The sequence below is a fragment of the Rhizobium sp. L9 genome (assembly GCF_002531885.1).
GTDB lineage: Bacteria > Pseudomonadota > Alphaproteobacteria > Rhizobiales > Rhizobiaceae > Rhizobium.
The window spans coordinates 1-56,586 of record NZ_NWSZ01000033.1; the positions used below are offsets into that span (position 1 = coordinate 1).

Genomic DNA, 56,586 nt, shown 5'->3' on the forward strand with positions numbered 1-56,586 from the left:
ATCTTGGTCATTGCATTTTCCTTCTCTTTGAGTTGGTTGCAAGCTGTGACATCGGGATTGACCCTTCCGCCGGCGGACTATGCATGGCCGCTTGGTAGAACGCGGATCCGATGACGAACGGTCAGGTGGCCTCCGTTCCGTTCGTTTCATGAACCGGCATCATGCAGACTGCTTTCTGCCGCTTGTAACCAGGGATCAGCAAACACCATGCCAACTGCTCCGACGCGCCAAGAAGATGATTTTCTTTTATCAATGGGCGGGTTGAGGGCAGGTTGATGTGTATTTGACGGAGAGACCGGCGAACAAAACGTTCCAATCACGACAAACCTGACAAAAGTGGCGGATGCCCGACATTTGCGAGAAATGTAAAGCTGGATGATCCACGGCGCTCCGGTGCATAACTGGCGAGCGGGAAGGACACCGCTGCTGACCATCCGGTAGGCGGTAGCTCGACTCACCTTTAGAATGTCGGCGGCCTCGTCGAGGGTTCTCTCACCGCGTTCGGCCCGTTCACCTTCTCGATAGACGGAGATGCCGTGGATGTTGCGAAGACTGCAGACGTGGCTTCGCGTCCAGCTGGCGCCATGCCCTGTCCGCTTGCCGGATCGATTCAAGATCGCTGCGATCGACAAATCGGGCAACTGCCTCGCCAAGTTGCGAACGAGATCGACAACATCAGCCTTAACTGCCCAGCGGGTCTGGCCGATCTTGTTTTTCTTCACCGTCATCCGGGTGTGATCGCCACCCTGCCAATGAATGACGAGCGCCAATGTGTCGTCAACGGTATCGACAATGATTTCTTTGATCAGCAGCCGAATGATCTTTTCGCGTTAGACGCGTCGGGACCTGTCCCATGCCTTACTATAGATCGCTACCGAGCATCATCAATCTTGTACGGTCGTCGGCCGATAAAGCAGGCGTGTTACGGTCGGTCGAGAGCATCTCGAACTGGACCTCGAGATCACGCAATAGGATCAGCTTCTCATTCCAGCGCCGCTCCAGTTCGCCGGCGACCAACCGATTGCCCGGATCGACAGCATCATACTGGCGGCGCGCCCTGGCAGCCTCGTATTGTGCTTGCTTGATTAAGTTCTCGAGTTGCTGTTGATTGTCGCTATGACGCTGCGTGTGCGCCTCCATTGCCCGCAAGGCCGCCTCGATTCCCAGAGGTTGCAATCGCTCGAGCACCTCCTGCGCCACGGCCCGATCGACCCGCATGCCGCCGAACCCGATACAGTTGCCGACCGCCGTGGCGCCGAACGTGCCGCGACAAACATATCGCTGCGTATTGCCGCCTTTCCCGGAGTATTGAATGTGCAATCGGCGACCGCAGCGACCGCAACGGAATAGTCAGGCAACAAAGCTTGGCGCGCAGTTCAACGAGTTTGGTTGCCGAAAGGCGCGGCGCAGCTACGATCTCGATCGAACTTGCCGCAGGATCAAACATCCATGCCGGAATTTGAAATGAACCACCGTGTGCCAGAATGAGCAGATAGTGAACGCCTTCGTGCTCATGGCTGCCGGTTACCAAGACGGTTTGGTCAACCAGTGGATGGAAGGGATAGGTGACCCTTGCTTCAAACGTCGGAAATCCGGCATTATGAACCCGGCTCGGAAGGCGGCGGCAGGACTTGGGCGACGATCGCGACGCTGCTTCAAACTGCATTTTGCCGCGCGCGGCAAAAGCACGTTTATGCTGACCAGCAAACTATGCCGATTAACCGACTTTGCCAACGTTTCCGGCACCATAGCGGCCGCCTAGTCGGCATAGCTTAGGGTCTCTCCGTCGCGAAGGAGAGGACACATGAACGCAACTCAGGATCGCATCGCCCTATGCAGGAAGCTAGTCTACAGTCCACATCGGGACGACGATGCACGTGGCACTCGCTAAGCCTGTTTCGGGATCTGATCGACTGGCATGTCGGCAATGGAATACTCCGCAGGATTTAAGCGAGGTTCACGTCGACCGCTTCCCTGAGCATCGTTTCAAACACTGGAGACCCGACTCGGGCGATTGATCGGCGCTCCGCCGCTCGCCTTTGGCGTTACGGGAGAATGGCTTAATACCGACCGCGCTTCCTATTCAGCGCAGTGAGCACGAGAAGATCGACGATGCTGGCCGGTCCCAAAAACGGGATGGCAGCTTCTAGAAGTCGATTGAACGAACCGGTCGGGACCGGCGTCCGCACGCGGTGCCCCACGGTCTGTCGGCCTCTGAATTCTGTTCTGCAGGTAAAGTCAGCCGACGCCGTCGCGTATCGCGACTTTGGAGCTCGTTGGGTTCGCTCGCCAGCCCCTTCCTCATGCGATGCGGCTCCGCCCCTTTGCAAGAAACGCTCCGGCGTCCCAATACTTTTGGCTTTGCTCGACGGCGCTGTATCCCGCAGCTTCGATAGCCTTGCTCCGAAACGCTTCCTGCGGGGTCGTCAACTCCTGCAGTCAGGCGCCTTCCGCCGCAGCGTTATGATCCGTCGGAGCCAGACTTTCAGCGGCTGTTTCCGCCGCTGACTTTATGGCTGCGGACCCTCACGGTTGAACTCTCCAACCCGGATTAGTGCCGGTCGAGTTCGGCTTCGACCTTCTTGCGACTGTTGCCTACGTTCTTCACGGTCTTCTTCACCGCTTCCTTGGAAATGCCTTCCTTCCGGGCTTCGTACTTCACCTCGTGATCCTGACCACCTGCGACGCGAGCACGATCCTGGCTGCGGGCTTTGGATGTCGTTGCCATGGTGAGATCCTCCTAATGTCGGTCCTTACGAACGGGCGCCGATTCAATAAGTTCCGGCCTCCGTTATGGTGAGGCGCGCTTCGGCGATGTCGCGGACGCGCTGCACATGGCCTCGGGCGAGATGGTTCACTTCGACGATGAGATCGCGCAAGGCATATCTGCGACCGCAGTTAATCAGTAGCGGACAATTCTTCCCAGGCAGTTGGTACGGCTCGTCGTGTGCCTATGAGCAAACCCATGGATTGATTGTCATAGAAAGCAGGACTAGAACAACAGCGCTAATGCAGGAGCGCTCGGCATCCGAACGCAGAACAAGATCGCGGCGGAAGCCACGCAAGAGCGTCTGCGAAGAGAAACCAAGCGGCTCGGCAGGTTGCGGCTAACCTCTGACCGAGTCGGCACCACGAAGGAGCCAACCCATCGGGGACAGATCCCCCTCAGCCGCTACATCAACGTGATTTGGAGTTTGGAATGGATCAATTTGCTACCGCCGACAACACCTCCGCAGCCGCTCGTCGCCGCGAAGCCAGGATTGCGAAGGGCTACAGCCTTGAGGACCTGGCCATCGCCACCGGACTTACGGTCGAGGAAATCGCAGCGGCCGAGGAACCCCTTCAGATCGTGCCTCAGCACCACCTCGAGCGCATTGAGCATGTGATCTCATAGCTTCCGTCACCACCGGCACGCGGTCCCGGTTTAGGGGCCGCAGTCAACCACGGAGGGCGCGGAACGAAAGATCGATGCTCTATGGGACGTCCTAGGCGCATTGATGCTCCGCTTCACGCCGACAGAATGCGCAAACTACTTCAGGGCTGCTGGATATGACCCGGATTGAACAGGATTTGCTCTAGTCGATATTGCGTCCAATTGAAGTGTCATCCGCCATTTTAAGATAACTGCAGAATCACTTAAAGAGAACATGGCACCAATGATCGCACAAACAACCGGTCCGCTTCTGCCAACCGACGCAGTTCCGATTGTCGCGATGTTCTTCTACGATATGGCGCAACTATCTGCTCGGTGGCTTAGGTAAGCCACCGCCGTTCGCGGCTTGTGGCTACTCATCCTGCCGGGCTGCGCTGTCCGTCGCGTCACGCGCCGCACCCAATCGATCGCGATGCTGATGCCAATGCGGAAGCGCTTGGACGCCGCCCGGCACCACACCCCTCCTGTATCACCGCTTCTACAACTTCTCGCGGTTATTCGAAACAGGTCTCGCCATCCAGCTCAGCCTCCTGACCGGCCAGAAGGATGAATCTGATTTGCGTCATAGGGAATCCTTCTCACGGGTCTACCTAAAATCATCCCGCTCTAAGCTTACGCGCACAACTCGCGGTTCAGCATGAACTCGCAACATCTGTTTTCCGGTACGAGGGTCATACCTCGATGCGATCGTCAAGCAGCCCGATCTGTCAAAGCCGCGACTATCTCTTCCAATGCAAATCTTAGGCTATCACTCAGCTTTCGATCTTTTTGCCAAACGACGACGTAGTGATATATTGCCCCTGGATGAAATCGGCGGAACGCGACGCCGAAGTCAGCATATTCTCTCGCGATGATCTCGTTCGTAATCGAAACGCCGATCCCTGCCATGACATAGCCGATGTCGTGGCCATTGGCGTCATATTCCACGGCGATGTCAGGAGCGGTTCCCATATACCGAAGGGCATTGACGCTCATTTGGTGAGAGGCAAATTGCGGGTCGATATCAATGATCGCCTCACCGGCAAGATCTTCGGCAGTGACAAGCTGCTGTGCCGCAAATCGATGGTTGACCGGAAAAAGACATACGTTGGTGGCCGAGCCGACCGGCACCCAATCAAGAATGCGCTCATCAATAGGCAATCGGGAGATGCCAAGATCCGAGCGGCCGTTTAACACATGATCTGCAATCTGCTCATACGTGCCTGTTTTCACCTGAACGGCGTAAGAGCGGCTTCTCTCCCGAATCCTTTTGACCACTTTCGGCAAGGTCGCGAAGGAAAAAGTGCTTGGCGCCGCGATGCCGATCATTCGCGTATCGTTGTTCCGCAGGAAGTCGATTGACGGTCCGATCCGATCAAGTCCGGCAAACGCCGCGTCGATTGTGCGCAGAAATTCCCATGCCTTGACGGTGGGGATCAACCTGTTGTTTTCCCGGCGGAAGAGCGCGAAGCCGACAGTCTCCTCTAGCTGCTTGATGTTTTGGCTGACCGCCGGCTGGGTTATTCGCAACATCTGCGCTGCGAGCCTTTCCGAGCCGGCGCGCATAACCTCCCGCAATATTTGAAGGTGGCGGATCTTCACTCCGGAGTCGGTGATTTCCATGGCCGGGAATCTCAATCGTGGTCGAGCGACGCGCCTCATAAGTTGCGCTTATCAAAACTTCCTGAATCTTATAAATTGACGGCGGCAAGTCAAAGTATATTTTTGACATACGCCAAACTTAGAGCGCTGGTTAAGCTAATAAATCCAATCTACCCTCGGTTAAATCTCGGCAAGCTCTTAGTATATGTCGGGAGAATACCTTTCCGATTTCGGTGCGCTCGCTAGAATATTGGAGACTTTCATTGTACGCATTTGTAGATCAATTTTTATCTGGATTGAAAAACACACTTTTAGTGTTTGCCTTGAGCTGCGCTTTCGGGACCCTATTAGGTTTGCTTATTGCCGTTCTCCGCAACTCGACCCGCAAGTCGGTTTCATCGTGCATGCGGGGCTACACGGGCATCATCCGGGGTGTTCCGGAACTTCTGATCATCCTCCTAACGTATTTCGGCGGAACCGCCCTTTTGAGCGCGATTGCCGGTGGCTACATCGAGATTAATGCATTTGCGGCCGGTGTCGCGGCACTGACCGTCGTGTTCAGTGGGTACGCCGCGGAAATATTCCGTGGTGCGATCAACGCGGTTGCACCAGGCCAACGAGAGGCTGCAGCGGCGCTCGGGCTTTCGAACGCGCAGATTTGGTTTCTGATCATCATTCCCCAGATGATCCCGATTGCTCTGCCGGCATTCTGTAACCTTTGCATCTCCTTGATAAAGGATACATCGCTGATTTCTGTCGTCGGGCTGACGGACGTCATGCGCGTCGCCTATATTGGCGCGGGCTCACTGCGCGCTCCGCTCCCCTTCTATCTCGCAGCGTCTGCAATCTACCTCGCCCTCACAAGCCTGTCGCTTCTTTCGTTCCGGTTATTGGAGCGCCGCTATTCGCTCCCGGCGATGAAAGGTTGAGGCAATGAGCATGACCATCGCGCTTGAAGCGTTTCTCACCCTTCCCCGCGGCCTTCTTCTCACTCTGGTTCTGACATTCGCATCGCTTGCCGCAGGCTTCGCCGTCTCGGTCCCGCTCGCCTTCCTACGGGCATCATCAAATCCGTGGGCTTCCGCGCCCGTGCTGGCATATACCTATGCGTTCCGCGGCACGCCACTTCTGGTTCAGCTTTTCCTGATTTACTACGGGATTGGCCAGCTTCCCCTCGTCCGCCAAAGCTTTCTATGGGCCGTGATGCGAGAGCCATTCTGGTGCGCCTTCATTGCTTTCACCCTGAACAGCGCCGCCCATACGACAGAAGTTCTGCGCGGCGGGATCCAGGCGGTCCCGCGTGGGCAGATTGAAGCGGCCAAAGCCTTGGGCCTTTCCCGTTTCCACACTGCCCGTCTTATCGTGTTCCCTTTGACCCTCAGGATCGCTCTTCCCGCCTATGCAAATGAGGTGGTTGGAATGCTGAAGGCAAGCTCCCTCGCAAGCACCATCACGCTGCTTGAGGTGACCGGGCTCGCCCGACAGCTGGTGTCGGAGACATTCGCCCCATACGAGGTCTTCATTGCCGCGGGGGCTTTCTATCTGCTGCTTACCCTCTTGATCACGCAAGGTTTCCAGATGCTGGAGACGCGTTGGACGCCGACGGCAAACCGTCCACCGCCGGCGCAACCTGTACCTCGAAGAGCGAACGGAAAGCCGCCTCTCGCCTCGGCTGAAACTTGACGCCAGCCCACATCCCGGACGCCAACAATCAAACTCAGCAATGAAAGGAACATCGTCGTGAAACGAACACTTCTGCTTGCCCTGTCTCTTGTCGTCTGCGCCAACAACGCGGGAGCAATGGACAGGAAGACACTGACAATCGCCTCTGAAGGTGCTTCGCCGCCCTGGAATGCCATCACCCCCCAAGGGGAGCTCGCCGGCTTTGACATCGACGTCGGCCGCGATCTTTGCCGGAGGATGAAGTTCGAGTGCACTTTCGTGCCTCAGGACTGGGACGGAATCATACCGGCGCTCACCGTTGGAAAGTTCGATGCCATCATGTCGGGGATGGCGATAACTGAGAAGCGGAAGAAATCTATCGCTTTTTCCAAGCCCTACGCCGGAGGTTTCAACCAAGTTGTCATACGCAAAGATCTCAATCTTCCGCCCACGGATACGTTGGCCGAGCTCGACCTCACAACTATCGACCCTGAAAAGCAGGCAAAGATCGAGGAGCTTCGAGCCGCTCTCAACGGCAGAACTTTGGGCGTATTGCGATCATCGAATTCGGAAGCAGTGCTCAATGAACTGTTCGGAAAGGTCGCGACGATCAGGAGCTACGATTCCCAGGACAACATGCATCTCGATCTCGTGGCTGAGCGCATCGATGGCGGCCTTGCCGACTATTTCACCTGGAAAGCCTTCCTCGACAGCACGGATGGCGGGATTGCAACGCTCTACGGCCCGCGGCTCTCCGGTGGCCTGTGGGGCCCGGGTGTCGGCGTCGGGCTTCGGCAAGACGACGGCGAACTGGTTGCGGCATTCGATAGCGCCATCGAGGCCGCCACGAGCGACGGAACCCTGAAGCGGCTGAGCGAGCAATGGTTCAAGATCGATGTTTCGCCGCAGACATCGAACTAGACACTGGCTCTACGACACGCATTTCCCCCGAAGCCATAGCGCGTGAGCAGTCGGCAGTCCCAAAGATCGAAGGTAGACCATATGTCCGCACCCTTTTCCATTGCTGTCACCGGCCAGTCGCTCATCCGTCATGATCTTCGAGCGATCGGCGATCCACGGCTCGCTGAGATCGCCGAGATCCTCAAAGCAAGCGATGTTGCCTTCACCAATCTCGAGACGACTATCTATGGTCGTCATGGTGGATGGCCGCTCAAAGGCAGCTATTTCGGCGCTGCAGCGCCGGATGTCTTGGCGGCGTTGAAGGAGCTCGGTTTCAATAGCCTGGCTCTGGCAAACAACCATGCTTTCGATCTTGGACCGCCGGGGATCCTCTCGACGCTGGAGGAGGTTGCGGCACACAATTTCCTGCATGCCGGCATCGGCCACAACAAGCATCACGCTTCCACGGCACAGAAAATGACGTTCGGATCCCGAAATGTTGCGCTGATTGCCATGGACGCTGGGCCAGGCCCGTCTTTCATGTACGCTGAGGACGCAACTGAGGGCAGGATAGCAAGGCCCGGCATCAATAGTCTGAAAGTCTCCAGGGTATTTGACTTGGAAGCGGGAACATTCGACTTGCTTCGCTCCATCCAGGAGCGTCTTCTAAGTTCGCCCTTGGAGCGCGCGAATTATGCCCAGCCGGAGGATCCGCCTGATCTTCATGGCCAAGACGAAATTGATTTCTATGGAACCGTGTTTTGCAGATCAGATGAGACGGCTCGCCGCATCGTGGTGGACCGGCACAGCGCCTCGGCTCACCTTTCGGCGATTGCGGAAGAAGCGGGCCGCGATACATTCGTCATCGTGTATTTGCATCATCACCATTGGGAGCCGAACTGGCAGCAAGTCCCCGCCTGGGTCCGGGAATTTGCGCACGATTGCGTGAACGCGGGCGCAGGCCTCTTTGTCAGCCATGGCGCTCCGGTCCTTCAAGCGGTCGAGATATATCGGAATACGCCAATTTTCTACGGCCTTGGCAACTTCCTCTTCCATACGGAAAAGGACGAACAGGAATGGAGCCCGCCGGAGGTGTGGAGAAGCGTCATCGCGACCTGCAATTTTGAATCTAGCGGACGGCTGGAGAATATCCGCTTGCGCCCGATTGTGATCGGGGGAACCGAGGCTTTATCCAATCCTGCACACGATCGCCTCCCCTTCCCTGTGCTTGCCGGTGGCAGAATGGCGGCAGATATCCTTGACGATCTTGCCGACCGCAGTGCCGGTTTTGGCACAGTGCTATCTCGGGAGAATGACATCGGGCGGATCGCCTTGTAGATGCGAAAGCAGAACGCGCGGCAGACGGTTACCCAAAGTCAACGACTGGCTGGCTCTCCTGCCGCCTTTTCCTGTTGTTCTCCTAGCGATCAAAATCAGTCTTTTCAGGCGTCTCTTCGTCGACAATCGAGCTGACGAGGGCGACGACGCGACTGCGCACACGTGGGGAAAGGAGCAAAACGTCTTCTACCAGCCGTCGTCCTTCCGCGGTGGAAATGTAAGCAATCCTCTCATCAATCTCCGTCGTGAGTTGTTGGTCCTGAAAGCTTTCGGGATCTGGGAGGCCTTCGAAAAACATCGAAACAGAAATTTTGAGGCAATTGGCAAGCTCATAGAGCATGGAAGCGCTAACGCGGTTCTTGCCGCTTTCATATTTCTGAACCTGCTGCAAGCTGACGCCGATGCCGGCGCCAAGATCGCCCAGCGATACATTCGATTGCAACCGGCGAATACGGATCTGCTGCCCGACATGCAGGTCTACCGGATGCACCGACGCACGCGCAATATTCTGCGCGGCCCGCGCTCGCCTCGACGATCGGACTTGAAGGGCTGCTGTAAAATGATTCATGGACTACACCCCGTGTGGAGAGTTTCACGCGGTACGCCCCCGCGGAATAACTCGCTCAACCCACTGATCGGGGAGTTAGAACACCGTACGAGACGGCCCTATGGCCTTTAGTTCCGAGGAACCTGGACATACGCCACAGGCTCCTCGACCGAAGGTCAAGGAGTTTGGTGCCGTATCGGCCGGCACCAACCGCTCGTAGGGGGTTCTAATCCCCAAGGCAGCGCGTACTGCCTCATCAAAAAGAATAGTTGAAATCCGCGCGGCGTTCAACCGAATTCTTCACAAGATTCAATAGCTTCGCCCTACACGTAGGCGTACGTCCCGAGACCCCGTTAGTTGTCCTTCGGCAGCGAATGATCGAAAGGGCTATCGCAATGCGATCAGCAAAATACCCATTGCGGGCAATTCCTGCCTATCCTCCCAAAGGAGTAGGCCGCCGTTAGCTCTGCCCACAAGGGATCCTGCGTGAAACTCGAAAAGGGTCCGCAGGCTTCGACAATGCTTTTCTCGCCAAAGCGATCGAGAAGCGTCGAGATGCCGCCCTGGCCGAGCTGATTCAGCATCGAAAACGGCTCGCATGGCGAGGAGATGACCCGATGGCCCCAAACCCCTGGGCGTTCGTCTTTTGACAGTGTGTTGAGAAGCTGCGGGTCGCGATTGTTGTTCTTCAAAGCCTCGCAGAGCGCCCAGCGCATCAAAGGATAATAGACTGCATGTCGACTTCCCCCCAAGACGCGCACACCAGGCAGGAGCGATGTCACGATGAACATCAGCAGAAGGTTCGGCACGATCCGGCCCGCCTTCAGGGCTTCAACAAGACTTGCCGGCGAAAATTTGACGCGGATATCTTCCGCCCCTTTAGATCGGAGAACGGCGCCATCCAGCCAAAGTGGAAAGAGCCGCCCTTCTATGCAGCCCCAAAAGAAGTGGGTCGAATTTTTCAGCCAGCCTCGCCAAGCCGTATCCGCGAGTTGATCGATGCAGACGAGGAGCCGCATGGCGAATGCTGTGTCCTCGACCAGTGAAGTTCGCAGCCAGGATCTGTCGTCGGAAAGATGATCCGCGACCAGATCGGCAACGTCGCTATCGTCAAGCTGAAGAAAGTCGACTTGGCTGTCAAAATACCGCTTCCAGAGGCAAAGATTTGCTGCCTTGATTGCTTCTGCCGCGGACTGGAATTCGTCGGCAGGCAAAAGTTCTCGCAAGCACGAAACTGCTTCCAAGTCAGGACCGGGCCTATCGACATTCTGGAGGTGGAAGCGATAGCTGCTATTTCTACCGAGTATACTGTAGGGGATCATCTTGCTGCGCGACAAGCCGAAGACATTGACCGCATCGCCATTGATCTGCAGCCAGGCTGGACCCTTGCGGCCCCGCTCTACGAACTTCACCGTCGAACAGGCATAGGAGATATAACATTTCCTGCCACGGGCGCGGAGCCCCATCAGGGAGAACAAATGGGTGTAGAATGCGTCTGGCTCGATCAACAGGTGGAGGTGGGGACCGCTCTGAAGCACCGGAGCGGCTTCGATTTCCCTTTGAAATCTCGATACCGCGCCTGCCGAAAAACCTCGACATTGCGCGACGGTTCCGACCCACGACCGCAACAGCGACATGGCGTGCCTTCTCGCGGCGCATTCTGATTGATTGGACTCAACGGAAAATACCGCCTTTGCGTAGTCGTTCAACGATCCCACGCCAAACTGACGCATCCACGGAAATAGTTCAAAAATGAGGGCCAAAACCTCTTCTTTTGAGACCAGCTCCTTGTCGATCAATGTCTCCATCCTCAGACGAGCCGGCGTTCAAGCGGCTCTCCTCTATCCATTCTGAAACGAAAGAAGAGCGCGACGGCAACCATCAACGACCCGAAGAGTCCGAAAATCTCCGAAGGTAGAATTGCATCCCCGATGGCGCTGATGATGCCATACGCGAAAAGCCCGATCGCAACACAGATCGTGTGGACTTGGCTTCGCACCCGCCCCAGCATGCCGGCCGGAACAGTCGATTGAATCCGTACATCGATCAGAACCCGCGCGATATTGTAGCTCAAGCCCAGAACCATCATTTGGACAAGTGCGGATGGAAGGCTTTGGAAAGCAAAAAAACCGGAAAGAACAACGCCCTCGAGCGCCGAATGGAAAAGGACTCTCTGCCGTCGCGAAACTACGCTTCCAAAAAGCAAGGCCGCACAGCCTGCAATCGAACCTAGAGCCCAGGCCGCCTCGAGATAACCGAACTGCAGCGCTGACCCCTCGAGTTCACGAATGACGTATGCGGAGCCGAGTACGGAAACAAGCATGCCCATGGCATAGATCAGCGCGTACATGACAGCGAGGGTCTTCAGGGGGTGAAAGGAGAAGGTCGTCGGCATGAGATCAAGGCAACGGATGCTTTCGCTCTTCGAGCCGCGTCGAGGGAAGGAGTTCCGCTGTTGGCCCAGCATAGCCAACCACCCCAACAGCGACAGACTGAAAAAAGCGCTCGGCAGGATCGGCGTCAGATCCACCCGGATGGCGGCGAGGGTGAACCCAGTCACGATGGCGGCGATCAAATTACCTGCCTGCATGGCGATATAAGACACCGAGTTGAACGAACCAAGGTTCTCTGGGGGTACGAGAGACGGGATGATGGCTTGCAGCGCGGTTGAACAAGTTCTGTCGATAATCGCGAAGATCGTCCACGATGCGTAAAGAACAATGAGCGGGTCGCAGAACAAGAAAGCAAGTCCGGTCATCACCATTAGCAGCAACCTGGACAAATCGCAGCCGATACAAACGAGACGGCGGTCGAATCGATCAACAAGGGCGCCGCCGACATTGCTTGTCAACAATTCGGCGGCACTGCCGAGCGCCAAAAGGATAGCAAGAGCGCTCGCGCTACCGCTGACATCGACCGCGATCCAAGCCACCATCACGAAATATGCATTGCGCCCAGCTGCGGAAGCCACAACGCCGAAGAGATAGATGTGGCGGGCGGAATACCGCCCAATCAGGCCGCCGACCGATATACCCACTTCATCCACGCTCCCTGCTGGATTGGTTCGTGAGGACATGCTAGTCGTCTCGGCAGCCGAGGGCTTTCATGAATTTGATATTTTCTCTTGGTCAGAACCGGGTTATCCCTTCCAGAGCGCCCGATACTCAGCCGGTGAAAAGCCGGTTTCGCGGCGAAATCTGGTCGAGAGGTGGCTCCCGCTGGAGTAGCCACAGGCGATGGCGATCTCGGTCACGCTGATCGCAGTCGTGCGGAGAAGGTCGGTCACGCGTTCAAGACGGCGTTGGTTATAGAAGCCATAGGGCGTCGAGCCTTGCGACTGCTTGAAAGCGCGGGAAAAATGCTCGTAGGTCAATCCCGCCTCTTCAGCCAGAGCGCGCACGCTTGGAGGTCGATCGATGTGAGCTTCAATCCGCCCTATCACGCGCTTGAGAACGGTAGGCGACAATCCTCCTCGAGACAATCTGCCAGATGTGCCGGAGCGGCGCTGCAGAAGTCCGAAGATAGCCGCGAGATGCCCTTCCACGATCACACTCCCCATGGAATCGTCGTGTGAAAGTTCTCCGGCAATCTGCCGCGCCAAGCATTGGATCGGCAGATCTCTAAATCCAAGCTCCGGACGCAAGGTGCCGACGCGCGGCAGCTTAGTCGTGAGGTTTGAAAAAAAATCCTGCGTCACGGTTATCATAAGATAACAACCCTCAGCATCCCCTTCATCCCAACCGCTCCAATGGCAACCGGGCGGAATGTAAACAAGCGAGCCGTCTGGACGCGGACTGAACTCGACTCTTCGTCCGTCCAGAAAGTTTTCGCCGGATGCCGCCGTACCCCTTATGTTGAGGAAGATCAGGTGGTCATCCGCGACAACGTCGATAACCTGTCGCCCGAGACTGCGCCGGCGAACGACATCTGCGCGGGCATGGCTCCAATGGCCTTGCTGGTGAAGGATGATCTCCCCTTGTGACTTCTTCATCCTCTCGGGGTGAATTGATGGAATGATCCCCACTCGACAGCTGCTCCCTTGAAAAACCGGCGTGGTAGCGACCCTACCTCACCCCAAGTTGTCAACAAGCCAGGCTTTAACCTCAGGTCGAATTTCATGTCAATTTCATGAAAACCAATCAAAATCGTGGATGCGAAAACATGATGTTCGCGATCATCTTCTGCCGACATCATCGCTGACGGCACAATCTTTTCGGGATGCGCGATTTCCTCCTGAATCCCAAAAACGCGATGGTGCGAGAGAAAGGCAGGCTTTCGCATGCGTGAATTTGCCGACTTCATTGAGGAGTGCGACCGCGCCCCTCGTCTTAACGAGCTTACTGAGTTTTTTTCGACGACCGCATCCGGTGAGGCCGGAATGCCTATCCGTCCGCCTGAGCTCGATCGCCGCTTGTTCCCAGTGGACATGACGTTCAGGCGCTTTTCAGCCCTTCATCCGCTGCGCCAAGGTCCGTTTGATAAGCACTACTTGAGCAGCATACCCTACCGGCTCGAAGAAGAGTGCCGTTTAGGCAGCGCGATCCTCAAATACGCGCGGGCCAGAAAGGGTCAACTGCAACTCTACACGCTAGGTACAGCCGAGGGGACGATGGCCCGTGTGATCGGCGAACTTGGCAAGGGCAGGATAGAAACGCTGTCATGCAGTCCCAACGTCGAAAACCTTAGAAGCTTCTATGCCTATGGCGTTCCTCCTCATGCCATGTTTTTTCACGGACCATTTCATCATTTGACATCGCAAAGGGTCCAAGAAGACGTGGAGCTCCGAAAGTTTGGCAGCGGTTTCGATATCATCCTCGAGGACACGACTTTCCAGATGTATTCGCCAAATCGCTTCGATCAGATCCGTTTCGTCTCGCAGCATCTCAAGACCAACGGGCTCTTCATGTTCGTCGAGAAGTTCAGGCATGAAGACGACGAGGAATATCGGCGGCGGGAACGCCAGAAGGACCATAGCTTCAAAGCTCGCTTCTTCAGCGCGTCAGATATTAGCGCGAAGGAAGAGACGGTGCTAACGCGAATGGATCGAAACGAAGTCACCCTTTCGGAGATGAGCGAAACACTACGCCGGTTCTTTGGACACTCATTCGTCACCTGGAACAGCGGCAATTTCTACACGCTTGTCTCCAGCAACAGTCAGCAGAATCTCGACCTGTTCCTATCGAAGCTGTCCCCACCCGCGATTCCGGCAGAATATGTCTATGCGGACCTTCCTTACCGCCTTTACCCGGAATCCGACGCAAGGCGGCTATCGGGGCGATCCTGGACCCTTTAGCGACTCCTCATCGTCACCGTCGCGTGAGTGCAACTGCGTCACGTCTTCACGAGCCTCAACTGGAACAACGTTCGCGTCAGCAGAAAGCGCTCCATCACGTTGAGCAGCCCTCAGCGCTTTGCCATCTCGAAAAGCCTTTTTTCTTCAAACGGGCAGGAACAGCATGAAGAAATCGATTGGCGAAGTCCGTCACTTCGTTAAGCTGAGCCCGCCGGGCAACGCGCATCTGGTCCTGCCACGAGGGCCATCAATCGCGGGTGAGGAAGATGTTCCAACGGGCGTTCATGTCGCCGAAGCGTGTGTCGCTATTCCGCGCACGCAGCACGTTGCCGACAAGATCTGCACGCAAATCGAGGACTTCTACCAATCCCTCGTCGCCGTGGGACCTGACAGGCTTCTAGCTTTCGAAGGTGGAGGCGCGATCATAAGGCCGACCAGTGAAAGCCTGTTCTTCACGGTCTCAGCGCGAGACCTCGTCACATTCTGTGGCATCCGCGCGCTGTTGGAAGCAGGCTTGTTTCTGGCCACGTCCGTGTCCGAGGGGGCTATAGAGTGGCTTCACGCAGACAGCACGCGATCTGGTGAGACCTGCAATCGCCTCCACAACGACCGCTGCGGAAGGGACGAACAGTAGCTTCGACCGCTCCGCCACCCAAAGGAAAATCGATCTCGGGACAATCAGGTCGTAGTGCTTTTCCCATCGACCAACCATTTCGTCACCCCGCTTTTCTTCGAGTCTCAGAGGTTGATGCCGCGAGCGCGGCTAGCAGCCCTTTGGCGCCGCTCCACTATGATCTGCTCGCTGCTCTGCAGGCGGACAGTCTGCTGCAGGACCTTCAGCCGCTCCTGCATCGCCGCGAAAGCTCCGCGCTGCGTCGGTGGCACTACGTTGGCGATAGCCTTATCGCCTCGGACGAGGGCATTGCGACCAAAGCGCTCGTCGAGCGCTCGGCTGACAGCGGCAAACTCCCGGCCAATGCCCGGATCGAGGGAAGCGGCGGAAACACTCAGCTTCCTGCTGTCCTTGCTCACCTCGACCGTCAGGTGCGCCAACGCCTCTTCCGCAGCTTTCGAAAGAGCTGGAATGGCAACCGCCATGCGCCGCCGTTCGTCCGTGATAGCCTGGCGTTCGGCATCGAGGGCATTGAGGTGGGCCGCACCGAGCGCGCGCAGGCGCGCTGCAGCTTCCGGCACGGCCGCCACAGCCTCTTTCCGCTCTCGGCCGGAGGCCAGCATCCGGTCCATCAGGCGATCCGAACCACGCAAGGCGCCATAGGCGGCGGGATTGTTGGTCACCGCGGCTCCAATGCGCTCGGCGGCAAAACCTTTCTGGAGAAGTTCCTCGATCTTGCCGACGACTTCAGCCGGATCGCGCCAGATTGTCGTTGCCGCGTTCGCCAGTGCCGCACGCTGCTGACGGTAGAGAGGCGACGCAAGAGCCCGAGATCGCGCCTCGTCGTCAACGGGGACCTTGAACTCGGTGACGGCGGCGAGCATAGGGGGAATGGGAACGTTCTCCTTCCCCACCCCCTTCTCCGTCTCTGTCCTCAGATCGACACTGGCGCCGGCAACGATCTTTGAGCGATCCCGACGTTCGGCAAGATGCTGCTCGTCGGCAAAGCGTCGCACGGCTTCGAACAAGCGGGTCAGCTTTCCGCGCCATTCATCCGTGAGGTCCTCCGGCATGCGCTCGACAATATTGCGTTCAGCGATCACATCCGCCTTCGCGCTAAATGCGCTCCAGCCAAAGCGGGCCGTCAAAGCTTCGCTCACCGCCTTGATCTCCTGCACCACCGATCGATCTTTGGCGGCGAGCGCAAAGGCCGTCTTATAAGCATCGTCCCCGCCCTGGCTGCGCACCGCCTCGATCTCGAGAAGACGTGCCATCGCGCGTTCGGAGAGCGCCGGGATCGACAATGACATATGCGCGCGGCGCGTCTGCTCGCGCAGTTCGAACCGTTCGGCGTTCCTGCGGAACTCGGTCGCATGGGCACGGGCCATCGGAAGCAGTTCCTTCACGGCCGCAACAGCGACATTGCGCTCTTCACGCGCCGCGCGTCCGTCGACGATCAGCTCGGAGCCACGCAGCCGGCCAAGCCGACCAGGGGCTGCGGCAAGGTCGTCGGCGAGCCTGCGGGGTGCGACTCCGATATCCGACGCCAGTGCATTCAGGGAGATGAGCGCTGCATCCGGATCCCGGTAGATCTTCTGCAGCAGTGGCCGCAGGATCACCTCCCGCTCTGTCCAGGCCGGCGACGCAAGCTGCGCCAACCGCGCATCCTCCTCGACGCTGCTGACAAAGGACGTGGCCGGCGGGATCAGATAGGGTGTTTCATCAGCGCTCGCGCCCGAGACGTAGTGGGATGCAGTTCGCGCGTCACTGGATGTCGCTTCGACCATCGTCTGGCTCCGCTCTTCATTGTAGGCGACCCGCCGTTCCCGCTCGATGGCAAAGCCGAGCGCCACGCTTGCCCTCTCCCAGAGCTTTTCCACCTGCTCCCTCTTCTCGGCAATCCACGCCCAGCGCCGGGTAAGGCTTTCCTCCATCTCGGCTGCGGCAAGCGAGAGATGATCGAGCCCGCGGCGCCGGGCGAAGTCGTTCGCGTGTGCGCGGTAACTGGCCTCGCTCTCAAAATCGAGCGTCGTCGTCTTGGCACCGGAGCGCGACAAGCGTTCGACGAGCGGATTGAAGAGTTCCGGCCGATGACTTTCCCGCTCGATGCGCTCCTGTCGTGCGCTAGCGGTCTCGACCTGACTGGCCGTCCAGACGTTGCGATCGACCTCCCTCTCCTCGTAACGCTTGTGACCTGTCTCCTCGTCGACAACGGTAATCTGGACCTTGACCCGCTCGACACCATCCTTTCTGAGCGTCACGGTGTCGCCTTCCTGGATGCCGGCCTCCTCGAGTGCCTTCGGCAGGCTCACGCCCCAAAGCCGATAGACGGTTCCGCCGTCGGCCCTGACGTCGGCATAAGGGCTGTCGTCGGCATCCTCGTCATCGGGCCGGAATTTGGCTTCGCCGGTTTCGACAAGCTCGCCGGTCACACCCGCGGCATGATCGACACGCGGCTTGCGTCCCCATTCAGGTTTTGCCGCAAAATCTTCTTTGGCCGCATAAAGATCGACGCGGTCGCGATGCCTCGTCATCGACACATAGGTCAGATGCTGGTCCATCATCCCGGTTGCCAGCACGAAGGTGCGATCGACGGTAGCACCCTGCGATTTGTGGATCGTTGCGGCATAGCCGTGATCGACATGGCGATAGCTGTCTTCGCTGAAGACGAGCTTGCGGCCGTTGTCGAGCAGAACCGAAAGCAGCGGATCTCCACGCTTGTCGCCGGTGGAAACAACGGTGCCGAGCATGCCGTTCTTCACATACTGTGGCCCGGAGTGCTTGGCGCGCGGCTCAAGGAAGCGGGCGTTCTCCAGGAAGATGATCCGATCGCCGGCGGCAAATTCCCGTACGCCCCGCTCGCTCCGGAAGCTGCGGCTTTCACTGAGCGCTCCCTCCTGCGTCATCACCGATCGCAGCGCCTCGTTCAACTTGCGAACATCGTCGTTGGTGTGGGCCAGCACCAGCAGTTCATCACCGCGAAGGCGGCCATCCCCGCCCTCAGACGTTGATCGCTCTATTGCCTCTCTGCGCGCAGCAGCCCAGTCGGAGACGATGCGATCGATCGTTTCCTCGCGTGACCCTGCCTCGACCAGATGGCCATGCCGGGCATAGGCGTCGAGGCCTTTCTCGACCTCGCCGCGGGCAAACAGCCGCGAGGCATTACGTGCCCAGGCCTCACGCTGGCGGCGCACGCCGGCAAGCTCTGCAAAGCCGATGCGTTCGGTAATTGCCCGGAAGGCAGCACCGGCCTGGATCGGCTGCAACTGCATCGCGTCGCCGACCAGCACGACCTTTACCTCAGCCTCCTCGGCAATCTTCAGCACACGGGCCATCTGCTGCGAGGCCACCATGCCGGCCTCGTCGATCACCAGCACATCACCGCGATGGAGCGTGTCGCGCCCATTGGCCCAGGCCAGTTCCCAGGAGGCAAGCGTCCGCGACTTGATGCCGGAACTGTCTTGCAGCCCTTCCGCGGCCTTGCCGGCAAGGGCTGCACCGATCACCCGGTGTCCCTCGCTCTCCCAGGCAAGACGTGCGGCAGCAAGCAGCGTCGATTTGCCGGCGCCGGCAAGGCCTACAATAGCGGCAATGTCACCGTCACCGGTGACATGACGGACAGCATCGACCTGCTCTGCATCGAGCCGAAACGGATTCTTAGGATCGCCGCTCTCGATGCTCTCCACGCGTTCAATCGCCACCGTCACAATCCGCTCGGAAACACCGAAGCCGCGGCGCTCCGACAAAACCCGCGCCGACTGCGCCATGTCGTATTCGATGCGCAGCATCTCCCGCGTCGTAAACATCGCGGGCTCCGACACCTTTCCTGTCTCTGCCTCGATCTCCTGCGGCTTCAGTATGACCAGCTGGTCCGACGCCATCAGCCTGGCGCGGATGTTGGCAAAATCGGTGGGATCGTCGACATAACGATGCAGCGCCCTGGCGATGTCGCGCTCGTCGAAGGTAGAGCGTTCATTGCCGAGCTGCTTCAGCAAAAGCTCCGGCTCTGAAAGCAGCCGATCGGCCATCTCCTGGCGCCGGGCGAGATCAGCCGGCGCGAAGTGGAGCTCCCTGCCCTTCCTCGCCAGCGCCGCCTTCTCCGGCCCGAGATGTTTTTGCGCGATGCCGTCGAGGCCCTGTTCGGCATAGGAGCGACCGTCGAGGCGGATGTCATGCCCAGCAAGGGCCAAGTGCCGGTTGGCCGTTTCCGCCCAGGCGATCTTCCACGCCTTCATCGTTTCCTTGTCGCCCGCCCAGACTTTGTAGACGATCTTGCCGTTCGGGCGGTCCGGCGTGACGACACGCAGCGGCTTGCCGTCCTCACCAAGCACTGGAACCTTCTTTGCCCCGAACCCCTCCTCCGTCAGCGGCCGGAGCGTCGTCATCAGGTGGATGTGCGGGTTGCCCTCCTTGTCGTGATAGACCCAGTCGGCGATCATTCCTTTCGAGATGAGATTGTCGCGGATGAATTCGCGCACCAGCGTGATATTCTCGGCCCGCGTCAGCTCCTCCGGCAGCGCGATGATCAGTTCGCGGGCGAGCTGTGCATCCGCCCGCGTCTCGAAAGCGTCGACCGCATTCCACAGCGCCTCGCTCGCCTTGGCGACGAGTTGCCCGGCAATCGCCTCCCTGAGCCAGGTGGGTATCTGCCCCGGCAGCGCCAGTTCCTCATGCATGAGCTCCGACGCCCCGCCCCTGTAGCTGAACGACGTGCCGGCCTGCTCGTCCATCATCCGGGCGCGATGGCGATAGGCGGCAGCCGAGACGATGCTGCGTCCCGATCCCCTGCTGATCACCTGCGCTCTGACGAACATGATCGCCACCGGTGTCTCCAGACTGGCCCAAGCACGTCGCGACAGCGACGTATATTGCGCCCTCGAACAGATCGGACCGAAGGGCCGATGCCGCTTTTCCGGAACACGGCCATCGGCCGGAATTCCGGCTGCGACGTTTTCGACTTGATGGAAAATAGCCCATTTAACTATTTTATTCTAGTTAGTATAATCTGTCCGCTGAGGTTATTTTCAGGAAGGATGAATCACCGATGGCCACAAAATCATCGATCACCGACATAGACACCCAGATCGAAAAGCTGCGCGAGCGCAGGCGCGCGATGATCGCCAAGTCCGCCGAGCGCTTTGCGCGGGCCGCGACGAAGTCGGGCCTGGCGGAAATGGAGATCACCGACGAGGAGGTCGATCGCCTCGTCGAGGAGATCGCGGCGCGATTTCGCAAAGGAGAGAAGAAGGGGACTGATGGCGCATCTGTTTCGCCGCGTCGACCAGCAGCTGGCGTCGCTGGAACGCCGGCGGAGGTTTCTCATGACGGCTGATCGTAGGCACAAGGCGCGCGAAAAGTTTTTGCTCGGCGGCCTCGTCGTCAAGGCGGGAATTTCAAAGGCCGACCGGGCGTTCCTACTAGGCGGCTTTCTCGAATTGGCAAGGATCGCCCCGGGTTCATCGGAGCATCGGCGCTTGCGCGATATCGGCGAGGAGGCGTTCAAGATCTCCAAGCTCGACGGCGGTTCGCTACGCATCGCGGAGGCGGCCGAATGACCCCGCTAAGGAAACCGCGCCCGAGCCTGTTACTCGTTCTGGCGCCGATCGCCGGCACTGCTTTTGGTGCCTATGTCGTCGGCTGGCGGTGGCAGGAACTCGCCGCTGTCATGTCAGGCAAGACGGAATATTGGTTCCTGCGCTTCGCACCCCTGCCGGCGCTTCTGTTCGGGCCGCTCGCGGGGCTGTTGACGGTATTGGCTCTGCCACTGCACCGGCGAAGGCCGGTGGCCATAGTGAGCCTCGTCAGCTTTCTGGCTGTGGCCGGTTTCTACGCACTGCGCGAATATGGCCGGCTCGCCCCATCCGTGGAGAGCGGCGCGGTCTCATGGAGCCGGGCACTTTCCTATCTGGATCTCGTGGCCGTCATCGGCGCGCTGATGGGCTTCATGGCCGTGGCGGTCGCCGCGCGCATCTCGACCGTCGTGTCCGAACCGGTGACGCGCGCCAGGCGCGGTATCTTCGGGGACGCGGGTTGGCTTTCGATGTCCGCGGCTGCAAAGCTCTTTCCACCCGATGGCGAGATCGTCGTCGGCGAGCGCTACCGGGTCGACCAGGAAATCGTCCATGAGCTGCCCTTCGATCCGAACGATCCGGCGACTTGGGGGCAAGGCGGCAAGGCCTCGTTGCTGACCTACAAACAGGACTTCGATTCCACCCACATGCTGTTTTTCGCAGGATCGGGCGGATACAAGACCACCAGCAACGTCGTCCCGACGGCGCTGCGCTATAGCGGGCCGTTGATCTGCCTCGATCCCTCCACCGAGGTCGCACCAATGGTGGCCGAACACCGAGCCGGCGCCCTCAAGCGCGAGGTCATGGTGCTCGATCCGACGAACCCGATCATGGGCTTCAACGTGCTCGACGGGATCGAAGCATCCAAGCAAAAGGAAGAGGACATCGTCGGCATTGCGCATATGCTGCTGTCGGAAAGCCTTCGCTTCGAAAGCTCGACGGGATCCTACTTCCAGAACCAGGCGCACAACCTCCTGACCGGTCTGCTCGCCCATGTGATGCTCTCGCCCGAATATGAGGGCCGGCGAAGCTTGCGCAGTCTCCGCCAGATCGTTTCCGAACCGGAGCCCTCGGTGCTCGCTATGCTGCGCGACATTCAGGAGCATTCCGGTTCGGCCTTCATCCGCGAAACGCTCGGCGTCTTCACCAACATGACCGAGCAGACGTTTTCGGGCGTCTATTCCACAGCATCGAAGGATACCCAGTGGCTGTCGCTCGACAGCTATGCCGCGCTCGTCTGCGGCAATGCCTTCAAATCGAGTGATATCGTTTCGGGCAAGAAGGACGTCTTCCTCAACATCTCCGCATCGATCCTGCGCTCCTATCCGGGCATCGCTCGTGTGATCATCGGCTCGCTCATCAACGCCATGGTGCAGGCCGACGGCGCCTTCCAGCGCCGGGCGCTGTTCATGCTCGATGAGGTCGATCTTCTTGGCTACATGCGCGTGCTCGAGGAGGCGCGCGACCGCGGCCGCAAGTACGGCATCTCGATGATGTTGATGTACCAATCGGTCGGGCAGTTGGAGCGGCATTTCGGGAAGGATGGCGCGACGTCATGGATCGATGGCTGCGCTTTCGCCTCTTACGCAGCGATCAAAGCGCTTGACACGGCGCGCAACGTCTCTGCGCAATGTGGCGAGATGACGGTGGAGGTGAAGGGCAGTTCCCGCAACATCGGCTGGGACACGAAGAACAATGCATCCAGGAGATCCGAGAACGTCAACTTCCAGCGCCGGCCGCTGATCATGCCGCACGAGATCACCCAGTCGATGAGGAAGGACGAGCAGATCATCATCGTCCAGGGGCATAGTCCGATCCGCTGCGGTCGGGCGATCTACTTCCGGCGAAAGGAGATGGATGAGGCAGCTAAGGTCAATCGTTTCGTCAAACCCGTGCTATGATCGTGGTTTTATGAGCGGCCCACCTCGTCCTCGCCGGCATAGGCGTCGACGGCGTTTTCGAGTTCGGCAAAAAGCTCGTCGGGCATCGTTTCGATAGTGCCGACGGTGCGTCGGCCTGCCTGCCTGATCAGTTGCTGATAATCTTCGATATTGAGGAGAACCAGCCGGGGTTTGTTCCGCTGGGTGATCGTCACCGGATGACGCAGCGCCTCGGCGATGATGTCGCTGGATTTACGTGGGAGGTCACTGGTTGAATACGTCCCGCTTGGCTTCGGCATATGGGCTTCCTTGTTGCTATCGCTGGGATTTACAGCATTTACAACATTACTGCGATTGTTGTGAAACTTCGCAGCCGTCCTTCCTCGGCCCACTTGAGGGCCATCGGCAACTGAGAGGCAACCTCGTCTGTCGCCTCTCAGTATGTGAGATGGTGCTGCTACCACCATGACCAAACGGCGCGCCCCGCATAGACCGGGATGCGAGTTGCCAACGTGATATCCTTGATGATCGGCGCCAGCGAGCCGAGTTCGTCCGCAATCAGCGCAACGAGCTCAGGATAGTTGATATCGACGCCAGTGTCGTCGGCAGCCCAAGCGCTCATCCAATCGCCGCCGTTGACGCGGAATTCACGCGTGTCGTAATCAATTCGAGTTCGTCCAGCAGATTGATAGTGAAGCGCCCGAAAATCTCGATCTCGCCCTCCAGCTGATATTCGGCGAATTCATCCTCCCCGATGAGAACACTTCGTTCCAATTCCATGATGACGCGGATCCGATCGATTGCCGCGTCGAGCCCCTCAACCAGGCGATCGTGAAGCTCTCGCGAAAAATCGCTGTCGCAGCCGAAGCGGTTTGCCAGGACCCCGAGCCGGAAGCCGGCAAGCTTGGTGTAGAGCATGAGGTTCTGATCGGTTGTCACAATGTGATCTCCTTCATCTTGATGACGGAGATCGGCCACTCTGTTGCAAAGAGGGGTCAAGGACCGCGGAACGCGGCTCGCAAGCGGGGGAACCGATTTTTCCAGAGCGCAGTGAAACGCAGCAGCGGAAAAATTGGGGGAGACGCGCCGTCCTTGACGCCGGATTTGCTGGAGTAAAATTGGACGTCAGAGAGAGAAGAGACCCGCGGACCCGAAGGGGACGCGACCGTTTCCGGCGTGAGCCGGCAGCAGGTGTCGAGGATAGAACCCCGCCCCGCGGCTGGGCAATTCGCTCACGTCATTCCGCGAGAGGGGGCGTGACCGGAGGCGCAGACGGTGTTCGGGCTCCGTGAGCGGAGCGAATAGCACCCGGCCGGCGATTGGCCGGCTCGCCCAAATCCATGATCTTCGGCTTCGACGATCATCACAAAAATGAATCGGTGTGGGCCGATCGATTCATAAGTGTCGTTAGACGCAAAAGCTGGAAGAGGCGACTCTCCGTCATGCTCACTCAACCCTATCAGCTCTACATCGAACGCACGGACGCGACGAAAAACATGGCGCGCTTCTACGCGCTCGCAATCGAACCGACGTTGTTCGGCACACCTTGCCTGACGCGGCGATGGGGACGCATCGGAACGATCGGACAAGCCATGGTGCATCACTTCGACAGAGAGGAGGATGCAGTCCGTATGTTCCTCGAACTTCTCCGATCAAAACGGGCGCGCGGCTATAGGCCGAACACAAATGCCGGACGGGAACCCATGGTCCGCGCTGTCCGCGGAAGTCTTCCTGGTCCTTGCCGGTGATTATCGGCGTGAAGCGCAGCTTCGGGTCGACGCGCCGGTCGATCCGGCGCGCCGGCCCAGGCGAGGAGGCAAACGCCGCCCTCAGAAGGGTGGCGCGGCGTCGATGGCGCCCTCCTGCTCGGCGATCGCTACCCTCAGTTCGGCCCGAGCGATCTCCAGCTCCGCTTCGATCTGGCGGCGCTCAGCCGGATCGGCGTTTCTGAGCTCGGCCCGCAGTTCCTCAACCTGAATTTCGAGTGCAATCGTCATCGTCGTCATCTCCTGAAATGTGAAAGATGACGCCCGGGGTCGTGAGGATCGGGCCGGGTCAAGGATCGCGTCAGCGACCGGCGGAGCCGGCGAGCGGAGGAACCGATTTTCTGACGGTGCCCTTCAGGGCGCCGGCTGAAAATTGGAGGGGCCGCGAAGTCCTTGAGGCGGCACGAGCCTCACGGCAGACTTCAAGTATCTGGGCAGACAGGGTCCTTGGTCTCGTGTGGCACGACAGGAGGATTGAAAGCGGGCTCGATGCCCGCTTTCAATCCCGCTATTGCGCGCAAAACTTGAGATACGACGAAGCCGGCCCCGATTGCTCGGGGCCGCTCGCTTTGTTCTTCAGTTCGGGCTGTTCCAGAGGATCACCTTCTTGCTCGGATCGCCGCCGGGTGCCGGTGCGAGATTGCCGAAGATCACACCGATCTCGGGGGCCTCAAGCTTCACTGAGAGGTATTCCTCGCCGGTCTGCCGCGCGATGCGGTTCCAGGCGGCGCCGATCTCGAAGCCCGTCTTGCGGTGAATGACGCGGTAGTCGGGCGCTTCTTCGCTTGCCTTGCTGGCATTTGGGACGATGGCGATCGGGGCGTTGACCCGGATCGTGGCGAAGACGCCTTCGAGGATGCCGTCGGTCTTCTGCGTGAGCGTTGCGATCGTGGTGGCCATGGTTGTTGTCTCCGGTTGCTCGGGACCATTCCCGATGGCGCACGAAGAGACGGCCGACCTGCTGCGGTCAGCTCGCCTGAAAATTTTGCAAAATTCTATTTTCCACCAGGACAAGCGAACCGAAATCGAATTTTGCAAAAATTTCGGGCGAGTCTTACCCCTTCAGGGGTTGGCCGCAAAAGCAGGCGGTCGTCTATACGAGCGACATAAAACGGGAATGGTTCGGGGCAATCGAAGGCTGCGACAAACCATCATGGCCCCCCGGTCCAAGCACTGGGGGATATTGGCCGCGCACTCCACGGACGCTTCGCCCGCATGTCGATCAACATAATCCCTCGCCCGCTCCCGGCTGCGGCAGGCTGTGAGCACCTCGATAGCATTTCTGCTGATCGGCGAGGTCGCCGCGGCACCGCATTGCCGTCTGCAGACCGTGCTCCAATCCCGGGTGAAGCTGTTCACGCGGGTGTCGAATGAGTGATCTTCCCCAAACGTGCCCGCTCCCAAGCACCTGAGCCGCCGATGGGTCGCCAGGTACATCGCCATTGGCAAACACGCAACCGGAACGATCTGAGCCGGCTTCATCCGCGGAGCCAAGCTCGGTGAGATCACAAGGCAACAGGATCGGAGCAAGTCACAAACGGAATGCCATAAAGCGCGACATTTTGATCGTCCGAAACCAAATACGCTCCCTCCGCCACGGCTTGCGCCATGAGCAGATGATCGAAAGGATCGCGGTGATGAAGTGGAAGAGCAGCGAGAGCGATAAGATGCGCGTCCGAGATATCCAGCCGGTCGAAACCTTGATCCGGCAAAATCGCAACAATCTCTTCGATATCGGCATCAAGTTTGCCGATGCGCAGCTTCACAGTGATTTCCCAAAGCGAGACAGCACTGACGAGGACATCATTCTCGGGATCGCCGATGGCGACGCGCATGGTTCCCTAGCTTCTCGTCGTCGTTCAGCCACCACAGCAAGGCATGTGTATCGAGCAGCAGCCTCACGTCCCGTCTTCCATGGACTTCAAAACATCCGCCGGCAGACCATCGAAGTCATCGGCAACTTTGATCTTTCCGCGCAGCGCGCCTGGTTTCCGCATGACGACGCCGGCTGACGGCGGGCCGATTTCGGCGACAACCTTGTGATGCGACGTCAGGACGAACCGCTGGCCGTCTTCGACCTGCTTGAGGAAAGACGTCAGGTTGCCGCGAAATTCCCGCACGCCGACACGGCGGGGAGATGGTATCTGCTGCCGAGATTGGGTCATGGCGAAGCTCCGTTTCAACGGCAAATGTGTACACAATTTTTACGAAATACAAGCATCTCCTTCAGCCGTATGGACAGATGGCGCTTACGCGCCATCTCCCGCCGCTTGCCAAACGGAGATGCCAAGTCGGCGGGCCTTGTCGGCCAGATTGCCGGCAATGCCGGAGCCGGGGAAGATGACGACGCCAGCCGGCATGACCGAGAGCATGTCGTCATTGCGGCGGGAAGCCAGGGGAAGAAACCTGAGCGACCCGCTGAAGGCCCGCCCGCCGCATGGTAAGGGTCGCCTCTCGGCAGGCCCGCGGGCGGGCGCCTACCCGTGCGGCGACCGGCAGAGACCGGCCATCCTGTAGGCCCTCACGCCCTCACCTTCCCCGTCCGGCTCGATCATGCGGGCAGAAAGGCCAGAGCGTTTCCCAGAACGAGCTGCGCCCTGAGATTAGCGATGAGCCGTTCCGGGCTGAGCCGGCGCAGATCCTCGTTGAAGTCGCCGAGCTCCGGGGCAAGCACTAGCGGCAGGATCCCCAGCGCCTGGGCGCGGCAGCTCAATCCCTCGATACGTGCCGGCCGGCCGCATCGGCGTCAGCTGCGATGTAGAGACGCCGGCAGCCAGCGGGCAGTCGGAAGGCGGCAAGGTGATTGGCGGTTCAGCGCCGGCCGGCTCGAAGGGCTGGGTAGCACGCGATTAGAACTCACTTTATGCTGGCGCAGTCTCTACATTTTGACGGGCTGACGTCTAATCAACGCACCGTTGACTTCTAATTATCATGATCGTTAATTTTAATTTTTGGAGGCTGGAATGCACGTATCTTCTTTCCTGCCTATGGCGTTGAAATCGGCCCCAGCGGCCGTAACATTTACATACTAACTATTTTGCGCTAGTAAAGTCCGCGAAGCTCGTGCTACGCCTTCCTTTTACGGTTCGATCAGCCTTTGGTCAGGCAAGGGAGGAACGACGTGCGACAGTTTTTGATCGGCAACCAGGCGTTCGACGACAGTTCTCCAGAGTTTCTGCCGCAGCTCGAACGCGCTTACCAACAGAAGCTCAGGCCACTTTGCCAGTGCCGGCAACCGCCGGTGCCGATGTACATTGCCCGGATGGATGGCCAATTCCTGATCAAACGCATGCCGCTCTCAGGCCGGCAGCATGATCCCGGCTGCTCGTCTTACGACCCGCCGTATGAGCTATCCGGCCTCGGGCCGTTGATCGGCAACGCCATCCAAATCGACGCGGCGACCGGTGCGGCAACGCTGAAACTCGATTTTTCGCTGTCGAAACGAGGGGGCCGATCGACGTCGACATCGCCTTCGGAGCCGTCGGAGATTGTGCGAAGCGAGCCCAAGAAGCTCTCGCTCAGGGCGATGCTCCACTATCTCTGGGACATGGGGGAGCTGACGGAATGGACCTCGCTATGGGCCGGGAAACGCGGCTGGGGGCGCGTGCGCAGCAGTCTGGTGAACGCGGCAAAGCAGATGATCGTCCGCGGCGGCCCTCTCAGCGATATCTTGTTTGTCCCGGAAGTCTTTCATCAGGACGACAAAGAGGGGATTTCAGCGCGGCGTGCGGCTATGTTGGCCGGCGCCCAGTTAACCGGTCCCGGTCCGCGGAAACTGATGATGACCGTCGGAGAGGTAAAGGAATTTTCCTCAGCGCGCGATGGCCAGAAGATGCTGGTGCGCCACCTGCCTTTCCCCTTCATGCTCGATGAGGGGGCGTGGAAACGGTTGAATGCCCGATATGAAACCGAACTGGAACTGTGGCGATCCAACGAGGGGTTTCATCTCATCGTCATCGCCACGTTCGGCATTTCGGGAGCGGGGATAGCTTCGGTCGAGGAAGTGGCGCTGATGGTGGTCAACGAGAACTGGATCCCGTTCGAAACCATCCATGAACAGCGTCTCCTGGAGCGGCTCTCAAGCCTGAAGCGAAGGAGCGTGAAAGGACTCCGGTTCGATCTTTCGCGCGACCAGCCGATTGCCTCCGTGACCTTACCGGAGGCAAAGCCAGCGCCGATCGCCATGTTCATCGTTCCGACGAAGGCCGACGAAGACTATGACGTTGCACTGAATGAGATGATCGCCGCGAGAGCCGAGATGACGCCGTGGATCTGGCGTGTGGCCGACGGCGAAATGCCGCGACTGCCATGATCCACACCAGCCTCCTTGGTCAGCGACGTAGACGCCCTAAAAGGAAACCAACGCCCGGGCGATCTCGACTGCGTGAAGCTATATCCCGGTCAAATCGGCCCAGAGGCGGCCCTTTTGCATTGCACGATCACATCGAAAGCGGAGCGCTTGCCGTTGGCGGTAACCCACGCTTGAAGTTGGCGGGTCGAGCTCGTTCGCCGCGCGCTCCTATGGCACCCAGAAATCGGAGATGGAAGGGGAAGATATTTCAGTTATTGCAGTTATGAGCGACTTGCCCTATATACATGGTCAGAGGTGTTCGCCATGACCAGCCATGTTCTTCAATTTACCAAATTGTCGGATCGCGACCGCAAGGCCGTCGCGCCTATGCCAAATCTGGCGGAGGGCGACCAACTGGAACTACGGATTCGCCGTCAAAGTGGACAACTTCAAACCCTTTCTCTCCCAGCCTCGGCTCTCGCGCCTGTCGAAGCACTCCTCGATCATCTGTTGCGCGGCAAGCGTGTTGCCGTGCTCACGGAAGATCAGGAATTGAGCCCGACCGACGCCTCCACCATCCTCGGCATCTCACGTCCTCTCGTGGTGCTGCGCATGGATCGCGGCGATCTGCCCTTCCGCTATGTCGGCAAGCACCGCCGAGCCAAATTGAAGGATGTTCTCGCGCTCAAGGCCAAGCTCGATGCTCGCCAGAAAAGCCTCGACGCGCTGGCCGAGGACACAGAGGATCTCATCGTCAATCATGGCCTCTAAGCCGCCTGTCGCGGTCTATGATGCCTGCGTCCTCTACCCTTTCCATTTGCGCAATGTCTTGGTCCAATGTGGCTTCGACGGTCTCGTCGACGCACGCTGGACCGACGACATCCACGCCGAGTGGATTCGCAATCTGGCCATCGGCTCCCCCGAGATACCCATCTCACGTCTGGAAGCGACCCGTGATCGGATGAAAGAGGTTTTGCCCGATGCAGATGTCGGTAACCACCAATTTCTCATCCCCGACCTCTCGCTACCGGATCCGGATGATCGTCATGTTTTAGCTGCAGCCATCGCCGGAAAGGCTTCTGTGATTGTCACGTGGAATCTCAAAGATTTCCAGCCGCGGACCTTCGGCCTCATGGGGTGGCCTGCGTATCGCCAGACAATTTCCTCGTGGGCCTCCATTCCATCTTTTCGAGCGCATTGATCGACAGCATCAGGCGCGCCCGGTTGAATTTACGCAAGACGGTGCCGGCGGTTGACGAATTCATTGATGCACTGGACCATCAGGGGCTCCGCGCGTTTTCAGTGGTCCTGCGTGAGAAGGCCGCACAATTGGACTGACGGTCGAGACAGACAGAATCGTTAGAGGCCCGGACGCAACCCGTTAAGCTCGATCCGACGAAGAGCGGCCGAGGTCAGTCGCGGCGTCTCGATAGTAGATCTCGCTCACCCGAAACCGGCCGTCGATCCGCTTGCATTGGATGATGATGTCGACCGCGATCGTCAACATCTCGCGGATGTCGTGCCGTTCGAGGTCCGCACCTCCCTCCGACTCCTTGACCAGCAAAGTCAGCTGCTCAAAGGCGAGGCGGGCCGAGTCGGCATGGACCGTGGTGATGGAGCCAGGATGGCCGGAGTTGACATTGCGGATGTAGTAGAAGGCCGTGCCGTCCCGCAGCTCCTGAAGTAGGATGCGGTCGGGCCGCATGCGCAAGCAGGATTCCAGCAGATCCTTCGCATCGACTTTAGACAATCCCTGGCCGCCTTTGGAATAGAACAGTCGAACGTGGTTGGGCTGCGGGACCACCAGTTCCGGAGTGTCTTCGATCGAAATAATCCGCTCGCTTTGCGGAATGTGGCGGATCAGCGCTTTCGATAGAGTTGTTTTTCCCGACCCGGTGGCGCCGGAGATGATGATGTTCTTTCTTGCAAACACCGCCTCCCGGAGAAACGCCTTGTAGGCACCGATGCGATAGTATTCCAACAGCCTATGGTCTGATCGTCGCCCGTCGTCTTGGGCCGGCACAACATCGGCGAACAATCCCCCATGATCGAGATCCTCCAGGGTCAACGACACGGAGGATGGCTTACGGATGGTGATGCTGACGGTTCCCTTCGTCGTTGCCGGCGGGATGACGATCTGAATTCGCTCATCGTCCGGCAAGGTCGCCGACAGGATCGGTCGCGTCTCGTCGATCGACTGATTGGAGAAGCTCGCGACGGAGCGGGCGAGACGCATCAGCCGGTCGAAAGAAAGTTCGGGCATCTCATAGGTCTGCCATCCGTCCCTACCCTCTGTGACGACCTGTCCCGGCCGGTTGACGATGACCTCATAGAGCGTCTTGTCGCGTAGGAAGCGTGATAGTGGCGAAAGCAGTTCGCGCACGACGCCGGCGTCGGCAGCTTCAGTCATGCAGAACCTATTTTGTCACGAGCTTCGAGGAGGGGCTGAAATCCCCAAGCACGGCGCGGTCATAGACGCGATTGCGGGGCTCCGTCACGCGAAGCCGATAGACGCTGGAGAAATCGAGATCGCGCGCCACGAAGATCGAAACGAGCTCGCCCTGATGTTTCATCAGGGTCGGGGGAATGTTGATCGACTGCTCGACGGCGATCGCCGCGGCCTGCTGACCGGCACTGGTGGTGTTTTGCGCTTCGACGTCGCTGTCCTGCAGCCGGCTGCTGGCATAGGAACTGGCATCACCGACGATCGACAGGAGCATTGCGCTGCCAAAACGCTCCCACCAATGGGTGTCCACATAGCCGTCGATGCCCGCCCGGCCAAGCGCATCGGTTGCCGGCGATGCCAGCGTGATGATCACGCCTTTCGGCGTCTTCGCCCGGTTCCAGAGAACGAACACGCGCTTTTGCCCGCGGCGAATGCCGCCGCGATATTCGCCGACGACCTGCGTACCTTTTTCCATCAGCACAACGCGGCCGTTATCTGAAAGAACGTCCCGGTTGATGACGCAGCTCGTGAACCCCGGCTGATCGGAGGAGAGCGCGGTCTCGAGAACGCAAGGAATGGATGTCCCCATTGCGACGATGAAATCGCGATTGCCCAACGTCCCTGCACGCGATCCCTGCAATTGCGTCGGCGTCAGCAAGCGGTTGAAGCGCTGATCTTCGTTTTCGCCCTGCGAGGCGAAGCCACCGGGATTGGCGCCGAGCGGCACGTAGTTCGAAGCCTGATCCGTCGCCGCATCCTGATCCTGCCGCCGCGTCGCCGGCGATTTCTCGCCGCCATAGGCGATGACCGGCGCACGCCGGGCAGCGTCGAGCAGCTTATCGTCGTCCGTGGGCGCTTGTTCTGTGACAGCGGGCGTCGGCAGTTGGACCTGCGGAAGAGGCGCTACAGGCTGGACCGGTTCCTTGGCCGGTTCGAAATCCGATGTCTGCCGGATGACCACCCGCTCCGGCTGGGCACCGTCTGACGGTTTGTCCTGGCCTCGCATCGACCAGAGAGCGAAGGCGACAAAGACGACGATCGCCAAGGCGATAGCGCCGCGTTTGAGGATCGGGTTATTGTCGAGCCGGCCACCGGCCGACGTCTCGGCGCGCTCGCCCGGAATCTGGGTAATCTCTTCCTCGGCCATGTCACCTCCTATTGCGCCGCGCCGGGCGGCACTTTGACGACGCGCTCGACCGATGGTGACGTCGTGTTGGTCTCGGGATTGGTGCCGACGCGATCGTAGGCTTCGTTGAAGACGCAAAGCCCGTCGCCGCCACGGCGCAGTATGAACTTGCGGCTGATCGCGTGAACGAGGACGAGATTGCCGTCGACTGACTTCGGAACCAGGCTTTCGCTGCCGTCGGAATTTTCCATATAGATCGCCGGCATTTCCTGGTTGCCGGCAAAGGTGAAGGTGGTGACCTTGCCGTTGTCATAGACCGTTTGCGGTTCGAGCGCCTGGGTCCCTTGCGCCGAATAACGCCAGTTGCGCGGTCCATAAGCTTCGTGAAGGGCAAGCACGCGATCGGCCTCGCCGGCCTGTGCCGCCTGCGCGCGCGCAGCTGCTTCCTGGCGGCGCCGCTCCGCCTCATCAGCGGGATAGCGGTATTTCACATAGAAATAGGTGTTCTGCCCGGCTTCGACGCTGCCGTCGCGAACGGTGAGTTCCATCTGATAGCTGCGGGTCGAGCCGTCCCGTCGTGTCGTCACGACCGAGATATTCGTCACCGGCTGATTTTCCCTGGGCTTCAGGAACAGGATGTTGCCGGCCGGCGCCACTTCCCAAGCAACGCTGTTGCCAAGCGCCACATGAGCGACTTCCTCGTCGGCGGCGAATTCGATTTGCACCGAAGACCGCAGTGTGCCGACGACTTTGGTGATGTTATAGGGCTGGTAGACGACGAAACGGATGCGGCTGTCCTGCGCGGCGCCGCGCGGCGTCTCGAGGGCGAGCGCTGCAGACGAAAACCCGGTGGCCAGGATGAGCGGAAGGAGAAAGTGCGGTCTCAATTGATGGCCTCCGGATCGGCGCGATATTCGCTGACGACGAAGCCGAGCGGATTGGTCAACCGGTCGGTCGAGGACATCGGAGCGTTGGCATAGGAGAAGGTCAGGGTCGTAACCCAGTGCGTGGTGCGCACCTCGTCACCGCGGCTCACGGTCCTCATATAGCGGACGGATGCCACATTGGCGTTGATCAGCGAGATGGAAACAATGTTGATCCGCGACGTGGCGCTGCGGCCATAAATGTTCTGCGGGGAATCGGGATTGCTGCCGCGGTAGACTGCGGCAAATCGAGTCTGTTCCGGCTGCGTCGACAGCAAGGCGACGGTGCGGAAATTCTCCTCGCCCTCGCTCCAGACGTAGCCCTCGCGGGCGCGGACATATTTGGCCGCGAAATATTTGGTGACGGCCTCGTCGTAGGTGCCGGCGGTGGATGTCAGCGCCGAGACCACATCGACGATACCGGTGGAATTATCGACCCGCACGACGAAGGGCTCGACGGTTTTCAAAGGAGTGAGGCCGGCAACGGCAAAGACGGAAACGGCAGCAACCGTGCCGGCGCAAGCAGCGACGAACCAGGCGATGCGGGCGGAACGCTCGACCTGGATCATCCGGTCCTGATCGAACCGGCGGGCTTTGTCGAAGTAACTTTTGAGGTTATTCGTGGTCACCATGTCATTCGCCCTCGCATGGACGGTAGGAGCCCGCGACATCGAAATGCGCGAAAGCGGCCGGTGTGGCTGAAGATGGTTCCGGCACATAGGCGGCCGCGTGACTGGTCGGCTCCGCGGGAACAGCCCCGGTCGTCGGCTGCTGCCTACCTCCGCCATCCTCCCACTGCCACATGGCGCGGTTCAGCGGCCGGCGGGAATAACCGTCACATTTGGGCAGCGGGTGGGAAATCGAACCGCAGCCTACGAGACCAGCGGTCAGCAAAAGCGATAAAACGATACGGAGCATCCAAAAAAACCTGTTCGATTATCTGAAGCGTTGGGGGCGTCATTCGGTCCGGCCTGGCGTCAGGCGGCGGCCGACGGAACGCGCGCCGCGGCCGACCGCTCTGACTGTGTGGGATGTCGCCCAGGAGAGCGTGCTTTCGTGCGCATCGCGGGCAGCGCCGTAGCCATAGGTGAGCGACGCCCCGCCCGCCGCAAGAGCTGAAGCAATGCCGGGCAGTTGGTAGAAGACATAAAGAGCGGCAAGGCAGATGGCGCAGAGCGCGATCGGCCGCATCAGGACGTCGCTATAGCCTTCGATCGCCGCAAACGTCGTGTCGATGCAAGTGATCAGCAGCGAACCGATGGCAACGACCAGAACCTGAAGGATGACGAAATTGACGAGCTGGCCGATCCAGGATTCGGTGAACCGGCGGGTCGACTGGAACATCGCAAGCGCGACGAAGATCGGTCCGATGGCCAGAACGATGGCGAGCGCCAGCCGGGCATAGAGCGAAACGATATAGCCGATCGCGGCCACGATGAAGCTCGCACCGATGACCATCATGCCGCCGATGCCGGTGACGATATCGACCGGCCAGGAGGCGCGCGACCAGATCTCATAGGCGCATTTCTGGCCCTTATCGAGCAGGCTGTCGAAGGTCGATGCGCTCGGCGCCGTGCCGGAGTTCAGCGCCTGCGAGATTTCGCGCGGCAGCGCATCGAAAAAGATATTGGTGACGTAGGTCTGATAGTCGCCGGCATTCCTCACCAGCATGACGATGATGGCGAGCTTCATTGCGCGGAAGGCGAATTCGAGTATCGGTTCCTGCACGGAGCCGCGCAGAACGAGATAGCCGTAGAGCACGACATAGAGCGTGAGTGCCGCCGTCAGCGGGCCGCTGACCCAGCTGGCAATATTTGACGTGCCGGAGGAAATGAAGTTCTCGAGCGGTGCCTTGAACTGCCCATCGACGAAGCTGAAGACCTGATACATCGTCAGCCTCCCAACGATTTGCCCATCCGCTCCAGCCGCAGCTTGCCGTCGGCGGCCTCGGCGTTGCGGCAATTGGGCGTATCGCGGAGTTCTCCGGGATTGTTACGGCATTCGCCGATAATCCTAGCGAGCAGAGCATCGTCGGCCATAAGCTCATCGACGGTGTAAATCTTATCCGCCTGTGGGGAGCAGGCCGCCAGAAAAAGCATGGCCGTGCCGGAAAGAAACCACCTCATTTGAGCGCCGCTCCCATCGTGTCCATGCGCTTGCGCCAGTCCTCGGCCTTGCGTTGGTCGTCGACCTGCACCTGGGCCTGCTGGACCATCTGCAGGCCCTGCATGCGCAGGACATCGGTTTGCAGGAAGGCGGTCTCGGCCTGGAGGCGGGCCTGCAGATCGGCGATGTCCTTGGCGTCGGCAGCACTGGAGATTTTCTGGCGAAGCTCATCGATGCCGTCGATGCGCTTGGTCGCCGCATCGTAGATCTGCTGGCCGAGGCTCATCTGCCCGGCGTTCTGGTTCTGGATGCGCGACAGTTCCTGCGCATAGAAATCATCGGCATCGGTGCGATAGCTGGAGTTGTCCTGGCGGAATTTCGAAGCGGAACTGCCGAAGACGCCGCTGCCGGAACCTTGGAACAGGCCCTCGATCGCGTTGAAGTCCTGGGGAAGCGCCTCGCGGATCGACGGATCGTTCAGCAGGTTGGCGACGTCGGCCATGTTGGTGATCTTGTTCAGCGAGCCGTAGAGCTGCTGGGCTTGCTGGAGCTGCTGGTTCAAGGCGTCGAGCTGGGACTTCAGCTGCGTGATGCTCTCGATCTGCTTGGCGATCGATGTCTGATCGATGACCGGGATGCCCTGGGCCGACGCCAGCATCGCCGACGCTAAAAGAGCGGCCGATACGAACAATGGCCGCATCGTTCCTGTTCGGATCATCCTGTCTTCCTCCTCTGATGAAACACGGCAAGCCAATCCTCCCGTCCCTCGCCGATCTCCAAACGGATAGTATCGGCAAGCTCGACATTGGCCGTCCGGCCGGAGAGGATGGCAAGTTCGTCGTCGAAGCCGTTGAGGTTCAGCTCGGCGACAACGCTGTTGTGCCCCTGCTTGACGATGAACCGGCGGGTTTCGACGGAGAGTTCGCGTGAGACGAGCTCGAATTCGCGCTCAGTCAGCTTGAAGCCGTCGACATAGTCGGCGCGGTCGCCGCGCGGGTTCGGAAGAAAGATCTGGGTCGGGCACTGCTCGATGATCGTGTGGGCGATCGGCGATACGATGGCGTCGCGCGGGCTCTGGGTCGCAAACAGCATGAGACCGTTCTGCTTGCGGATCGTCTTGAGCTTGTTCTGGGCGAGATCACGAAAGCCTTCGTCCTGCAGCGCCTTCCAGAACTCGTCGATGACGATGATGATGCGACGCCCGTCTATCAGTTGCTCGATGCGATAGAACAGGTAAGCCATCAACGGCGTGCGGATTTCCTCGTTGTCGAGGAAATCGGTCATGTTGTAGCCGATGAACCTGGCGCCAATGCCGATATCGTCGGCTTCGTTGTCGAAGACCCAACCAAGCGGCCCGCCCCTCTCCCAGCGTCGCAGACGTGCGGCAATGCCCTCGGGATCGGTGTTGTTGAGGAAGGTGCGCAGGGCGCCGATGGAGCGACGCTCCACCGGCAGGTCCGCCACCCCGTCGACCGCCGAGGCGATGTCGCGCAACTCGGTGATCGATAGTTCGCCAGATCCGGATCGGACCAGCTTGGCGATCCAACCGGTGAGGAATATTTTGTTTTCCGCAGTGAATTCCAGTGCTTTCAACGGCGCGCAGCCGGTGGCGACACCATTCCTCAGCGGCAGATAGGTGCCGCCGGCCGCGCGTACGAAGAGATCCGCGCCGCGGTCCTTGTCGAAAAAGACCATATGCGGATCGTGCTTTTCGAGCTGCGACAGCATGAAGTTCAACAGCACCGTCTTGCCCGCACCCGACGGGCCGCAGACGAAAGTGTTGCCGAGGTCGCCGTGATGGAAATTGAAATAAAAGGGCGAACCCGAGGCGGTCTTGAGCATGGCGACCGCCGGTCCCCACTCGTTGCCGTCCTTCTTACCCGCCGGATAGGAATGATAGGGAGCAAGGGCTGCAAAGTTGCGCGACGTGAGCGCGCCCGAGCGCGCCCGATAGCGGAAATTGCCCGGCAATTGCGCCCACCAAGCGGCCTCGAGGCCGAGATCCTCGCGGGCGACGACCGCGCCGCCGCTGGTGAGGTAGGCGCGCGCCTTCGCCATGTGATCGGTCAGTTCCTTGACCGAGGGCGCGAAGACGGCAAGCGCAAGGTGATGCTCTCCGAGGACGAAGCGATTGGATTCGAGATCGTCCATCGCCTCGCCGAGTTCCTCGATCTGCGAAGCCGCCTTGTCGCCGGCGCTGACCATCTGGTTCTGCTTGCGGCCCATGATTGTTCGAGCATCGGGCTTTGAGGTGAAGGCGAAGGACTGCGTCAGGATGAGCTCGAAAGGTGCGGTCAGGATAGCATCGAGCATGCCGCTGCGCGTGGTCGCCGGATATTCCTTAAAGCCGAACATGCCGGCATAGCGGCTGTCGGCCTCGTGACGGATCTCGACGGTCTCGCGCCCGAAAATGACCCGGTCGGAATAAATCGCCGAAGAAATTCGTCCCTCCGTCAACGGAATCGGTTCCCGCCGGCCGCCGATGATCTGGTGGAGCACTTCGCTCGACTCGGAGAAAAGGATCCCGTCATGTTCGTGGAGGGTGAGCAGCCGCGGCTCGAAGCGCTGCAGGCCGGCGACGACATCCGCCACACGGTCACGCAGATGCTTCAGAGCCTGCCCGTCGAGCTCTGTATCGGATCGGCGGGCCTTGCGCAGTCGGGAGAGAAGCTTGGCCGCCTTTTCGGCAGGATCCCGGCCGGGATGCCAGACAAGGGTGAGGTAGAGATCGTTGCGAAACAGGTCTTCCCTCACCATCCGCTCCCGATATCTCGCGTTCAAACCGTCGGAGAAGGGATTGGCGAAGCGTCCCTCGGGATAGGCATTGTCGCGGCGGCGCACGACATGCGTCCAGAGCGCCAGCCGCTCGTCGGCGATATTGCGATAGAGCGTGTTCAGGCTTCGGTGCAGGCCGTTGAGGTCCCTGACGTCTGATGTCTCGAAAGAAACGCCGTCGAGAGCGATCATCGTCATCAACGCTCGGGATTCGAGCGCAATGGTCGTCTCGTCGACATGCCTGACATAAGGAATGAAGGTCTCCGGCCCGAGCTCGCGCGACCGGAGCGTCGCAATGTTAGACAAAGCTGAGATCCCTTTCGTCATAACGCCGGGTGAGCGTCAGAGGCGAGAGCGTGGCGCCGCCCCAATAGGAGGCATTGCGGGAGCGGCCACGGGTTTCGATCCACGCAATCAGGATCCGAAACATATTGTGGTCGTGCTTGACGAGCGCGCGAAACAAGACATGGAAGACGATGCCGACCAGCGCGTAGGCGATTGATCCCGCGGTGATGTAAAGGATGGTCGTCAGCATGATGTTGACGCCCATCGCCTCCATCGTCACACCCGCGATCATTGCCGGGCGCGTGCAGGCGAGAAACAACGTGTCGTCTTCGAGACTCGGAATGCTCACCATAGCGCTCAATTCCCGACGATGGTGTTGACCAGCTCGGTGGCGCCGAAAATGCCGCCGATCCCGATAATCCAAAAGCCGGCTCGCCTCAAATCCATGTAGCCAAACATCCAGGCAATGCAGATGATGATGACGGCGATGACCGCCAGCAGACGGGCGATATTGCCGGTCAGCATGTCGACGATGTTCTGCAGCACGGTTTCGATGCCGGCGGCCTGGGCGAAGGCTGGCTCGACCAGGCAGATGACAATGGCGGCCGCCATCAGCGTGGATGAGGCAAGGGGGCGAAGACTGGCTTTGGAGATCATTCACTTTGCTCCGATCGATCATTCTGGAAAACGAGAATCGAGGATTGCCGCCCTGAGCTGAACACATCCCAGGATGCGGCCTCGACGGTTTGGGAGGGTTGTAAAGGCGGTTCGGGAAGTGCTGGTACCACCTCATCCTGTGGCTGCCCGCCAGCCCCGGCCTGGTCACCGCGTTCGCCAATGGTGAGCGAGGCAAGCGTCGGCGATAACTGCTTTGCTTCCTGGCGTACCTGCTCGTCATATTTGACCATGGCGCCGAGGGATGGATCATCGCGGCCATAATAGGACTGGAGCATCACCCTTTCGGCCTGAGCCGGATCCCCCGCGCGTAATGCGGCGCGGTAGTATCCGTCGAGAAGCGTGGCCGTGGCCTTGAGGTTCCGGCAGGGATCGAAGGCGTCGGCGACGGATAGATTCAGTTTCTGAAGGTGCTCGATGCCAATGCCGCCAAGGCCGATCTGGATATCCTGGCGATCGCCAATCAGGGACGTGGCAACCTCGATCGCTTCGGCCTTCGATGCGGGTTGGGTGGCCAGCGGCGGGCCCGTGTTGATGCGGATGGCGAAGGGCTGAAACCGGCTCTCGAGGCTGACAACGCCGGCCAGCGTCTGCACCTGAACCATCGGCGCACAGGTTTGCGCGATTTCGACGAATGCAGCACCCATCGGTCAATACCAAACGCGCTGTTTACCGGCGCCGTCGATGGTGACATCGACATAGCGCGGCTGCGATCGCACATTCGGGCGCGTTATCGGATAGCCCATGCACTGGCGGTGCCCGTCCACGCGCTGCCAATGTGGCGACAGGACCGAATTGTCGCGGGAAGTATAGTCGTTCCCATCCCAGCAGAGGCTGTTGCTGACCGGCTGCGGCGATGTCGATACGCAGGTTGCTTGCCGACCGCCGCGACCGCTATCAGTCGTGAGCTTGTACCCCGCATCGCAATAATAGGGCTCATAGCCAGGCCGCGAACTCTGAAAACCGACGCCGCTACAGGTCGGGAATGAGTGCCCCTCGGCAAGCTCCCGCCACAGCTTCTGGATCGGCGGCCGGCATTCTGCATATTGCGTCGGCCCGCCGGGATTGGAAAGGCATAGGATAACCTGGCATCCCCAATCCTCGGCCCGCGCGTTACTGCCGAAAATAAGATAGGGTGGCGCAACGAAGCAGACCGTAAGCAGTGAATTCAGGAGAAGGCTTTTCATGAACAGGATCCTTCGAGACGATGGCGCCCTATTGCGTTTCGGGAGACTCAATCTGCCTGCCCGCGTTTATACTGTCGTATATAACATAGTTAAATGACATGACAAGCGCGATTAAAACGCAATGGCACAACCTTGCCTTCTCGGGACTCATTCTCCATGAGATCCTCGACCATCCGCTGGAGGACGAGACCCCGCAGGCGAGGCTGAAGCAGATCGGCATGATGACGATCCTCTATACGATGACTCAGGCCCATCAGAAGCTAACCCTCTCTAATATAATTGAGATTACCGAGCTAACACGCAGCGGTGTGAAGGAGACGGTCGACCTTTTGGTAAAGCGGGGAATGCTGGTGGAGACGATGGGGAAGAACGCCATGGGCCGGGGGACGGCGCGGCAATTCGAGATCTCTCAGGACCTCCTGAGCAAGCTGAGCTCTTTCCGCGCCAGCCAGGAGGCGGGGTTAAACTGACTGATCTTCGGCTTTAATGGAGTGAGATGCGAATCATCCGCCAGCCCGATCGCATGGCTGCCGGTAGTCATCAGGGACGATCAGGCAACCCGTCCGCAGGCGGGTTGCAATCAAACAATGAAGAGTATCGGAGAAATCAGCATAGCGGCGCCGTGAGGCGGATTTCGGGAATTCTCGCCACGCTAAGGGCGGAACAAGGGCAGCCGCAGGAGCCTCAGCATAGCGGCCGTCAAGGGAGGCGGGACCGACTGCCCCCGCCCGTGCGTTCCCTATCTCCGTCGCCGCTCAGCATATGGAGCGCGTTGCGCACCGGCGAACTCGGCTGGAACATGACCTACCGGTGAGGGCGCCGATGGTTGGCTCTCCAGTGTCTATCCGGCATTACGCGCCAAGCGAAAACAGATTTCATGAACGGGTCCAACGCGTTTGGACGGAGAGATCGCTAATCCCAGGCAGGATCTGACGAAACAGGAAAGACGTTGTTTGCAGCTTTTATCCGACGGCGATAGTGACGGTGCTATCCATAGGAGACTGAAACTTATCCATTCAAACCGTCCGCCTCCATCTTTCCAATGCGCGCCAGCGGCTGCAGGCACCCGCTCGTGTTGAGGCCGCGGCCAAAGCTGTCAGCGCAAATTTATCAAAGCAATATTTTTTGCTAGTTCCAAATAGATCATCCGACGACCCGCTGTCATCAACGCTTCTCTCGATGCTACGCACGACGACTCGTTCGCGCGGGACATCGTTCTCGTTCGCCCTCGGCGGACGATGGCTTCCGCCATCGCGATGCTAAGGGAGGATCTGCCGGAGGAGGTTGCAAGCCTGCACAGTCGCGTGATTTTCAGCATCGACGGTCGAGGGGATGCGCTGGTTCTCACCACGGGCCGCATGACGACGCCGTCGGAATACTTCGCGCGTCACTTCAATATGCCGGTGAACACGCCCCACTAGCTGCGCGAGGTCAATGCCTGACGATTTTAGACGCCGGTTCGCGGGATAGGAGCTTGCGGCCGTCGGGTCGCGGCAGTGGGCGGCGTCCGGGTGGCTAAGAAGGAGACGGCTCACGCCGCCTCCTCCTCGTTGAGGTCCGGCTGCAAGTCATGCAGATAGTCGACCGCGCGCTGGGCATGAGCTGCCGCTGAAAAGATGGCACGCTTGTCGCTGCCGAGAACCTTGAGCCAGTCATCGAGATAGCTTGCATGGTCGGGGCGTGGTTCGAGCTCGGGGACGATACCAAGATCGGCGCAGAGAAAGCAGCTGCCGAGTTCGGCGATATATCCTGACAGTCAACCGAAAAATACGATGTTCAGGACGTGGCGCAGTACCGGCGAAAAGGGGTGTCAATGAAATCTGGAGCCTTGGCGACATATTCGAGCGTCGCGCGGCGCCCATCTTCTGAAATCGATCGAATGTGCTCCGCAGCAGCGGATATTGAAAACGGCTTGCCGGTCTTCTGCGTGAAATTGCTCTGCAAATTGGTCCAGACGACGGCATCGAACGCTCTCGTGACCGCCCAAGCGTTAATTATGGAGCCCGACCCATCATCTCGCGATCGTGTGCGGCCATCCCGATGGATATAACCAATATTGGCAAGGCTTGTGCCTTCTCGGATGCGGAGATCCTCCACAGCCTCCGACAGGTCACTTCTCAAGCTTTGACAATAGGCAACCTGGTTATCGGAGCCATTCATCGGATCCAGCACAAGCGTCAATGCTCCGAGGCGAGACGACGAAATACGTGAGAACTCGATCTTCAAGACCGGCCCGTCGAATTGCCACGGCCCATGCCAATTATCGAAATCTGGGCGCCCGTCCCATAGCAAAGAGCCCCATCCGAGGATTGCAATTCGTTCACTCATGGCGGCCTCTTGGCGATGTGTTCGGTGGCCAGCATGCAGCAACTAGGAAGAAGCCCGCTAGGAGCAGCACGACAAGACCGCTGACCCCTGCTATCGGTTTGGCACATCCGCCGGGCTGAACGATTGATAGCAGACCCAGCCAAATGCTAAGTAATCCCGCCCAGATTCCTATAGCACCGAGACGAACCCCTAACCTCACGACGATATCTGGATGATGTGACGCAGCACGCATCTGGTACCAGGGTTTCCAGCACCCGAGCGGGCATAAATTGAGTGTTACCTTGCCAGTTTCGTTATCCTTGTCGGTAGTGCCAAAGCCTCCCAAGGCATCTCGATACCACCCAGACATCACGATGGTGTTTTGCTTCAGCTCGTTGATCTCTATACGGCCAGCACCCTCGGCATTGTAGCGATCCAAGAAGTTCTTATCGAACTTTCTGGTCTGACAAACGACGCTCCGATCATTTGTCTGATGGATTATTTTTATCAAACTTCGGGACGGGAAATCTTCGACCCAGACCCACCCCTCATTCGCCTCGTCGTGTAATGACGCACGGATAATATAATCTGTCATTGCCCCCCTCCCTCCAGAACTGCCTGTATGCGACCAAGCTCACTTCTTAGTACTTCCCGTTGCAATTTTGACAGCCTTTTCTCTTTCAACAAGCTTCGAGTATCGTCAGCCATACGTTTCCATGCTGGCAGGTGCCGAGCGGTGATGCAGGCGTTTGGACAGCGCGTTGGCTGGCAAAGTGCTGTTAGCGGCGATTTGTTGTCGTTGTTGGTGGCCTGCTTCAGGCACATGGCCATGCCGGGATCGAAGAAGCAATCGGCCAGCACGCCGACATGAAGGGTCCGCGCGAGGCTCGCGAGCATGGTGCGCAGTCGGGCGCGATCAGCGATCATGGCCGGAAGCGGCCCGAGATCATCCGATACGCTGTCGAGCGTCTTCGCGATCCGCACCGCCGCAGGCCCCGACAGCCTGGCTCCGGCCTGCCGCTCGTCGAAATAGATCAACAGGTCGTCGAGCTGGCCGAGGCTACGCTGGTTCTCGACTTCCGCCCTGAAACCGGAACGGCTGGAGCCGGCATATCCTTCGAAAGCGGCGACGGAGGCATGCTTGTACTGGATCATTTCGGCGATGGTGCCGAAGGGACGATTGGCGATGTGCCATGCGATCGTTCGTCTGAACTGCCGCGTCGTAATACGCCAGGGTTGTCCACCTGGTCCGCTCGGGACCGCTGGCTCGTCGGGTGTTCCGAACAGGTCGTTGAGGTGATCTCGGAATCGGTTGAGCTGGCGGACGATCTCAGCCGAGAGGTGGTCCTTGCAAACAGGCCTTGCGATCAGAACGGGCCAGAGCGTCATCAGGCCGCGGGCGGAAGCGACCCGAAAAGACAAGCGTTCCAGAACCTCGACAGCTCTGGCAACGGGCTCGATGGTGACCCACTCGGCAGGTTCACCCTGGGCAGACTTGCCCTTATAGGCGACGGATTGCACGCGATGGCGCATGATCACGCCGTCGTCGCTGCGCGTCAGAGAAACGCATCCACGCTGCATCGCCTGGACTTCGCAATCTCGCATGCCGGTCAGATAAGCACAGAGAATATAGGCCGCTGATTGCAGCATGCGCTCTTCCGCCGCCAGGGTCTTGGCATCGAAGCGAGACCGCCAGGGCTTGCCGGTCTCTGGAAGAATGGAGATGGGTGTATCCATGCCGCCAGTCTCGACACCGAGCTCGAGCACCGCAGCTCTGATCTGGCGTGGAGCGCCGTTCGTGAGTTGAATGTGCATCTTCGGCTCGGCCAGCGTGTCGATACCGATGTGCAGGTGAAGCAGGTGGGCGTTGACGGGTGGCGACAGCTCTCCTGTCTCGGGATGCCGGAGAAACATGCCGTTATGGGCAGTGCCCCAGACCGGCACCCCGCGACCTTCACTGCGCAGCCGCCCGAAATAATCCTCAAGCCGCTTACGCTGCTGGCGCCGCCGGTCATTACGTTCGAGAACGCTGTCCTGCTCGATGAGTGAGGTGCAGTGAGCTTCGAGGTGGTCCATCTCCTCGCGGGCTGCGAAGATATCGGCGGCGAACTCGGTGACATACCGGATCGACCAAGCCAGCAACGGTGAGATGATTGTCTCGGGAATGCGCGGCGTTCGGTTCTCGCAGATGTGACGATAGCCCGCGACACGCGCAGGTGATCTTCCGGACCAAGGTTGAAACCGCAGTCCTCCGGAGGGCAGATGGTCGCGATAAAGGAAGAGATCGGCAGGTACTTCCAGTAATTGCGCGACAATGACGGGCCGACGGGCCCGATCGGCACTGAGATGGCGGGCATATCGGTCCAGGAGTGGCTGATCGACCAGGTGAAGATCGACAGCACCGAGTTCATCACGCACGAAATCGAAGAAGCGCCGCGCTCGGTTGAACGCCTGCCGGACACTGCCGGGAGGAAGTATCTTGCGGTGACCCGGCAGATCGACGTTCAGCCGGGCATAGAGGAGTTCGCGCAACGCCTCGCGGACGCTCGTATCCCCGACAGACCCGAGATGCACGGTGACATGACAGCGACGGGCGCTCTCCCGAAACACGGCCGGGCCGAGATCCCAGCTCGGATCACTGTAGCGCGACAGAGCGTCCCGATCGAAACCAGGCTTCAACGGAGCGGTCGCGAGAACCGGGCGCAGATCGTGTTGCCGGGCTGCTGACGATAGTCCCCTCATTGGCGGGCCTCCGGAGGGAGATAGAGGGGATGCACTTCTGCCTCGCGACGGGCTGCGGCAACCACACTGTCGGGGAATGCCGGCAGAACCTGCCCGGCAATGCGAGCATGGGCACGCCCAAACTTCATGGCCCAATCCGCCGCGGAGAGACCCGCCCGCTGCTCTTCGATAAACCGCAGGAACGCGACGATAGCCGGCAGCTTGCGCGCGGTGATGACAGCGTTACGGCATTCGAGACAGCCCCAGAACGGTTGCGGGCAAGGCTCGCCTGAGTCTCCGAACGGGCTGCGGTCAAACCCGGAGCATGCCGCCAGCCAAACGTCCTGCTCGCCACTGAGGATACCGTCTCGGTTCTCGCGCGCTTCCGGCGTCGCATCGCATTGCCGCCAGGAATCTTCCCGGGCGGGCGCCACAACGATCGGACCTGCAGCGGCCGCGACTTCTGAGAATGCCTCGGCAATGGTGGCTTCGTGCAGCGGTCGCAGCGAGGGGATATCCGCGTAGTGGCGAGCGGCGATCTCCGGCGTATGTCCGACTGCGAAACGGGTCATATGACCCTCGGTCTTCAGATACCAGAGCGCCTTGTGGGTCTTGCGCAGCCTGGAAAGAACGAGACGAAGAGGTTCACCATTGTCATCGACGATCCCATGGCCTGCGGTCCATCGGTCGACGAGCTCATGTGGATGCTCGATACCCGCCCGGAGCTGCGTAGGCCCGGTATAATAATAGAGCCAAAGATTCTCGCTCGGCACGAACTGCCGTGTGAATGCCGTTGCCTCGATCAGCTTGCGGATCAGACCGCCCGGTGTTCCGATCCCACCGTCACGGACGCGGATGTGCTTGTGCTCAGCGCCGCGGGCCCGCCGCTTCACATAGGCGATCTCGATCGTGCCGGGTCCGGGATTCTGAAGGCAGTCGACCGTCAATGCCTTGCAGCACTCGATCTCAAGGCCGGTCTCCAGTGACAGGAAGGTCAGCAGAGGAGGAATATCCATTGCACGCAGATGGAAACCTGCATGTAGATCCTCGGCCAGGGTCGAGACCGGAAGACCACGCCGCAGCCTCATGAAATAGAGGCTTTTGAAGGCGGGGTCTGCGCTGCTGAGCCTGCCGGACGCGACGATCCGGGCATTGGCCTCGTCGGTCACTCTGCGAAGGTTGGGATAGTTGTCGTCTTCATCCAGCGGCTTCCCGATCCGCCGGAATATCCTGGCGATATCGCCACGGGCAGCGTCGCGAAGCTGCCTTGCAACGAACGGGCTATAGGCATCACGCGGTCGGGATCGGCCGGCGGATTGTGAGCTAGTGTAGCTGAGGCGACGACGAACACCTTCATCCAGAAGCCTTGGCTGGTCGGCGTCTATCGAGCGCAGGGCGAGGATGGCTTTGGCGAGAACAGTGTGTCGGTGGATCGGGGTCATCCCGACGAATGCGAGGAAATCCTCATACCCATCGATATCATCTGCGCGCAGATCGGCGGGCGTCTTTACCGTGGAATGCTCGCGCAGATATGCGAAAAAGCGGAGATAGGCCTGGAGGTGTTGCTTGATCGTGCTCCGCGCGCCGAGCGGACCACCAAGCTCGGACTGCCGGCGCAGAGCCCCTGCAAACGCGAGGGCGAAGGGTCTAGGATGCTCGCCGACAAGATCAACTTCGACGGACCCGCCATACCGCGCCTCGATGTTGAAGCGCAGACCCAGCACCGGATCGCTGGCGTGTGGAAGAACAACGCCATCGGCTGGCGCAAAACGAACCGCAGTTCCCTTGCGTGGGCGCCCCCTCATAGCGTGGCCTCCGAGGGGAGCAGTCCCAGGAGTTCTTCGACAGCCGCATCGACGGTATCGGAGCGCGTCGCGATGTGGTCCAGGTAAATATATGTTGTCGTCAGGCTGGCATGGCCCAGAAGCCGTTGCACCTGCTGGAGAGGATCGCCAAGAACTTGCCGATATCCCTCCATCGGCCCGGCAGGCAAGGCAGCATCGCGGAGGCGATGCTGAATGAGCATCGCCAGCATGTGAACGGCGAAGGTGTGACGGAGTTGGTGCGGGCTGATGCTGATATCGAAACCGAAGGATCTGCACCGGCTGGAGGCACGGGCGAAAGCGACTTCCCAGGAGTTCGGCTGCACCGGTAAGCCGATCTCCGAAAGCCATAATATCGCCGGTTCGCTCGGCGTGCCGTCGCTGTCGCAGACAATGATCCGACCGCGTTCCTCCGGATCGAGCAGGTCGAGTGCGATATCGCCGCCATCAAGCAACCGCAGCCGGGCAGCATGCCGATCCCGATGAACGAAGATCGGTCGGTCGATCGACCGCCACGCAGAGCGTTGCTGGAACTTCGTGACGGCATGAGCACGTTCGACACCGACATAGGCGCGCACCTGCTGGAGCAGTCGAGCGGGAACGAGGATCTGTCGACCGCGATCACCCTTGGTCTGGGCATCCGCCAAATCCAGCCAGACCTGACGGCCCGGACGCTGATCGCCGAAACCGAGATCGGAGGTGAAGAGGGATGATGCTTCTTCCAGCCGAAGACCTGTCGTCACCAGGAGATCGGCGAACAGCGCATTGCGGATACCGTTGCGATCTCGGGCGCCAGGGCGTACGTGGCCGTCAGGCAAAAGCGTTTTGAGGCCGACGTCCCGAAACCGTCGGTAGTCATCGAGCGTGACGAAACTGACGTCGGTTCGACGCGCGGCGGGCTCATAGGCATCGTTCCGCGCTGCCACCTGCGACCGCCGCCCAGCGTACCCCTGCCTCCAGACCGAGCGATGCGTGAAGGGTGCTTCCGCGATCAGTCCTTCCTGCACACCCCAGCGATATAGCCGGTCGAGGCAGGCGACGGCGCGGTTCCACGAGGCAGCGGAGATGCGTTGTCCAGCGTCGGCGCGGCGCTGGACGCGGTGATAGGCAAGAACATCATGCCGGTCGGCTTGCCATATCGTCTTCGCGCAGGCTTCCGAAAGAAAACGAACCCAGACGAGAACGTCGTAGCCATAGGCACGAAGAGAATGGCGGGAGCGAACGCCGTTGAGAGGGAGGTCGCGGAAAAAGCGATCCAGATCAGGATCGTATAGCGCCCCATCGCAGAGGATCATCGGGACATAGGCATCAAGCCCCGCCGATGATCTGCGCTCCTGAATGGTGATACTCAAAGCTGCGATTACATTGTCCACAAGTTGCTCAACCTTCCCCCGGACCCCCATCCGGGGAGCCCAGAATCAACGAAGGAGTTCAACTTGCCCGGCACTCTCCAGGCCGGCCTCCGCCAGCTATTTGGGAGCGCTGCGTCCGGCCTGGAAAGCGCCTCCGTCAGCGAGTGCATCAACCTGAGCATGAAGCCAAGAGTTAGTGCAGACTGTCAAGATAAGGCAATGAGCTCTTCGCGGGCGCGTTCGCTCCTGTCTTTCGCATAGCGGCTGAGATCCCGATCGAGCCTTCGCGGTGCAGCGGTCCAGTGCGTCATCTCGTGACTGAGAACGGCGACATAGGATGCATCGTCCCGGAAGGCGTCGAAGCACGGCATCTGGATGTAGTCACGGGCAGCAGCATAATAGGCCGCCGATCCTCCATGGCGGATCAGGGCGCCGGTATTGGCAAAGAAGCGGCCGGCAGCACCGATGCGGCTCATCCAATCCTGGTCAGGCGCGATGGAATGGGCAAGGCCATCAAGGCCGGTGATCTGGTCGGTGTTGAACACGGTGTAGGTTTTGAGGAAGGGGATGTCGCGTTCGATTTCGGCGCCTGTCTCCGTCGTCTCGGCGCGGATGAAAGAGCTGGCGAAGACGACGGTCGTGCCGGTTTCGCCCCTGCGGACGGCGCCGCCGAGCTCGATTGCCTGGCGAAACGTCATCCACCTTGGTGATGCAAAGCCGCGGGCGATGGCTTCAGACCAGAGGAGCAGAGCATTGATGCCGGTGTAGGGTTGGCCATTGTGGCGCAGTGGCCGGCTGACCTCGGCTGTCCAGCCTCCCGTCGTCCATGGCTTGGTCCATGGACGGACGCCCTGTTTGAGATCGGCGATGATCTTGGTGGTGATGCGGCTGTAGATATCGGATCGTTGATTGGATTGCTGCCTGTTCATCTCTGAACCTCCGTTCGAGGTCGCGGCCATCGCGACCTGCTACGGCGGTCCAAAAGCCAGGCTGCAAGTGCGGCCAGCACCCGCAGGGCCGCAACGAAGTGAAGGACGGCAAAGCCGTTGCGGGCAGCGCGAGCCTGGCAGGACCAAAAGCCGGGGCAGGACGGGATGCAGCAACACCACGGCGAGACAGGTTTGAAACCCAGGCAGAAATGAAAAATCCAGTCTATTACGCAAGGCGGGAGCGTCCGGGATGAATCGATGGACCCGAAGCGTGGCATCGACCTTGCGCGGCCGTTCCTCGTCGACGCAATGGAGAAGGTTAGCAACGAGAGTGCCATTTCGTCGAGGAAGCCAAGACCGCCGAGACCAAACTCGTAGTCTTCGCGCGCATGCAATTCGACCCGTACCTCAGCCCCTACTTCGTCGCCAACCAGGACAAGATGCGGGTAGAGTTCGAGGATCCGTATATCCTCATCCACGAAAAGAAGCTATCGAACCTGCAGTCCTTGCTGCCGGTAAGTTGAGGTCTGATGGAGCATTCCAATCGGCCGACCGCCTTCAGCAAATAGGCAGAACCATTACGAAATCACGGCGCAATCGCTGGCGTTTTTTTCCGCCACCCGTTCAAATGGCCGAAAGTTTCGAGTTGATCGAATTGAAGCTCCCGTGTTCGGGAAGTGGTGGGATCCGGGAACGTTTGGCAAGATTCAACGAACCACTGGCCGCCACGCCCAGAGAGGGTCATAGGGAATACGATGACAAGCGCGGACGCTCAGTCGTTCAGTCAGGTTGCGAGCACGTATCAGCTTGGGATCGGTATGACTCACATAGCGCCTCCAACTGATTTACGGCACTAGCCAAATCGTGAAGTTCCGATTTCAGCGATTGGATGATGTCGAAATGTCCGGAGCCATTCGAATTCGCAGTTGAACTTTTCAAATCCGCAGAATTTCTATTCGGATGGGGAAATGGGATGAGCTTTTGCACGGTTATGCTTTTGACGATATTGACGCAGAATAGTAGATTGTACTGGGCAAGTCTTTGCAATGGCAATCGAAAGCGAAAACACGTCAACGTATGTTTCGTCGCGCAATTCGGTACAGGGCCTGCATATTTCGGAACATCAAAGCACCTGAAGTTTTAAGTAGTTCCTATTGGTCCGCGTTTTATCCAATCGCCCAGAGTAGTTTGGGCTTCCGTTGGATGAGTGCGGTATAAACAGCGCCGCAGGTGGCGTGGATCCTGCGCGCTGTTAGCCGTAGGCTTCACGCGGTTCGGGTCCCAACAGATGCGGGAGGCAAGCGCATGAGTGCCACCCCTTCCTCTGCGGGCATCGGCGTAAGATGGGAATCACCGCGAGAGAACTCGGGCACTGCGTTTGCAGCGAGAAGTTCGGACTTCGGGATGGGCTTGCTATAGTAGAACCCCTGTGCCACAGCGCAGCCGCTTTCAGCCAAGAATTTTTCTTGATCGACCGTCTCCACGCCCTCAGCGACTACATTTTGCCCTAGGCAGCGCGCAATTGAGAGAATTGCCTTGACCAGTTCTCTACTTCGCTTGTCGGATCGATTGATGAATGACCGGTCAATTTTGAGGGTATCAATGGGAAAGTTAGCCAAATAGCTCAGAGATGAGTAGCCGGTGCCGAAATCATCGATCGCTATGGAAATTCCGCTCGCATGCAATTGAGAGAGTGTCGTCGAAACGCCCTCGCAGTTATGGAGCAGGAGACTCTCAGTTATTTCAACCTCGATCCACTCCGCACGACAACCGGTTTCCTGCAATACGTCCGCCACCGTTTGCGACAAACGCGGGCATTGAAACTGCTTAGGAGACAAATTTATCGCAATCTTGTGCGGGGGCAGTCCATCTGCATTCATGACGGCAGCCGTGCAACACGCCTCATGCAGCACCCATCGTCCAAGATCGATGATCAATCCCGTTTCCTCGGCGACACCTATGAATTCTCCCGGAGGGATCATTCCCATCTTCGGATGATGCCATCGTAGCAGTGCTTCTGAACCGATCACCTTTCCGTTGTCCAATAGGACCTTTGGCTGATAATGGAGTTCAAGTTGCTCATGTTTCAAAGCTAGGCGTAGGTCTGATTCTAGCGCTAGGCGCTTTTCAGCCCCAATCGTGAGATCCTTTGAGTAGAAGCGGAAGTTGCTACGCCCCGAGCGCTTCGCCAAATACATCGCAGAATCCGCATATTTCACCAAATCGTCGGGAGCGTCGCCGTCATTTGGAAATACCGATATCCCGATGCTGCAGGATACAAAGATCTCCCTGTCGGAAAGCATGAAGCGTTCGCCGAATGCGGCAAGCATTCTGCTGGCAATTTGAGCCAAATCGTCATTGTCCTGAACATTGGGCAGCAAGACTGCAAATTCATCTCCACCGAGTCTCGCCACGGTGTCGCTGGCACGGACGCCTTTTTTCATGCGTGTCGCCACCTGCCGCAGCAACTCGTCACCAACGGGATGTCCCATAGTGTCATTGATCGCTTTGAAATGGTCCATGTCGATCAGCATCACCCCGGCTCGCTGGCCCGCCGAAGCCGCGTCCCCGATCATCTCGCGTAGCCGTTCATTGAAAAGTGTCCGGTTAGGCAGGCCGGTCAGAGAATCGTAGAATGCCATCTGATGGATTTTCTTACGGGACGTGTCCAGTTCGGTGATATCGCGGGCGACGCCGAGGATCCCCATCAGCTTTCCCCCCGTGAATACCGGAACCTTACGAGTCTCCAAAAGCGTTGATCGACCGTCCTCGTGAGCGGTAAACCGTTCCTCATTGATGAGAATACGGCCGGCTTGCATGGCCTCCTCATCCTTGTCACGAAAAAATTGGGCGAGTTCGGGAGTAAACAGGTCATAATCCGTTTTCCCGACGATTTCCGCTTCTGCCTTGCCGACCAATTCTTCGAAGGCATGATTGCACAACAGATATTTGCCTGTTACGTCTTTCAGCCATACCATATCCGGAATGGTCTGCAGGACACTTAGGAGGCGAGCCCGAGCTTCAATAGTCGTGCCCTCGGCGTGCTTTCGTTCGGTAATATCGCGAGATAACACCAGAAAAGTGACGGTTGAGTGATTGCTGCTTGGTCGCCTTGCGACCGACAGTTCAAACCAACGGGATTCGCCGTTTGGTAGGGCTATACGGACACAACGACCGTAGGAGGCGCCGGTTTCATCGGCTTCTTCAAGAGCCAGCATAGCGATGTCGGCCTGATCTGGAGGGAGCACATCGCGGACAAGCTTGCCGAGCAGCACTTCTTTTCGCTGCGCCAGGATCTCCTGATTCCTTGCCCAGACCTGCAGGTAGCGACCGTCGGCATTTACCTCGAACAGAACGTCAGGAATGGCGGCAATAATTCCCTCTGCGAATTCAAGAGCCTCTTTGAGATCATGCTCCGCACGTTTTCGCTCTGTGATGTCCAACATCGCGCCAACCAAGCCGATCCTGTTACCAGCGATATCAGTGATTGCGGTCTTGCTGAGTAAAAGATCAACGACACCACCATTCTCGGTGGTGGCCTTTGCTTCATATTGCTGAACACCGCCATTTGCAAAAAGCGCCTCGTCCAACGCGGCATACGTCTCGGCTATGGGTGCGGGCACCAAATCGAAAACGGTTTTTCCGATAATATCTCCCTTTGAGCGGCCGGAGAAGCTTTCGAAGGCCCTGTTGCAACCAAGGTGTATCCCATCTCTGTTTTTGAAGAAGACGGGTAACGGGATCGCGTCGAGTACGACGGCACTGGACATCTCTTCGGCGTTGAATGGCAAGTCGACGTTTGTCGCAGGATGCCGGGGATTCGCCCGGAAAGCCTTCTCAAACGGTTGCTTCAGACTTGCGACATCTGCGTCGTGACCGTCCGATGGCCGGACAACGGAGGCTTCCGAAAATGGCGGGGCCGTGCCCGTGGCAAGCGGAGGGCTGGCATTGACCGCGTTGCGGAAGGCTCCACGCCCCTGGTCGATTTGAGCATCAGTCGCCATCTGCACTTCCACAGGCTGTTCGGGGCGGGATGTGCGTTCCGATTGACGTACGTGTTTCATGTGCCTGTCCTGCTTTGTCACGTGGCTGAGCAATCATGCGTCAAGCCAGCATTTTGTTAGGACCGCACAAGTCATTTGGCGGAGTACCATGCCGCTACCCCACCGGGATATCGCTCTCATTCAGAATCATCAAAGACGTGTATTTGCATGTGGTCGGCGACGCCGCCCATATCATTTAGAACGCTTGCCAATCATCATTCGAAGGCGCGAGCACCAGGTTACCACGGCGCATCGGATAGTCTCCGCGGTCAACCATTGTCTGACCGGGCGGGAAGCTCTTCCCAAGTTCGCCCGTGACCTTCTGTGGCTTCCCGCTCTCGTCTTTGAAGTGGAAATGTTTCAACAGTGCGGCTAGGCTTTGGCTCTCTTGAGCGAGGTGCGATCCTGCAGTATTCATCTCCGCGACCATGCTCGCATTTTCTTGAGTGGCATGGTCCATATGGTTAACCGCGCCGTTGATCTCGCGCAGGCCCGACGATTGTTCCTGGGAGGCCGTTGCGATTGCGTCCATATGAAGATTTACATCCTGCACAAGCTCTTCAATCGTTCTCAGGCCCGATCCGGTTTCACTCACGAGCCTTACGCCTTCGTCGACGGCAAGAGCTGAATTGCCGATGAGATCCTTGATTTCTTTTGCCGCTGTCGCTGAGCGCTGTGCAAGCTCCCTGACCTCCTGGGCAACAACCGCAAAGCCTTTTCCCGCGTCGCCAGCACGCGCTGCTTCGACGCCGGCGTTCAGCGCCAGGAGGTTCGTTTGGAAGGCGATCGCGTCGATGACGCTGATGATCTGGGAAATCTGCTTGGAGGAGTTTTCAATGCGATTCATGGCGCCGATAGCATCGCGTACAACCCGACCGGACATTTCCGCATGATCTCGCATCTGTTGGACGGCTCCGCGCGCCTCAGCCGTCCTCTTCGTGGTCGACGCAACGTTGACGGTTATCTCCTCCAACGCCGCTGCAGTTTCCTCGAGCGAAGCCGCCTGCTGCTCCGTGAGTCTTGAAAGATTTTCAGATGCGGCCGAGACGCCCGAGCTGCCATTCGTGACCGTTTCAACTGAATGGCCGACGGTAACAAGCACGTCCCGGAGCTGACGAATGGAAGCGTTGAAATCCCTGCGCAAACTTTCAAACTGTGGCGCTAACGGCTCCTCAATCTCATAAATCAAGTCTCCATCCGCCATCCGCTTCAACCCGGTTGCCAATGCCGTCGTCGCTCGGATGAGGCGCTCTTCTGCTTCTTTTTCCGCCCTTACCTGAATATCCAGCTTCTCTTGGTCAGAACGAATGCGCTCAGCTTCCGCGGATGTCTCCAGGTTACTTTTCTGTATGGCCGCGCCGCGGAAAAACTCAAGGCAACGCGCCATGTCCCCGATCTCGTCGCGTCGGATCGTCAAGGGCACCGGCGCCGACGTATCGCCTTCTGCGAGTGCCTTCATTCGGCTTGTCAGAGTCCGAATGGAGCTTGAAATTCTCCGAACGACCGAAATGCACAAAATGAGTACCGTAGACATGATCAGAAGCGTGGCGCCGGAGTAGCCGATAAAGGCATTGCGAAGATCGGCGTAACGCTGAAATGCCATCTCGTCCAACTCGTCGCCGGTGCGCATAATGAGTGCGGTCAACAAAGCAGCCCGCTGTTGGGTGATTTCATTCCATCGATCCAACGTCTCGGGGGGGAAGGAAACGCCCGGCTGGTTTGCATACATCTGATCGCGAACGCCCGCGATGAACTTGCCTGCGGCGCTGGCCTCGAAGTCGTCATAAGATTTGACGAGATCGGCGGGGAGAAATTCCTGCATCGCAGGCACATAAAGCTGCTTTAGATTTTTTGACTGTAAGAGGGACGAAAATAGATCGACGGACATGGCTGAATTTTTGACGTAGGCTCGGCCGGGCCTGATCTCCAGCAAACTAGCTTCCGTGATCTGCATGAGCGCGTGAAAACCGGTAATTTGGCGTGCTAAATCCAAATCATTGACAGTCGCCCCAGTGCGACGGACGAGCTCCAAGCCCGCAAGGGCAGCTGGGCGCAAAGCAACAGCTCCCTCCGCCTCGCTAGCCGTTCCGTCATCGACGCGCCGGCGGAAGCTATCGATATTGTCCCGCCTTTCACGAATGATCTGTACCGCCCGTTCTATGGCCGGATCGTCGAATGCCTTTTTCCAAGAGTCGTAAGCGGAAAAGACCGCTGTAAAAGCCCTGTCCGATGCAGCTTGCTTTGCCCGACGCACGTCGGCGCCTGCAAACGCTTCCGCCGCTATAGCTTGGGCGAGGAATCCGCCTTCCCGCCCAAGTCGCTGCGTTGTTTGTGCGCTGCGGAAGGTAGAGTATTCTCGGTAATATCCCAGTGATGTTGATACTCCGATGATTACGAACGCCGTCAACGGGATAATTGCCAAAATCATTAAAAGTAGAGATAGCGGCAGTCTCGACATATGTTCCTCATAGACGACTATAAATTACACCGGCTTCCATTAGCGACGCGGTCCAGAACATTGCGACATTGACCGCTATGTGTGAGATGACCTCGGCATAATTACTATAAGATTAACCCCTGTAGTGGTCTTGAACTGCGTTGCGCAGATCGGAACATCGTCGCGTTCAGGGGATCATCTGCAAGACAGATCTTGGGCCGAGGCAGTCGGCTTTTCTGGAGAGTGCTGTTGCTACAAGCCTTGAGGACGGTCGAGCGTGCCGGCTGATCGTAGCTCGGTCGGCGCAATCTGCTTATGATATACGCAATGTTTCCGAGGGAAGTACCCCATAGCGCTTGCGATAGTCCGCAGAAAATCTGCCTCTATGCACGAAGCCCCATTTCAGAGCGACCTGCGTGACCGAGAGGCCAGGTTCGCCTGTCATCAGTTCCTGATGCACTAATTCCAACCGTAGGTGCTGCAGGAATGCCAGAGGGGTCGTATTCCGAAAGTTGCGAAAACCGCTTTGAAGAGTGCGTCGGCTTACGCCACAAGCCGTTGCGATTTCCTCAAGAGA

The 56,586-nt window shown here is 58.9% G+C and carries 53 protein-coding genes and 9 pseudogenes (1 of these 62 only partly in view); 19 read left to right on the plus strand and 43 right to left on the minus strand.

All coding sequences use genetic code 11. The features are described 5' to 3' along the window. Positions 1-146: 146 nt before the first annotated feature. The 3 genes and pseudogenes from CO660_RS34070 to CO660_RS34560 all read right to left on the minus strand — a co-directional run. Positions 147-770 carry a helix-turn-helix domain-containing protein gene (locus CO660_RS34070; protein WP_245421392.1) on the minus strand — a complete coding sequence of 208 codons (624 nt, stop codon included), beginning with the start codon at positions 768-770 and terminating at the stop codon, positions 147-149. A 91-nt stretch (positions 771-861) separates the two neighbouring features. Then, positions 862-1,320 carry an ATP-binding protein gene (locus CO660_RS27530; protein WP_077991390.1) on the minus strand — a complete coding sequence of 153 codons (459 nt, stop codon included), beginning with the start codon at positions 1,318-1,320 and terminating at the stop codon, positions 862-864. A 112-nt stretch (positions 1,321-1,432) separates the two neighbouring features. Then, positions 1,433-1,531, minus strand: a pseudogene (locus CO660_RS34560) (hypothetical protein); the annotation flags it as partial. Here CO660_RS34560 and CO660_RS27540 point away from each other — a divergent pair. After that, positions 1,496-1,762 (plus strand): hypothetical protein, encoded by a 267-nt coding sequence (locus CO660_RS27540; RefSeq protein WP_237358605.1) that lies wholly within the window; start codon positions 1,496-1,498, stop codon positions 1,760-1,762. The pseudogene CO660_RS34560 and the gene CO660_RS27540 sit on opposite strands and share 36 nt — an antisense overlap. A gap of 789 nt (positions 1,763-2,551) precedes the next feature. Here the strand turns inward: CO660_RS27540 and CO660_RS27555 are convergent. Continuing rightward, the gene (locus tag CO660_RS27555; protein ID WP_004668584.1) at positions 2,552-2,728 is read right to left on the minus strand and encodes a DUF3606 domain-containing protein; all 177 of its coding nucleotides are present in this window, start codon (positions 2,726-2,728) and stop codon (positions 2,552-2,554) included. A gap of 471 nt (positions 2,729-3,199) precedes the next feature. On the opposite strand from CO660_RS27555, the gene CO660_RS27560 reads away from it, so the two are divergent. Further along, a complete protein-coding gene (locus CO660_RS27560) occupies positions 3,200-3,394 on the plus strand; it encodes a hypothetical protein (RefSeq protein ID WP_010068053.1) in 195 nt (64 codons plus the stop codon). A gap of 58 nt (positions 3,395-3,452) precedes the next feature. Next, positions 3,453-3,563: pseudogene (locus CO660_RS27565) on the plus strand (IS630 family transposase); the annotation flags it as partial. 209 nt (positions 3,564-3,772) lie between these two features. Here the strand turns inward: CO660_RS27565 and CO660_RS34080 are convergent. Then, positions 3,773-3,950: pseudogene (locus tag CO660_RS34080) on the minus strand (IS630 family transposase); the annotation flags it as partial. 173 nt (positions 3,951-4,123) lie between these two features. Further along, positions 4,124-5,035: a LysR family transcriptional regulator gene (locus CO660_RS27570; protein ID WP_029875814.1), complete on the minus strand. Its 912-nt coding sequence runs from the start codon at positions 5,033-5,035 to the stop codon at positions 4,124-4,126. Between the two features lie 242 nt (positions 5,036-5,277). Here CO660_RS27570 and CO660_RS27575 point away from each other — a divergent pair, with 242 nt between their 5' ends. The 4 genes from CO660_RS27575 to CO660_RS27590 all read left to right on the plus strand — a co-directional run bounded on the left by CO660_RS27575 (position 5,278) and on the right by CO660_RS27590 (position 8,914). Then, complete coding sequence (locus tag CO660_RS27575) at positions 5,278-5,943, plus strand: ABC transporter permease subunit (RefSeq protein WP_077991388.1); 666 nt, start codon at positions 5,278-5,280, stop codon at positions 5,941-5,943. A 4-nt stretch (positions 5,944-5,947) separates the two neighbouring features. Next, on the plus strand, positions 5,948-6,697 hold the full coding sequence (locus tag CO660_RS27580; protein ID WP_016737468.1) for an ABC transporter permease: 750 nt from the start codon (positions 5,948-5,950) through the stop codon (positions 6,695-6,697). Between the two features lie 57 nt (positions 6,698-6,754). After that, a complete protein-coding gene (locus CO660_RS27585; RefSeq protein WP_011053397.1) occupies positions 6,755-7,597 on the plus strand; it encodes a transporter substrate-binding domain-containing protein in 843 nt (280 codons plus the stop codon). An 81-nt stretch (positions 7,598-7,678) separates the two neighbouring features. Then, positions 7,679-8,914, plus strand: a complete 1,236-nt coding sequence (locus CO660_RS27590; protein WP_077991385.1) for a CapA family protein — start codon at positions 7,679-7,681, stop codon at positions 8,912-8,914. Between the two features lie 82 nt (positions 8,915-8,996). Here CO660_RS27590 and CO660_RS27595 read toward each other — a convergent pair whose 3' ends face one another. The 5 genes from CO660_RS27595 to CO660_RS27615 form a co-directional block, all read right to left on the minus strand. Next, positions 8,997-9,482: a helix-turn-helix transcriptional regulator gene (locus tag CO660_RS27595; RefSeq protein WP_077991382.1), complete on the minus strand. Its 486-nt coding sequence runs from the start codon at positions 9,480-9,482 to the stop codon at positions 8,997-8,999. 380 nt (positions 9,483-9,862) lie between these two features. Continuing rightward, positions 9,863-11,269, minus strand: coding sequence for a hypothetical protein (locus CO660_RS27600; protein ID WP_077991379.1), 1,407 nt, complete (start codon positions 11,267-11,269; stop codon positions 9,863-9,865). A 2-nt stretch (positions 11,270-11,271) separates the two neighbouring features. Then, positions 11,272-12,537, minus strand: coding sequence for an MFS transporter (locus CO660_RS27605; protein WP_077991377.1), 1,266 nt, complete (start codon positions 12,535-12,537; stop codon positions 11,272-11,274). A 63-nt stretch (positions 12,538-12,600) separates the two neighbouring features. Further along, entirely contained in the window at positions 12,601-13,452 is an 852-nt protein-coding gene (locus CO660_RS27610) for an AraC family transcriptional regulator (RefSeq protein WP_245304433.1), read from the minus strand. Further along, a complete protein-coding gene (locus CO660_RS27615; RefSeq protein WP_054185335.1) occupies positions 13,449-13,742 on the minus strand; it encodes a hypothetical protein in 294 nt (97 codons plus the stop codon). Before CO660_RS27615 ends, CO660_RS27610 begins: the two co-directional genes overlap by 4 nt. Between CO660_RS27615 and CO660_RS27620 the strand changes: the two genes are divergently transcribed. Beyond that, complete coding sequence (locus tag CO660_RS27620) at positions 13,741-14,754, plus strand: class I SAM-dependent methyltransferase (RefSeq protein ID WP_077991371.1); 1,014 nt, start codon at positions 13,741-13,743, stop codon at positions 14,752-14,754. The two genes, CO660_RS27615 and CO660_RS27620, sit on opposite strands and share 2 nt — an antisense overlap. Positions 14,755-14,917: 163 nt before the next feature. Then, positions 14,918-15,388, plus strand: a complete 471-nt coding sequence (locus tag CO660_RS27625; protein WP_077991370.1) for a hypothetical protein — start codon at positions 14,918-14,920, stop codon at positions 15,386-15,388. A gap of 104 nt (positions 15,389-15,492) precedes the next feature. Here CO660_RS27625 and traA read toward each other — a convergent pair whose 3' ends face one another. Further along, on the minus strand, positions 15,493-20,190 hold the full coding sequence (traA, locus tag CO660_RS27630) for a Ti-type conjugative transfer relaxase TraA (RefSeq protein WP_077991369.1): 4,698 nt from the start codon (positions 20,188-20,190) through the stop codon (positions 15,493-15,495). A gap of 221 nt (positions 20,191-20,411) precedes the next feature. On the opposite strand from traA, the gene CO660_RS27635 reads away from it, so the two are divergent. Genes CO660_RS27635 through traG form a run of 3 tightly spaced genes read left to right on the plus strand, consistent with a single transcriptional unit; the run spans position 20,412 to position 22,838 of the window. Beyond that, a complete protein-coding gene (locus tag CO660_RS27635; protein WP_077991368.1) occupies positions 20,412-20,699 on the plus strand; it encodes a TraC family protein in 288 nt (95 codons plus the stop codon). After that, positions 20,689-20,922 carry a conjugal transfer protein TraD gene (locus tag CO660_RS27640; RefSeq protein ID WP_077991367.1) on the plus strand — a complete coding sequence of 78 codons (234 nt, stop codon included), beginning with the start codon at positions 20,689-20,691 and terminating at the stop codon, positions 20,920-20,922. The genes CO660_RS27635 and CO660_RS27640 overlap by 11 nt, the downstream gene beginning before the upstream one ends. Continuing rightward, the gene (gene traG / locus CO660_RS27645; protein WP_077991366.1) at positions 20,919-22,838 is read left to right on the plus strand and encodes a Ti-type conjugative transfer system protein TraG; all 1,920 of its coding nucleotides are present in this window, start codon (positions 20,919-20,921) and stop codon (positions 22,836-22,838) included. Before CO660_RS27640 ends, traG begins: the two co-directional genes overlap by 4 nt. An 8-nt stretch (positions 22,839-22,846) precedes the next feature. On the opposite strand, the gene CO660_RS27650 is transcribed toward traG, so the two are convergent. Continuing rightward, a complete protein-coding gene (locus CO660_RS27650; RefSeq protein WP_097545114.1) occupies positions 22,847-23,116 on the minus strand; it encodes a type II toxin-antitoxin system prevent-host-death family antitoxin in 270 nt (89 codons plus the stop codon). Between the two features lie 158 nt (positions 23,117-23,274). Continuing rightward, positions 23,275-23,756: pseudogene (locus CO660_RS27655) on the minus strand (hypothetical protein). 503 nt (positions 23,757-24,259) lie between these two features. On the opposite strand from CO660_RS27655, the gene CO660_RS27665 reads away from it, so the two are divergent. Then, positions 24,260-24,565, plus strand: coding sequence for a WGR domain-containing protein (locus tag CO660_RS27665; protein ID WP_012489498.1), 306 nt, complete (start codon positions 24,260-24,262; stop codon positions 24,563-24,565). Positions 24,566-24,646: 81 nt separating this feature from the next. Here the strand turns inward: CO660_RS27665 and CO660_RS33470 are convergent, their stop codons facing one another. The 6 genes and pseudogenes from CO660_RS33470 to CO660_RS27695 all read right to left on the minus strand — a co-directional run. Next, positions 24,647-24,814 carry a hypothetical protein gene (locus CO660_RS33470; RefSeq protein WP_004676096.1) on the minus strand — a complete coding sequence of 56 codons (168 nt, stop codon included), beginning with the start codon at positions 24,812-24,814 and terminating at the stop codon, positions 24,647-24,649. Positions 24,815-25,159: 345 nt separating this feature from the next. Next, on the minus strand, positions 25,160-25,483 hold the full coding sequence (locus CO660_RS27670; RefSeq protein ID WP_004676095.1) for a DUF736 family protein: 324 nt from the start codon (positions 25,481-25,483) through the stop codon (positions 25,160-25,162). 605 nt (positions 25,484-26,088) lie between these two features. After that, a pseudogene (locus CO660_RS27680) lies at positions 26,089-26,485 on the minus strand (type II toxin-antitoxin system VapC family toxin). Then, complete coding sequence (locus CO660_RS27685; RefSeq protein WP_004676093.1) at positions 26,482-26,748, minus strand: hypothetical protein; 267 nt, start codon at positions 26,746-26,748, stop codon at positions 26,482-26,484. Before CO660_RS27685 ends, CO660_RS27680 begins: the two are co-directional and overlap by 4 nt. An 84-nt stretch (positions 26,749-26,832) precedes the next feature. Beyond that, positions 26,833-26,955, minus strand: coding sequence for a hypothetical protein (locus CO660_RS34390; protein ID WP_258719717.1), 123 nt, complete (start codon positions 26,953-26,955; stop codon positions 26,833-26,835). 179 nt (positions 26,956-27,134) lie between these two features. Further along, positions 27,135-27,394, minus strand: a pseudogene (locus tag CO660_RS27695) (toprim domain-containing protein); the annotation flags it as partial. Between the two features lie 310 nt (positions 27,395-27,704). Between CO660_RS27695 and CO660_RS27700 the strand changes: the two are divergent. The 3 genes from CO660_RS27700 (at position 27,705) to CO660_RS27710 (ending at position 30,075) form a co-directional block, all read left to right on the plus strand. Continuing rightward, positions 27,705-28,895, plus strand: a complete 1,191-nt coding sequence (locus CO660_RS27700) for a DUF1173 domain-containing protein (RefSeq protein WP_077991364.1) — start codon at positions 27,705-27,707, stop codon at positions 28,893-28,895. Positions 28,896-29,198: 303 nt separating this feature from the next. Continuing rightward, entirely contained in the window at positions 29,199-29,645 is a 447-nt protein-coding gene (locus CO660_RS27705; protein ID WP_077991362.1) for an excisionase, read from the plus strand. After that, entirely contained in the window at positions 29,635-30,075 is a 441-nt protein-coding gene (locus tag CO660_RS27710; RefSeq protein ID WP_245304432.1) for a PIN domain-containing protein, read from the plus strand. The genes CO660_RS27705 and CO660_RS27710 overlap by 11 nt, the downstream gene beginning before the upstream one ends. Before the next feature lie 180 nt (positions 30,076-30,255). Here the strand turns inward: CO660_RS27710 and virB11 are convergent, their stop codons facing one another. Genes virB11 through CO660_RS27775 form a run of 13 tightly spaced genes read right to left on the minus strand, consistent with a single transcriptional unit; the run spans position 30,256 to position 40,397 of the window. Continuing rightward, on the minus strand, positions 30,256-31,284 hold the full coding sequence (gene virB11 / locus CO660_RS27715; RefSeq protein ID WP_077991360.1) for a P-type DNA transfer ATPase VirB11: 1,029 nt from the start codon (positions 31,282-31,284) through the stop codon (positions 30,256-30,258). A gap of 7 nt (positions 31,285-31,291) precedes the next feature. Further along, positions 31,292-32,467 carry a type IV secretion system protein VirB10 gene (gene virB10 / locus CO660_RS27720; protein WP_077991358.1) on the minus strand — a complete coding sequence of 392 codons (1,176 nt, stop codon included), beginning with the start codon at positions 32,465-32,467 and terminating at the stop codon, positions 31,292-31,294. Positions 32,468-32,475: 8 nt separating this feature from the next. After that, positions 32,476-33,333 carry a P-type conjugative transfer protein VirB9 gene (gene virB9 / locus CO660_RS27725; protein WP_077991357.1) on the minus strand — a complete coding sequence of 286 codons (858 nt, stop codon included), beginning with the start codon at positions 33,331-33,333 and terminating at the stop codon, positions 32,476-32,478. Next, on the minus strand, positions 33,330-34,001 hold the full coding sequence (locus CO660_RS27730) for a virB8 family protein (protein WP_077991356.1): 672 nt from the start codon (positions 33,999-34,001) through the stop codon (positions 33,330-33,332). The genes virB9 and CO660_RS27730 overlap by 4 nt, the downstream gene beginning before the upstream one ends. Position 34,002: 1 nt before the next feature. Then, positions 34,003-34,287: a hypothetical protein gene (locus tag CO660_RS34085; RefSeq protein WP_077991355.1), complete on the minus strand. Its 285-nt coding sequence runs from the start codon at positions 34,285-34,287 to the stop codon at positions 34,003-34,005. A gap of 39 nt (positions 34,288-34,326) precedes the next feature. Next, positions 34,327-35,259 carry a type IV secretion system protein gene (locus CO660_RS27740; RefSeq protein ID WP_077991353.1) on the minus strand — a complete coding sequence of 311 codons (933 nt, stop codon included), beginning with the start codon at positions 35,257-35,259 and terminating at the stop codon, positions 34,327-34,329. A gap of 2 nt (positions 35,260-35,261) precedes the next feature. Next, positions 35,262-35,495, minus strand: coding sequence for an EexN family lipoprotein (locus tag CO660_RS27745; RefSeq protein ID WP_007636178.1), 234 nt, complete (start codon positions 35,493-35,495; stop codon positions 35,262-35,264). Next, a complete protein-coding gene (virB5, locus tag CO660_RS27750) occupies positions 35,492-36,193 on the minus strand; it encodes a P-type DNA transfer protein VirB5 (protein ID WP_077991351.1) in 702 nt (233 codons plus the stop codon). The genes CO660_RS27745 and virB5 overlap by 4 nt, the downstream gene beginning before the upstream one ends. Further along, entirely contained in the window at positions 36,190-38,556 is a 2,367-nt protein-coding gene (locus tag CO660_RS27755) for a VirB4 family type IV secretion system protein (RefSeq protein WP_077991348.1), read from the minus strand. The genes virB5 and CO660_RS27755 overlap by 4 nt, the downstream gene beginning before the upstream one ends. Continuing rightward, complete coding sequence (locus tag CO660_RS27760) at positions 38,549-38,887, minus strand: type IV secretion system protein VirB3 (protein ID WP_077991347.1); 339 nt, start codon at positions 38,885-38,887, stop codon at positions 38,549-38,551. The genes CO660_RS27755 and CO660_RS27760 overlap by 8 nt, the downstream gene beginning before the upstream one ends. Positions 38,888-38,892: 5 nt before the next feature. Next, positions 38,893-39,192 (minus strand): TrbC/VirB2 family protein, encoded by a 300-nt coding sequence (locus tag CO660_RS27765; protein ID WP_077991346.1) that lies wholly within the window; start codon positions 39,190-39,192, stop codon positions 38,893-38,895. After that, the gene (locus tag CO660_RS27770) at positions 39,189-39,857 is read right to left on the minus strand and encodes a transglycosylase SLT domain-containing protein (RefSeq protein ID WP_077991344.1); all 669 of its coding nucleotides are present in this window, start codon (positions 39,855-39,857) and stop codon (positions 39,189-39,191) included. The genes CO660_RS27765 and CO660_RS27770 overlap by 4 nt, the downstream gene beginning before the upstream one ends. A gap of 3 nt (positions 39,858-39,860) precedes the next feature. Continuing rightward, on the minus strand, positions 39,861-40,397 hold the full coding sequence (locus tag CO660_RS27775) for a hypothetical protein (protein WP_077991342.1): 537 nt from the start codon (positions 40,395-40,397) through the stop codon (positions 39,861-39,863). A 98-nt stretch (positions 40,398-40,495) separates the two neighbouring features. Here CO660_RS27775 and CO660_RS27780 point away from each other — a divergent pair, with 98 nt between their 5' ends. Both CO660_RS27780 and CO660_RS27785 read left to right on the plus strand, forming a co-directional pair. Continuing rightward, a complete protein-coding gene (locus CO660_RS27780; RefSeq protein WP_004673403.1) occupies positions 40,496-40,867 on the plus strand; it encodes a hypothetical protein in 372 nt (123 codons plus the stop codon). Between the two features lie 768 nt (positions 40,868-41,635). Next, positions 41,636-41,818: a hypothetical protein gene (locus CO660_RS27785; protein ID WP_016737443.1), complete on the plus strand. Its 183-nt coding sequence runs from the start codon at positions 41,636-41,638 to the stop codon at positions 41,816-41,818. A gap of 110 nt (positions 41,819-41,928) precedes the next feature. Here CO660_RS27785 and CO660_RS27790 read toward each other — a convergent pair. From CO660_RS27790 to CO660_RS27820, 7 genes and pseudogenes are all read right to left on the minus strand, one after another. After that, positions 41,929-42,141 (minus strand): annotated as a pseudogene (locus CO660_RS27790) (zincin-like metallopeptidase domain-containing protein); the annotation flags it as partial. A 32-nt stretch (positions 42,142-42,173) separates the two neighbouring features. Continuing rightward, a complete protein-coding gene (locus CO660_RS27795; protein ID WP_077991339.1) occupies positions 42,174-42,725 on the minus strand; it encodes a hypothetical protein in 552 nt (183 codons plus the stop codon). Next, a complete protein-coding gene (locus CO660_RS27800) occupies positions 42,718-43,299 on the minus strand; it encodes a hypothetical protein (RefSeq protein ID WP_077991337.1) in 582 nt (193 codons plus the stop codon). The genes CO660_RS27795 and CO660_RS27800 overlap by 8 nt, the downstream gene beginning before the upstream one ends. Further along, positions 43,296-45,446, minus strand: a complete 2,151-nt coding sequence (locus CO660_RS27805) for an integrase (protein WP_077991335.1) — start codon at positions 45,444-45,446, stop codon at positions 43,296-43,298. The genes CO660_RS27800 and CO660_RS27805 overlap by 4 nt, the downstream gene beginning before the upstream one ends. Next, the gene (locus CO660_RS27810; RefSeq protein ID WP_077991333.1) at positions 45,443-47,230 is read right to left on the minus strand and encodes a hypothetical protein; all 1,788 of its coding nucleotides are present in this window, start codon (positions 47,228-47,230) and stop codon (positions 45,443-45,445) included. The genes CO660_RS27805 and CO660_RS27810 overlap by 4 nt, the downstream gene beginning before the upstream one ends. Then, a complete protein-coding gene (locus CO660_RS27815; RefSeq protein WP_077991331.1) occupies positions 47,227-48,651 on the minus strand; it encodes a site-specific integrase in 1,425 nt (474 codons plus the stop codon). Before CO660_RS27815 ends, CO660_RS27810 begins: the two co-directional genes overlap by 4 nt. 164 nt (positions 48,652-48,815) lie before the next feature. Next, a pseudogene (locus CO660_RS27820) lies at positions 48,816-49,529 on the minus strand (ArdC-like ssDNA-binding domain-containing protein); the annotation flags it as partial. 294 nt (positions 49,530-49,823) lie between these two features. Between CO660_RS27820 and groEL the strand changes: the two are divergent. Then, positions 49,824-50,050, plus strand: a pseudogene (groEL, locus tag CO660_RS34090) (chaperonin GroEL); the annotation flags it as partial. 744 nt (positions 50,051-50,794) lie between these two features. Here groEL and CO660_RS27830 read toward each other — a convergent pair. From CO660_RS27830 to CO660_RS27840, 3 genes are all read right to left on the minus strand, one after another. Next, positions 50,795-53,593: a bifunctional diguanylate cyclase/phosphodiesterase gene (locus tag CO660_RS27830; RefSeq protein WP_077991329.1), complete on the minus strand. Its 2,799-nt coding sequence runs from the start codon at positions 53,591-53,593 to the stop codon at positions 50,795-50,797. 175 nt (positions 53,594-53,768) lie between these two features. Beyond that, the gene (locus CO660_RS27835) at positions 53,769-56,030 is read right to left on the minus strand and encodes a methyl-accepting chemotaxis protein (RefSeq protein WP_077991327.1); all 2,262 of its coding nucleotides are present in this window, start codon (positions 56,028-56,030) and stop codon (positions 53,769-53,771) included. 292 nt (positions 56,031-56,322) lie between these two features. Then, positions 56,323-56,586 carry the final stretch of an AraC family transcriptional regulator gene (locus CO660_RS27840; protein ID WP_008534397.1) on the minus strand. It continues 702 nt past the right edge of the window, so only the last 264 of its 966 coding nucleotides appear in the window; its start codon lies beyond the right edge, outside the window; the stop codon is at positions 56,323-56,325.

Excerpts from the sequence above, each read along its gene's own strand:
- CO660_RS27555 (WP_004668584.1), bottom strand. The coding sequence starts at position 2,728 with ATGGCAACGACATCCAAAGCCCGCAGCCAGGATCGTGCTCGCGTCGCA.
- CO660_RS27560 (WP_010068053.1), top strand. The coding sequence starts at position 3,200 with ATGGATCAATTTGCTACCGCCGACAACACCTCCGCAGCCGCTCGTCGC.
- CO660_RS27570 (WP_029875814.1), bottom strand. The coding sequence starts at position 5,035 with ATGGAAATCACCGACTCCGGAGTGAAGATCCGCCACCTTCAAATATTG.
- CO660_RS27580 (WP_016737468.1), top strand. The coding sequence starts at position 5,948 with ATGAGCATGACCATCGCGCTTGAAGCGTTTCTCACCCTTCCCCGCGGC.
- CO660_RS27590 (WP_077991385.1), top strand. The coding sequence starts at position 7,679 with ATGTCCGCACCCTTTTCCATTGCTGTCACCGGCCAGTCGCTCATCCGT.
- CO660_RS27595 (WP_077991382.1), bottom strand. The coding sequence starts at position 9,482 with ATGAATCATTTTACAGCAGCCCTTCAAGTCCGATCGTCGAGGCGAGCG.
- CO660_RS27600 (WP_077991379.1), bottom strand. The coding sequence starts at position 11,269 with ATGGAGACATTGATCGACAAGGAGCTGGTCTCAAAAGAAGAGGTTTTG.
- CO660_RS27605 (WP_077991377.1), bottom strand. The coding sequence starts at position 12,537 with ATGTCCTCACGAACCAATCCAGCAGGGAGCGTGGATGAAGTGGGTATA.
- CO660_RS27610 (WP_245304433.1), bottom strand. The coding sequence starts at position 13,452 with ATGAAGAAGTCACAAGGGGAGATCATCCTTCACCAGCAAGGCCATTGG.
- CO660_RS27620 (WP_077991371.1), top strand. The coding sequence starts at position 13,741 with ATGCGTGAATTTGCCGACTTCATTGAGGAGTGCGACCGCGCCCCTCGT.
- CO660_RS27615 (WP_054185335.1), bottom strand. The coding sequence starts at position 13,742 with ATGCGAAAGCCTGCCTTTCTCTCGCACCATCGCGTTTTTGGGATTCAG.
- CO660_RS27625 (WP_077991370.1), top strand. The coding sequence starts at position 14,918 with ATGAAGAAATCGATTGGCGAAGTCCGTCACTTCGTTAAGCTGAGCCCG.
- CO660_RS27635 (WP_077991368.1), top strand. The coding sequence starts at position 20,412 with ATGGCCACAAAATCATCGATCACCGACATAGACACCCAGATCGAAAAG.
- CO660_RS27640 (WP_077991367.1), top strand. The coding sequence starts at position 20,689 with ATGACGGCTGATCGTAGGCACAAGGCGCGCGAAAAGTTTTTGCTCGGC.
- traG (WP_077991366.1), top strand. The coding sequence starts at position 20,919 with ATGACCCCGCTAAGGAAACCGCGCCCGAGCCTGTTACTCGTTCTGGCG.
- CO660_RS27650 (WP_097545114.1), bottom strand. The coding sequence starts at position 23,116 with ATGCCGAAGCCAAGCGGGACGTATTCAACCAGTGACCTCCCACGTAAA.
- CO660_RS27665 (WP_012489498.1), top strand. The coding sequence starts at position 24,260 with ATGCTCACTCAACCCTATCAGCTCTACATCGAACGCACGGACGCGACG.
- CO660_RS33470 (WP_004676096.1), bottom strand. The coding sequence starts at position 24,814 with ATGACGATTGCACTCGAAATTCAGGTTGAGGAACTGCGGGCCGAGCTC.
- CO660_RS27670 (WP_004676095.1), bottom strand. The coding sequence starts at position 25,483 with ATGGCCACCACGATCGCAACGCTCACGCAGAAGACCGACGGCATCCTC.
- CO660_RS27685 (WP_004676093.1), bottom strand. The coding sequence starts at position 26,748 with ATGACCCAATCTCGGCAGCAGATACCATCTCCCCGCCGTGTCGGCGTG.
- CO660_RS34390 (WP_258719717.1), bottom strand. The coding sequence starts at position 26,955 with ATGCTCTCGGTCATGCCGGCTGGCGTCGTCATCTTCCCCGGCTCCGGC.
- CO660_RS27705 (WP_077991362.1), top strand. The coding sequence starts at position 29,199 with ATGACCAGCCATGTTCTTCAATTTACCAAATTGTCGGATCGCGACCGC.
- CO660_RS27710 (WP_245304432.1), top strand. The coding sequence starts at position 29,635 with ATGGCCTCTAAGCCGCCTGTCGCGGTCTATGATGCCTGCGTCCTCTAC.
- virB11 (WP_077991360.1), bottom strand. The coding sequence starts at position 31,284 with ATGACTGAAGCTGCCGACGCCGGCGTCGTGCGCGAACTGCTTTCGCCA.
- virB10 (WP_077991358.1), bottom strand. The coding sequence starts at position 32,467 with ATGGCCGAGGAAGAGATTACCCAGATTCCGGGCGAGCGCGCCGAGACG.
- CO660_RS27730 (WP_077991356.1), bottom strand. The coding sequence starts at position 34,001 with ATGGTGACCACGAATAACCTCAAAAGTTACTTCGACAAAGCCCGCCGG.
- CO660_RS34085 (WP_077991355.1), bottom strand. The coding sequence starts at position 34,287 with ATGCTCCGTATCGTTTTATCGCTTTTGCTGACCGCTGGTCTCGTAGGC.
- CO660_RS27740 (WP_077991353.1), bottom strand. The coding sequence starts at position 35,259 with ATGTATCAGGTCTTCAGCTTCGTCGATGGGCAGTTCAAGGCACCGCTC.
- CO660_RS27745 (WP_007636178.1), bottom strand. The coding sequence starts at position 35,495 with ATGAGGTGGTTTCTTTCCGGCACGGCCATGCTTTTTCTGGCGGCCTGC.
- virB5 (WP_077991351.1), bottom strand. The coding sequence starts at position 36,193 with ATGATCCGAACAGGAACGATGCGGCCATTGTTCGTATCGGCCGCTCTT.
- CO660_RS27760 (WP_077991347.1), bottom strand. The coding sequence starts at position 38,887 with ATGGTGAGCATTCCGAGTCTCGAAGACGACACGTTGTTTCTCGCCTGC.
- CO660_RS27765 (WP_077991346.1), bottom strand. The coding sequence starts at position 39,192 with ATGATCTCCAAAGCCAGTCTTCGCCCCCTTGCCTCATCCACGCTGATG.
- CO660_RS27770 (WP_077991344.1), bottom strand. The coding sequence starts at position 39,857 with ATGGGTGCTGCATTCGTCGAAATCGCGCAAACCTGTGCGCCGATGGTT.
- CO660_RS27775 (WP_077991342.1), bottom strand. The coding sequence starts at position 40,397 with ATGAAAAGCCTTCTCCTGAATTCACTGCTTACGGTCTGCTTCGTTGCG.
- CO660_RS27780 (WP_004673403.1), top strand. The coding sequence starts at position 40,496 with ATGACAAGCGCGATTAAAACGCAATGGCACAACCTTGCCTTCTCGGGA.
- CO660_RS27785 (WP_016737443.1), top strand. The coding sequence starts at position 41,636 with ATGGCTTCCGCCATCGCGATGCTAAGGGAGGATCTGCCGGAGGAGGTT.
- CO660_RS27795 (WP_077991339.1), bottom strand. The coding sequence starts at position 42,725 with ATGAGTGAACGAATTGCAATCCTCGGATGGGGCTCTTTGCTATGGGAC.
- CO660_RS27800 (WP_077991337.1), bottom strand. The coding sequence starts at position 43,299 with ATGACAGATTATATTATCCGTGCGTCATTACACGACGAGGCGAATGAG.
- CO660_RS27805 (WP_077991335.1), bottom strand. The coding sequence starts at position 45,446 with ATGAGGGGACTATCGTCAGCAGCCCGGCAACACGATCTGCGCCCGGTT.
- CO660_RS27810 (WP_077991333.1), bottom strand. The coding sequence starts at position 47,230 with ATGAGGGGGCGCCCACGCAAGGGAACTGCGGTTCGTTTTGCGCCAGCC.
- CO660_RS27815 (WP_077991331.1), bottom strand. The coding sequence starts at position 48,651 with ATGGGGGTCCGGGGGAAGGTTGAGCAACTTGTGGACAATGTAATCGCA.
- CO660_RS27830 (WP_077991329.1), bottom strand. The coding sequence starts at position 53,593 with ATGAAACACGTACGTCAATCGGAACGCACATCCCGCCCCGAACAGCCT.
- CO660_RS27835 (WP_077991327.1), bottom strand. The coding sequence starts at position 56,030 with ATGTCGAGACTGCCGCTATCTCTACTTTTAATGATTTTGGCAATTATC.